This is a genomic window from Flavobacteriales bacterium, assembly GCA_016716605.1.
GTDB lineage: Bacteria > Bacteroidota > Bacteroidia > Flavobacteriales_F > PHOS-HE28 > PHOS-HE28.
This window is the reverse complement of sequence record JADJWA010000001.1, coordinates 2847728-2905398: the sequence shown is the minus strand read 5'-3', so window position 1 is coordinate 2905398 and position 57671 is coordinate 2847728. Positions and strand designations below refer to the sequence as shown.

The 57671-nt window shown below is 62.6% G+C and carries 45 protein-coding genes (2 of these 45 running past the window's edge); 34 read left to right on the top strand and 11 right to left on the bottom strand.

Features of this window, described 5'->3' with window-relative positions:
* The 9 genes from asnB to IPM12_11705 form a co-directional block, all read left to right on the top strand.
* On the top strand, positions 1 to 1605 hold the 3' portion of the coding sequence (gene asnB / locus IPM12_11745) for an asparagine synthase (glutamine-hydrolyzing) (GenBank protein MBK9148472.1). 285 nt of this gene lie to the left of the window's left edge; 1605 of the gene's 1890 nt are visible here — the last part of the coding sequence; the start codon falls outside the window, past its left edge; its stop codon occupies positions 1603 to 1605.
* Positions 1606 to 1631: 26 nt separating this feature from the next.
* Positions 1632 to 2858 (top strand): glycosyltransferase, encoded by a 1227-nt coding sequence (locus IPM12_11740; protein ID MBK9148471.1) that lies wholly within the window; start codon positions 1632 to 1634, stop codon positions 2856 to 2858.
* A gap of 35 nt (positions 2859 to 2893) precedes the next feature.
* Positions 2894 to 3676, top strand: a complete 783-nt coding sequence (locus IPM12_11735) for a polysaccharide biosynthesis/export family protein (GenBank protein ID MBK9148470.1) — start codon at positions 2894 to 2896, stop codon at positions 3674 to 3676.
* Between the two features lie 11 nt (positions 3677 to 3687).
* Entirely contained in the window at positions 3688 to 6156 is a 2469-nt protein-coding gene (locus IPM12_11730; protein MBK9148469.1) for a polysaccharide biosynthesis tyrosine autokinase, read from the top strand.
* Positions 6153 to 6701 (top strand): dTDP-4-dehydrorhamnose 3,5-epimerase, encoded by a 549-nt coding sequence (rfbC, locus tag IPM12_11725; protein ID MBK9148468.1) that lies wholly within the window; start codon positions 6153 to 6155, stop codon positions 6699 to 6701. Before IPM12_11730 ends, rfbC begins: the two co-directional genes overlap by 4 nt.
* Positions 6691 to 7788, top strand: a complete 1098-nt coding sequence (locus IPM12_11720; protein ID MBK9148467.1) for an undecaprenyl/decaprenyl-phosphate alpha-N-acetylglucosaminyl 1-phosphate transferase — start codon at positions 6691 to 6693, stop codon at positions 7786 to 7788. The genes rfbC and IPM12_11720 overlap by 11 nt, the downstream gene beginning before the upstream one ends.
* Entirely contained in the window at positions 7785 to 8741 is a 957-nt protein-coding gene (locus IPM12_11715) for a lytic transglycosylase domain-containing protein (GenBank protein ID MBK9148466.1), read from the top strand. Before IPM12_11720 ends, IPM12_11715 begins: the two co-directional genes overlap by 4 nt.
* Positions 8742 to 8780: 39 nt before the next feature.
* A complete protein-coding gene (gene uvrA / locus IPM12_11710) occupies positions 8781 to 11636 on the top strand; it encodes an excinuclease ABC subunit UvrA (GenBank protein MBK9148465.1) in 2856 nt (951 codons plus the stop codon).
* Between the two features lie 77 nt (positions 11637 to 11713).
* A complete protein-coding gene (locus tag IPM12_11705; protein ID MBK9148464.1) occupies positions 11714 to 12454 on the top strand; it encodes a TIGR00730 family Rossman fold protein in 741 nt (246 codons plus the stop codon).
* On the opposite strand, the gene IPM12_11700 is transcribed toward IPM12_11705, so the two are convergent.
* From IPM12_11700 to IPM12_11690, 3 genes are all read right to left on the bottom strand, one after another.
* Positions 12451 to 13797 (bottom strand): DoxX family protein, encoded by a 1347-nt coding sequence (locus tag IPM12_11700; GenBank protein MBK9148463.1) that lies wholly within the window; start codon positions 13795 to 13797, stop codon positions 12451 to 12453. The two genes, IPM12_11705 and IPM12_11700, sit on opposite strands and share 4 nt — an antisense overlap.
* Before the next feature lie 56 nt (positions 13798 to 13853).
* Complete coding sequence (locus IPM12_11695) at positions 13854 to 14351, bottom strand: DinB family protein (GenBank protein ID MBK9148462.1); 498 nt, start codon at positions 14349 to 14351, stop codon at positions 13854 to 13856.
* 113 nt (positions 14352 to 14464) lie between these two features.
* The gene (locus IPM12_11690; GenBank protein MBK9148461.1) at positions 14465 to 14977 is read right to left on the bottom strand and encodes a carboxypeptidase regulatory-like domain-containing protein; all 513 of its coding nucleotides are present in this window, start codon (positions 14975 to 14977) and stop codon (positions 14465 to 14467) included.
* Between the two features lie 169 nt (positions 14978 to 15146).
* Between IPM12_11690 and IPM12_11685 the strand changes: the two genes are divergently transcribed.
* A complete protein-coding gene (locus tag IPM12_11685; GenBank protein ID MBK9148460.1) occupies positions 15147 to 15629 on the top strand; it encodes a nuclear transport factor 2 family protein in 483 nt (160 codons plus the stop codon).
* A 15-nt stretch (positions 15630 to 15644) separates the two neighbouring features.
* On the opposite strand, the gene IPM12_11680 is transcribed toward IPM12_11685, so the two are convergent.
* A complete protein-coding gene (locus tag IPM12_11680) occupies positions 15645 to 16832 on the bottom strand; it encodes a hypothetical protein (GenBank protein MBK9148459.1) in 1188 nt (395 codons plus the stop codon).
* Between the two features lie 65 nt (positions 16833 to 16897).
* Here IPM12_11680 and IPM12_11675 point away from each other — a divergent pair, with 65 nt between their 5' ends.
* From IPM12_11675 to IPM12_11645, 7 genes are all read left to right on the top strand, one after another.
* Positions 16898 to 17353: a hypothetical protein gene (locus IPM12_11675; protein ID MBK9148458.1), complete on the top strand. Its 456-nt coding sequence runs from the start codon at positions 16898 to 16900 to the stop codon at positions 17351 to 17353.
* A gap of 15 nt (positions 17354 to 17368) precedes the next feature.
* Positions 17369 to 17899 carry a tetratricopeptide repeat protein gene (locus IPM12_11670; protein ID MBK9148457.1) on the top strand — a complete coding sequence of 177 codons (531 nt, stop codon included), beginning with the start codon at positions 17369 to 17371 and terminating at the stop codon, positions 17897 to 17899.
* A complete protein-coding gene (locus IPM12_11665; GenBank protein ID MBK9148456.1) occupies positions 17896 to 18300 on the top strand; it encodes a hypothetical protein in 405 nt (134 codons plus the stop codon). The genes IPM12_11670 and IPM12_11665 overlap by 4 nt, the downstream gene beginning before the upstream one ends.
* Before the next feature lie 138 nt (positions 18301 to 18438).
* Positions 18439 to 18831: a DUF1987 domain-containing protein gene (locus IPM12_11660; protein ID MBK9148455.1), complete on the top strand. Its 393-nt coding sequence runs from the start codon at positions 18439 to 18441 to the stop codon at positions 18829 to 18831.
* Between the two features lie 120 nt (positions 18832 to 18951).
* Positions 18952 to 19629: a metal-dependent hydrolase gene (locus IPM12_11655; GenBank protein MBK9148454.1), complete on the top strand. Its 678-nt coding sequence runs from the start codon at positions 18952 to 18954 to the stop codon at positions 19627 to 19629.
* 38 nt (positions 19630 to 19667) lie between these two features.
* The gene (locus IPM12_11650; protein MBK9148453.1) at positions 19668 to 20483 is read left to right on the top strand and encodes a ParA family protein; all 816 of its coding nucleotides are present in this window, start codon (positions 19668 to 19670) and stop codon (positions 20481 to 20483) included.
* 14 nt (positions 20484 to 20497) lie between these two features.
* Positions 20498 to 21376, top strand: coding sequence for a ParB/RepB/Spo0J family partition protein (locus IPM12_11645; GenBank protein ID MBK9148452.1), 879 nt, complete (start codon positions 20498 to 20500; stop codon positions 21374 to 21376).
* Positions 21377 to 21379: 3 nt separating this feature from the next.
* Here the strand turns inward: IPM12_11645 and IPM12_11640 are convergent, their stop codons facing one another.
* Positions 21380 to 23023, bottom strand: coding sequence for a trypsin-like peptidase domain-containing protein (locus IPM12_11640; protein ID MBK9148451.1), 1644 nt, complete (start codon positions 23021 to 23023; stop codon positions 21380 to 21382).
* Positions 23024 to 23171: 148 nt separating this feature from the next.
* On the opposite strand from IPM12_11640, the gene pbpC reads away from it, so the two are divergent.
* From pbpC to IPM12_11625, 3 genes are all read left to right on the top strand, one after another.
* Complete coding sequence (gene pbpC / locus IPM12_11635; GenBank protein MBK9148450.1) at positions 23172 to 25454, top strand: penicillin-binding protein 1C; 2283 nt, start codon at positions 23172 to 23174, stop codon at positions 25452 to 25454.
* Positions 25455 to 25676: 222 nt separating this feature from the next.
* Positions 25677 to 27152, top strand: coding sequence for a S41 family peptidase (locus IPM12_11630; protein MBK9148449.1), 1476 nt, complete (start codon positions 25677 to 25679; stop codon positions 27150 to 27152).
* 93 nt (positions 27153 to 27245) lie between these two features.
* Positions 27246 to 27812 (top strand): DUF1573 domain-containing protein, encoded by a 567-nt coding sequence (locus IPM12_11625; GenBank protein MBK9148448.1) that lies wholly within the window; start codon positions 27246 to 27248, stop codon positions 27810 to 27812.
* 61 nt (positions 27813 to 27873) lie between these two features.
* Here IPM12_11625 and IPM12_11620 read toward each other — a convergent pair whose 3' ends face one another.
* Positions 27874 to 28122 (bottom strand): 4a-hydroxytetrahydrobiopterin dehydratase, encoded by a 249-nt coding sequence (locus IPM12_11620; protein MBK9148447.1) that lies wholly within the window; start codon positions 28120 to 28122, stop codon positions 27874 to 27876.
* Positions 28119 to 30329: a S46 family peptidase gene (locus tag IPM12_11615; protein ID MBK9148446.1), complete on the bottom strand. Its 2211-nt coding sequence runs from the start codon at positions 30327 to 30329 to the stop codon at positions 28119 to 28121. Before IPM12_11615 ends, IPM12_11620 begins: the two co-directional genes overlap by 4 nt.
* A gap of 104 nt (positions 30330 to 30433) precedes the next feature.
* Between IPM12_11615 and IPM12_11610 the strand changes: the two genes are divergently transcribed.
* Both IPM12_11610 and IPM12_11605 read left to right on the top strand, forming a co-directional pair.
* Positions 30434 to 32656 (top strand): hypothetical protein, encoded by a 2223-nt coding sequence (locus IPM12_11610; GenBank protein ID MBK9148445.1) that lies wholly within the window; start codon positions 30434 to 30436, stop codon positions 32654 to 32656.
* 33 nt (positions 32657 to 32689) lie between these two features.
* On the top strand, positions 32690 to 33880 hold the full coding sequence (locus IPM12_11605; GenBank protein ID MBK9148444.1) for a T9SS type A sorting domain-containing protein: 1191 nt from the start codon (positions 32690 to 32692) through the stop codon (positions 33878 to 33880).
* A gap of 55 nt (positions 33881 to 33935) precedes the next feature.
* Here the strand turns inward: IPM12_11605 and IPM12_11600 are convergent, their stop codons facing one another.
* On the bottom strand, positions 33936 to 34193 hold the full coding sequence (locus IPM12_11600) for a hypothetical protein (protein ID MBK9148443.1): 258 nt from the start codon (positions 34191 to 34193) through the stop codon (positions 33936 to 33938).
* On the bottom strand, positions 34190 to 34732 hold the full coding sequence (locus tag IPM12_11595; protein MBK9148442.1) for a sigma-70 family RNA polymerase sigma factor: 543 nt from the start codon (positions 34730 to 34732) through the stop codon (positions 34190 to 34192). Before IPM12_11595 ends, IPM12_11600 begins: the two co-directional genes overlap by 4 nt.
* Positions 34733 to 34885: 153 nt before the next feature.
* Between IPM12_11595 and IPM12_11590 the strand changes: the two genes are divergently transcribed.
* Genes IPM12_11590 through IPM12_11555 form a run of 8 tightly spaced genes read left to right on the top strand, consistent with a single transcriptional unit; the run spans position 34886 to position 53434 of the window.
* A complete protein-coding gene (locus IPM12_11590) occupies positions 34886 to 37504 on the top strand; it encodes a hypothetical protein (protein MBK9148441.1) in 2619 nt (872 codons plus the stop codon).
* Positions 37414 to 40092, top strand: coding sequence for an HYR domain-containing protein (locus IPM12_11585; GenBank protein MBK9148440.1), 2679 nt, complete (start codon positions 37414 to 37416; stop codon positions 40090 to 40092). The genes IPM12_11590 and IPM12_11585 overlap by 91 nt, the downstream gene beginning before the upstream one ends.
* Positions 40086 to 42836, top strand: coding sequence for a hypothetical protein (locus IPM12_11580; GenBank protein MBK9148439.1), 2751 nt, complete (start codon positions 40086 to 40088; stop codon positions 42834 to 42836). Before IPM12_11585 ends, IPM12_11580 begins: the two co-directional genes overlap by 7 nt.
* Before the next feature lie 57 nt (positions 42837 to 42893).
* On the top strand, positions 42894 to 46919 hold the full coding sequence (locus tag IPM12_11575) for a gliding motility-associated C-terminal domain-containing protein (GenBank protein ID MBK9148438.1): 4026 nt from the start codon (positions 42894 to 42896) through the stop codon (positions 46917 to 46919).
* Between the two features lie 26 nt (positions 46920 to 46945).
* Positions 46946 to 47842 (top strand): type IX secretion system membrane protein PorP/SprF, encoded by an 897-nt coding sequence (locus IPM12_11570; protein ID MBK9148437.1) that lies wholly within the window; start codon positions 46946 to 46948, stop codon positions 47840 to 47842.
* Positions 47843 to 47845: 3 nt separating this feature from the next.
* The gene (locus IPM12_11565; protein ID MBK9148436.1) at positions 47846 to 50071 is read left to right on the top strand and encodes an OmpA family protein; all 2226 of its coding nucleotides are present in this window, start codon (positions 47846 to 47848) and stop codon (positions 50069 to 50071) included.
* Between the two features lie 31 nt (positions 50072 to 50102).
* The gene (locus tag IPM12_11560; protein MBK9148435.1) at positions 50103 to 52133 is read left to right on the top strand and encodes a BatA domain-containing protein; all 2031 of its coding nucleotides are present in this window, start codon (positions 50103 to 50105) and stop codon (positions 52131 to 52133) included.
* Positions 52130 to 53434 carry a dihydroorotase gene (locus tag IPM12_11555; GenBank protein ID MBK9148434.1) on the top strand — a complete coding sequence of 435 codons (1305 nt, stop codon included), beginning with the start codon at positions 52130 to 52132 and terminating at the stop codon, positions 53432 to 53434. The genes IPM12_11560 and IPM12_11555 overlap by 4 nt, the downstream gene beginning before the upstream one ends.
* 1 nt (position 53435) lies before the next feature.
* Here IPM12_11555 and IPM12_11550 read toward each other — a convergent pair whose 3' ends face one another.
* Together IPM12_11550 and IPM12_11545 are read right to left on the bottom strand one after the other, a co-directional pair.
* A complete protein-coding gene (locus tag IPM12_11550; protein ID MBK9148433.1) occupies positions 53436 to 53969 on the bottom strand; it encodes a tetratricopeptide repeat protein in 534 nt (177 codons plus the stop codon).
* 26 nt (positions 53970 to 53995) lie between these two features.
* Entirely contained in the window at positions 53996 to 54577 is a 582-nt protein-coding gene (locus IPM12_11545) for a peptide deformylase (protein ID MBK9148432.1), read from the bottom strand.
* Between the two features lie 93 nt (positions 54578 to 54670).
* Between IPM12_11545 and rlmD the strand changes: the two genes are divergently transcribed.
* From rlmD to IPM12_11525, 4 genes are all read left to right on the top strand, one after another.
* A complete protein-coding gene (rlmD, locus tag IPM12_11540) occupies positions 54671 to 56101 on the top strand; it encodes a 23S rRNA (uracil(1939)-C(5))-methyltransferase RlmD (GenBank protein MBK9148431.1) in 1431 nt (476 codons plus the stop codon).
* 27 nt (positions 56102 to 56128) lie between these two features.
* Positions 56129 to 56902: an SAM-dependent methyltransferase gene (locus tag IPM12_11535; GenBank protein MBK9148430.1), complete on the top strand. Its 774-nt coding sequence runs from the start codon at positions 56129 to 56131 to the stop codon at positions 56900 to 56902.
* Positions 56903 to 56959: 57 nt separating this feature from the next.
* Positions 56960 to 57364, top strand: coding sequence for a DUF1801 domain-containing protein (locus IPM12_11530; GenBank protein ID MBK9148429.1), 405 nt, complete (start codon positions 56960 to 56962; stop codon positions 57362 to 57364).
* 81 nt (positions 57365 to 57445) lie between these two features.
* Positions 57446 to 57671: the start of a phosphoribosyltransferase gene (locus IPM12_11525; GenBank protein MBK9148428.1), read on the top strand. It continues 275 nt past the right edge of the window; 226 of the gene's 501 nt are visible here — the first part of the coding sequence; the start codon lies at positions 57446 to 57448; its stop codon lies beyond the right edge, outside the window.

Below are 57671 nucleotides of genomic sequence, written 5' to 3'. Positions count from 1 at the left end.
TTCCGCAGTCAGAGTGATACGGAGGTGGTGCTTCGGCTCTTCACGCTGAAGGGCGAGGGCATCCTGCATGAGATCAACGGCTTCTTCGCATTGGCCATCCACGATGCGGATAAGGATGAATTGCTGCTCGCGCGCGACCGCTTCGGCGAGAAGCCGCTCTGGTACTGCGAGCAAGATGGCCGCTTGCTCTTCGCCAGTGAGTTGAGGGCCTTGGAGGCCTTGGGCGCGACTGGCGAGGTCGATCCGCAGAGCGTGCACCAGTACTTCACCTACCATTACATCCCAGCGCCATGGAGCGCGCTGAAGGAGCTGCGGAAACTGGAGCCTGGCGAACTGCTCCGTGTGAGCGCGAAGGGCGTTGAGCGGAGCCGTTGGTACGATGCGGTTAGGGCCGCTAAGCGAACCGAAGCGAGTTCCGATCCAAAAGGCCGGCTCCAAGAACTGCTCGACGATTCCGTTCGGCAGCGCCTGAACAGCGATGTGCCCATTGGCGCCTTCCTCAGCGGCGGGCTCGATAGCAGCATCGTATGCGCATTGGCCGCAGGCCATCGGAAGGGTTTGCGCACCTTCAGCATCGGCTACGCTGATGCGCCATATTTCGACGAGACCCGCTTCGCCGAAGAAGCCGCGCGGCACATCGGGACTGAGCACACCAGCATCCGCCTCACCACCGATGACCTGGCCGAGGCGTACACGGACTTCCTCGGCTGCATCGACGAGCCCTTCGCCGACAGCAGCGCGCTGCCCGCCTTCATCCTGGCCCGCGAGGCACGCAAGCAGGTCACCGTGGCCCTGAGCGGCGACGGCGCCGATGAGCTCTTCGGCGGCTACCGCAAGCACCAGGCGCAATTGCGGCTCATGGATCCATCGGTCATTGACAAGGCCGTGATCGCGCTACGGCCCTTGTGGCGATTGTTGCCGAAGTCTCGAAATAACCGCCTCACGGATGCCTTCCGGATGCTGCACCGCTTCGCGACCCATGCTGGTGGATCCCCCGAGCAGCGCTGGCTGAGGCTGGCGGATCGGGATCCGGATCGCGATGCGGACCGGCTTGTGCCCCAACCGGTCTTCCCGATACCCTTGGACGCGCGCGCGGATCACCTGGCGCGTGGCGTGAGTCAGCTCGAAGGCATGAACGGCTTCCTCCTCGCCGATATGCTGACCGTGCTGCCCAACGACATGCTGAACAAGGTGGATCTCACCAGCATGGCCCACGGCCTCGAGGTGCGGACGCCCTTCCTCGATCACCGCGTGGCGGAGTTTGCGCTCGCGCTGCCGGCGGAAATGAAATTGCGGCGCGGCCTGGGCAAAGCGATCCTGCGCGAAGCGTTCGCGGATCGGTTGCCAACCGCGATCATCAAGCGCCGCAAGCAAGGATTCGAAGTGCCCATGCGCGCCTTGCTGCTGGGACCCTTGCGGCCCTTGCAGCACGAGCTGCTCAGTTCCGGCGATCTGCGCGAAGCCGGCTTCGATGCGGAATCGGTGCATGAGATCATGCAGCGCCTGCGATCCCCATCGCCCGGCGATGCACAGGCAACCGTGCATGCCCTGCTCGTCTTCATGGCGTGGTGGAAAACGAGGCGGATCAAAGCCTCCTCCATCTGACAGCCGGGTTACTTTCGCCGACCGCAATGCCCCGCGTACTCCAGATCCTCAACCGCTTCAACCTGGGTGGCCCCACGCACAACGCGGCCTACCTCACGCGGTACATGGCACCGGAGTTCGAGACCCTGCTGGTGGGCGGCAGCCAGGAATTCAGCGAGGCCGCCAGCCATCACATCACCCGGAGCCTGGGCGTGGAGCCCATGATCCTCCCGGAACTCCAGCGCGAGGTGGCGCCTTGGCGCGACCGTAGCGCCTACCGCCGGATCAAGCAGGTGATCAAGGACTTCAAGCCCGATATCGTGCACACGCATGCGGCCAAAGCTGGTGCCGTGGGCCGCATGGCCGCCGCTGACCTCGGCGTGAGAGGCATCGTGCATACCTTCCACGGGCATGTGTTCCACAGCTATTTCGGCCCTGTGCGCACCGCGCTCTACAAGAGCATTGAGCGCTTCCTGGCGAAGCGGACCCATCGGATCATCGCGATCAGCGACCGGCAGCGCGAGGAACTGGTGGATGAGCACCGCATCTGCGATGGCTCAAAAGTGGAAGTGATCCCCTTGGGCTTCGACCTGATGCCCTTCCAGGTGGAGCAGGAGCGCAAGCGGTCGCTCTTCCGGCACGTGTATGGGGTGGCTGCGGACGAAATCGCCGTGGGCATCGTGGGCCGCCTAGTGCCGATCAAGAACCACGACCTCTTCCTGGATGTGGTCGCGCGGGTGCGGGAACGCTCCGGCCTGAAACTGCGCGCCTTCATCGTGGGCGATGGCGAGGAGCGAGAGCGCCTGCAGGCGGAGACCGCGCGGCGCGGCCTGAGCCAAGCCAACGGTCCCTACTTCAACGGGCATCCCTTCGGGCACGGCGTGAACGGCAAGCCCATGGTGAAGCCGGCCGAAGTGACCTTCACGAGCTGGATCAAGGAGGTGGACATCGTGAACGCCGGGCTCGACATCGCCATGCTCACCAGCCTGAACGAGGGCACTCCGGTGAGCCTGATCGAAGCGCAGGCGAGCAACCGGCCTGTGGTGAGCACCGATGTGGGCGGCATCCGCAACATCGTGAGCGCCGGGAAAACGGCGCTGCTCTGCCCCTCGGGCGATGCCGACGGCCTTGCCGATGCCTTGGAGCGCCTGGCCCGGAGCGAGAGCCTTCGGCACCGCATGGGGCAGGGCGGCTGGGACTTCGTGCGCGAGCGGTACCACTTCACCCGCTTGGTGAACGACACCGCGCGGCTCTACCGCGAGCTCCTGGCCTAGAGGCACCGATGGCCGATCGCTACATTTGGCCGCACATGCGCATTTCACTCCGAGCCCTTGGGGGCGCCGTGGCAGCGGCCGTGCTGGCCACGGGCTGCACCATCAACCGGGACATCATGTTCAAGACGCCGCTGGATCACCAGTACGAGGCGTTCCGTGATACCGGCGACGCCTCGCGCCGGGTGCGGCTGCAGCCGAACGATGTGGTCCAATTCCGGCTCTTCGCGAACGACGGCTTCAAGATGATCGACCTGGTGAGCGAGGGCGGCACGCGCGAGGCGGCCTTCCTGAACCGCATCAGCTTCAACTACGTGCTCGAGAGCGACGGGCAATGCAAGCTCCCGCTGCTCGGCCGCGTGCAGCTCTCAGGCTACACGCTCCGTGAGGCAGAGGCATACATGGAAGAGCGCTATGCCGTGTACTACCAGAGGCCTTATGTGCAGTTGCTGGTGGTCAACCGCCGGGTGGTGGTCTTCCCCGGCGGCGGAGGCGATGCCCGGGTGATCCCGCTGGAGAACAACAACACCACGCTCATGGAAGCCCTGGCCATGGCTGGCGGTTTGGCCAAGCGCGGCGATGCGCGGCGCGTCAAGCTCTTCCGGTTGAAGGAGGATGGTGGCCGAGCGGTGCATGAGTTCGATCTATCGGACATTGATGGCCTGCGGTATGCGGACATCGTGCTGCAAGGCGATGACATCGTTTACGTGCAGCCCAACCCCGAACTGGTGCGGGAAGCGCTGCAGGACCTCACCCCCATCATCACCCTGCTCACCAGCATCGTGCTCGTGATCGGCGTGGTGCGCGGATTCGCCCGATAAGCGCAGCGCTGATGGTCGCAGAAGAGGTCACCAGCCGTGCGGTAAGCTTCGAGAGCTACAGGCAGCGGATCACGAACTTCAGCAACGAGTTCGACCTAGGCCTCTTCATCTACATCCTGCGCCGGAGCATGCCTTGGGTGGTGCTCGTGCTGATGATGGCCGGAGCCTCGGCGGCCTTGTACCTGCGCTATACCGTGCCCATCCATGAATCGAAGTCGCAATTGCAGCTGGGCGGCAGCAACCAGGCCAAGCAGGTGCTGCTCATGAACAGCTTCATGGAGGAGCAGAACTTCGCCGTGGACCTCGAATTCATGCGCAGCCGCTTCTTCCTGGGCATGGCACTCGACCGGCTGCCGCTGCGCGTTAGCTACTTCAACAAGGGGCAGATCCTCACGGAGGAGTACTACGTGCACTCCTTCTTCAAGCTGCGCGACCTGGTGGTGGCCGACAACATCGTTCTCGACCAGCCCGTGTTCCTGGATTTCACCAAGCCGGATGAAGTGGCCCTCACCTACACCGCCGGCGGGCGCACCTTCACCGATGCCTTCCCGCGCGGGGGCCTGGTGTCCATGCCGCACTTCTCCGCGTTCATCGATGTGAGCGACACGCCGATCCTGAGCGATCCCGATGCGAAGTCCACCTTCTACTTCAAGATCAACAGCCCCGACCGGCTGGTGGAGAAGTACGCCGGCCAGGTGTGGCTCACCTCGCTCGATTACGCTACCAAAGTGGTTGACATCACGTGCCGCGACCCCAACCCTTACGTGGCCCGGGACCTGGCCCAGTCGCTCGCCGAGACCTTCATCGACTACGATGTGCAGCGCCAGAGCAGCAGCGCCGCCAGCGTGATCAGCTTCATCCGCTCGCAGAAGGACACGGCTTACAAGGAGCTGCGGGACTCGGAGCTGGTGATGCAGGGCCTGCAGAGCGAGAACCGCGTGAGTGACATGGGATCGTTGGCCCCGCTGCTCCTGGAGCGATCGAACACGTACGAGGACGAGCTGGTGCGCCATACCCTGGACGTGGAGCTGCTGAAGGCGATGGAGAAGTCCAGCGGCGGCGATGGGAGCGACATCAGCGCGCAGGACCTGCTGCCGCTGCTGCTGGGCACCAAGTACGAATCGACCCTGAGCATGCCGCTGCGTGACCTCCAGCAGCTGATCGAGAAGCGCGACCTGATCCAAGAGGATGCCACCGGCCGCCACCCCGGACTGGCTGCCGCAGAAGAGCGCATCCGGGTGCAGAAGCGCGTTCTGCTGGAGACCGTGAGGAGGCTGCGTGAGAGCGCCGAGCAGCAGCGCGCCGACCTGAGCCGCCAACTGGGCATACTCGATGGGAAGTTCAGGGTGCTGCCCGAGAAGGAGATCGAGTACAGCCGCGTGGAGCGCGTCTTCAGCATCAACCAGAAGTACTACATGCTTCTGCTCGAGAAAGAGGTGGAGTACCGCATCAGCAAAGCCGGCTTCGTGCCGCAGAACAGGATCCTGCAGAGCGCCGCGCTCTCCGCCTCACCCGTATCGCCGAACAAGGAAGTGGTGATCGCCTCATACCTCATGGCGGGCATCATACTCTGCCTGGTGATCCTGCTGATCCGCTATATCCTGCACGACAACATCACCACGCTCAATGACGTGGCCAAGCTGAGCCACGCCAGCATCGGCATCCTGGGCATGGTGCCCAAATACAAGTATGACATCCCGGTCTCCGAGCTGCTGATCGACAAGAACCCCAAGAGCCTGATCGCGGAGGCCTTCCGGACGGTGCGCACCAACATGCAGTTCGTGGACAACACGGCAGGGCCGAAGGTGGTGGCCATCACCAGCACCATCTCCGGCGAGGGCAAGACCTTCGTGGCGATGAACCTGGCCGGCATCATCTCGTACAGCGGCAAGCGGGTGATCATCCTCGACCTGGACATGCGCAAACCCAAGATCCACTTGGGCTTCGACGTGGACAATGCGCGCGGGATGAGCACCGTTCTGATCGGGAAGGACAGCCTTGATGACTGCATCCGAAAGAGCAACCTCGAGGGCCTCGATTACATCACTGCCGGGCCCATCCCGCCCAACCCCTCGGAGCTCATCATCAGTCCGCGCATGCTCGAGGTGATCGCCGAGCTCAAGCAGCGCTACGATGTGGTGCTGCTCGATAATCCGCCGGTTGGGCTCGTCACCGACGGCATCCCCATGATCCAACTGGCCGATTACCCCATCTACATCTTCCGCAGCGACTACAGCAAGAAGCACTTCGTGCAGAACGTGGACCGATTGATCAACGAGAACAGCATCAAGCGACTGAGCTGCGTGCTCAATGGCGTTGACGTGGACCGCAACCGCTACGGCTACAACTACGGCTACGGCTATGGTTACGGCTATGGCTATGGGTACGGCAGCGGGTATGCGGGCGGCTACTACGAGGAAAGGCCCTCCAGCAAGCGCGGCAAGGCCGGTTTCCTGGCCAACCTCTTCGGGCGATCATGATCGACAAGGAAACCTACCCCATCGCCGGCCTTGTGCTGCTGCGCCCCCGGCGCTTCACCGATGAGCGCGGATCGTTCATGGAGACCTGGAGCCAACGGGCCATGGATGAGGCCATCGGGGAGCAGCGGTTCGTGCAGGACAATGAGAGCGTGTCGAGCGCCGGCGTGCTGCGCGGCCTGCACTTCCAGCTTGAACCGCATGCACAGGGCAAGCTCGTGCGGGTCTCGCGCGGAGCGGCGATGGATGTGTGCGTGGACATCCGCCCGGAGAGCCCGACCTACGGGCGGCACGTGAAGGTGCGCCTGGCGTCCGATGACCCTGCGATGCTCTGGGTGCCTCCTGGCTTCGCCCATGGCTTCGCGGCCTTGGAGGATGCCACCGTCTTCAACTACAAGTGCACGGCGTATTACCAACCCGGCTCGGAGCGCACCATCCGATGGGATGATCCTGCGCTGGGGATCGACTGGGGGATCGCTTCGCCTATCGTGAGCGAGAAGGACCGCGCGGGCTTCGCCTTCGACGGGCCCTGGCATCTTGCCAAGTGACCGCGCCATGACCTACAGCGGCGCGCAGCTCTTCCTCATCTACTCCGGCCTGTTCTTCGCGGCGTTGGTCTTCAGCCTGCTGGTCAACTCGCTCTTCATGCGCTTCGCCCGGACCCTGGGCATGCGCGAGAAGGATGAGATGCTCGAGCGCTGGAGCGCGAGCCACAAGCCGGCGTTCGGCGGCATCGGGTTCTACATCCTGTTCCTGGCCTGCTTCACCTTGCATGGGGTGCTCTTCCCCGGCGAAGTGACCGTGCTGCGGCCCGAGCTCCTGGGGCTGCTGGCCGCCACCTCCCTCGGCTTCCTCATGGGCCTGGCCGATGACGCCTACAATACCCGGCCGGTGCTCAAGTTCATCGTGCAGATCGCCTGCGGAGCCATCCTCGTGGCCAGCGGGACCAGCATCGACCTCTTCGAAGCGCGCTGGGCGAACATCGCACTGACGCTCTTCTGGGTCGTGGGCATGATGAATTCCATCAACATGCTCGACAACATGGATGCCGTGGCCACCTCGGTCAGCATTGCCATCCTATCCGCCGCTGTGGTGGTGATGATCGGCACCGATACCATGGATCCGGTGTACATGGTGCTCCTGGTGGGAACCATGGCCGCACTGGCCGGCTTCCTCTTCTACAACTGGAATCCGTCGCGCATGTTCATGGGCGATACGGGCAGCCAGTTCATCGGCGTGCTCATCGCCTTCGTGGGCATCCGCTTCTTCTGGAACGCTCCATCGCCTTCCGGCGCATGGGAGCCTGCGCGCCAGATGCTCATGCCCTTGATCGTATTCCTGCTCCCCATCGCCGATACCGCCACGGTCACCATCAACCGGATCATGCGCGGCCATAGTCCGTTCGTGGGTGGGCGTGACCATACGACGCACCACCTGAGCTACCTGGGGTTGAGCGACGGGCAGGTGGCCTTGGTATTCATCGGGCTCAGCTTGGTGAATGCATTCCTGGCATTCTCCATCGCCCGTTTCATCGCCGTGTGGGAGAACCTGCATACGGTGCTGTTCGTTTCATACGGCCTGCTCGTCTTCTGCAGCCTGTTCACGATCACCCATCGCACCAAGCCCGGCGCATGAAAACCCCGCTCTCACTGATCGCCCGTGCCATGGGCCTATTGCTGCTGATGATAGCGGCATCCTTGGCCAGCAATGTCCTCATGTCTTCAGCGAGCAACGAAGGCACGGACCTGGACCACCGGCAGCGCTTCAACAACGGCTACCAGGTATTCAGCCTCACCCTGCCGGCGCAGGTGAGCTTCTGCGGCGAGCCGGTGCCCATGGATCGGATCGATGTGCGTGAGCGCCTCGATCGCGAGCTGCTCGTGAACACCTATTGGCAGAGCAACACCCTGCTGGCCCACAAACGCGCCAACCGCTGGTTCCCGCTGATCGAGGAAGTGCTGCGCCGCGAAGGCGTTCCCGATGACATGAAGTTCCTGGCGCTGGTGGAGAGCAATTTCACCAATGCCGTTTCACCTATGGGCGCCACCGGTTACTGGCAATTCATGAAGGAGACCGCCCAAGCGCACGGGCTCGAGGTGAATGGAGAGGTGGATGAGCGCTACCATGTGGAGAAGAGCACCGTAGCCGCATGCCGGTACTTGAAGAAATCGTATGAGAAGCATGGCAACTGGGCTTTAGCCGCCGCCGCATACAACCTGGGGAGCGGCGGCGTGGACAAGCAACTCGGGCGCCAGAAGAAGGAGAACTACTTCGACCTTCTGCTGCCCGAGGAGACGAGCCGGTACGTGTTCCGCATACTGGCCATGAAGGAGATCATCAGGGACCCTGAGCGCTATGGCTTCCATTTGCGCAACCAGGACCTGTATCCGCCCTACCGCACACGGTCCGTGGAAGTCAATGGGCCGATTGAGGACATTGCCGCCTTTGCGCAGGAACACGGCACGGATTACAAGACCGTGAAGATCCTGAACCCATGGCTCCGCGATGCCCGGCTCACCAACAAAGCGGGGCGCTCCTATGCCATCCTGCTGCCTGCCGAAGGCTTCCATGACGCGGCGGCGGAGTAAGTCGCCACCTTTGCGGCCCCGTTACCTACGGTCCGCTCCGTGAACGCAACATCGCCCCAATCCAACGGCAACGGCGCCCACGCCGATGACCACATCGAAGTGCTCGGCGCCCGGGTGCACAACCTCAAGGGCATCGATGTGCGCATCCCGCGCGACCAGCTGGTGGTGATCACCGGCCTGAGCGGGAGCGGCAAGAGCTCTTTGGCCTTCGACACAATACACGCCGAAGGACAGCGCCGGTACATCGAGACCTTCAACGCGTATGCCCGTCAGTTCCTCGGCGGGATCGAACGGCCTGACGTGGACCTGATCACCGGACTGAGCCCGGTGATTGCCATCGAGCAGAAGACCATCAGCCGCAACCCGCGCAGCACCGTGGGCACCGTGACGGAGATCTACGACCTGCTGCGCCTGCTCTATGCGCGGATCGCCGATGCCTTCAGCTACGAGACCGGTGAAGCCATGGTGCGCTACACCGATCAGCAGATCATCAACCTGGTGAGCGAGGCCTATGCGGGCAAGGAGGTGCTGGTGCTCGCGCCGCTGGTGCGCGGGCGCAAGGGCCATTACCGCGAGCTCTTCGAGCAGCTGCTGCGCCAGGGGTTCCTGCGCGCGCGCGCCGATGGTGAGGTCCTGGACCTCACCTCGCGCCCGCGGCTCGACCGCTACAAGGTGCACGACATCGAACTCGTGGTGGACCGCATCAAGGTGAATGAAGGGGGCGCAAAACGGCTCGCTGAGACCATCGGGATCGCCATGAAGCACGGCAAGGGCAACCTGATGGTCGTTGAAGCCAAGGGCCAGCACCAGCCGCGCTTCCTGAGCAGGCACCTCATGTGCCCGACCACGGGAATCGCCTACGAAGAGCCAGAGCCGAATCTCTTCAGCTTCAACAGCCCGTACGGCGCGTGCCCACGCTGCAGCGGCCTGGGCCAGGTGACCGAGGTGGCGCTGGACAAGATCGTGCCTGACCGGAAGAAGAGCATCCGCAAAGGCGCCATCGTGCCGGTCGGCAGCGCCAAGGGCTCCTGGGTATTCAAGCAGATCGAAGCGGTGCTCAGTTCCTTCGGCCATGACCTTGACACGCCCGTGGAGGAGATGGACGACGCGGTGCTCGCCGCGCTCCTCAACGGCATGGACGAGCCTTTGCGCGTAAGCAGCAGCGTGGGACTGAGTGACCGCACCGTGCAGTTCGAGGGCATCATCCCCTTCATCCTGGAGCAGGCCGAAGAAGGTCCGAAGACCGCGCAGAAATGGGCCTCCGGCTTCACGCACATGGTCACCTGCCCCGAGTGCCAGGGCGCGCGTCTGAAGAGGACCGCATTGCACTTCCGCATCGATGGCAAGAACATCAGCGAGCTGGCGCAGTGCTCCTTCACGGAGCTGCACGGCTTCATGAAAGGCCTCGTTGACCGGCTCGAGGGAAACAAGGCCATCATCGCCAAGGAAGTGGTGAAGGAGATCACCGCGCGCAGCGGCTTCCTGCTCGATGTGGGACTGGAATACCTCACGCTCGACCGCAGCGCGCGCTCGCTCAGCGGCGGAGAGGCGCAACGGATCCGACTAGCCACGCAGATAGGCAGCCAGCTCACCGGCGTGCTCTACATCCTCGACGAGCCCAGCATCGGCTTGCATCAACGCGATGACCAGCGCCTGATCGGCAGCCTGCGCAACCTGCGCGATGGCGGCAACAGCGTGCTGGTGGTAGAGCATGACAAGGAGATGATGCTAAGCGCCGACCACCTGATCGACATCGGGCCGGGCGCCGGCGAGCACGGGGGGCGCATCGTGGCTCAAGGGCACCCGGAGCACCTGGCGCAGGGCGACAGCGTGACGGCACGCTACCTCCGCAATGAGCTGCGCATCGAAGTGCCCGCCGTTCGACGCCATGGCAATGGCAAGCGCTTGACCCTGTTCGGGGCCAAAGGCAACAACCTGAAAGAAATCGACGCGGACTTCCCGCTGGGCACCTTCATCTGCGTGACCGGCGTGAGCGGCAGCGGCAAGAGCACGCTCATCGGCGACACGCTGTACCCGATCCTGAGCAAGCACTTCTACCGCAGCGATGCCCACCCCCTGCCCTACCACCGCATCAAGGGCCTCGAGCACATCGACAAGGTGATCGAGGTGGACCAGAGCCCGATCGGCCGCACCCCGCGCAGCAACCCCGCCACCTACACCGGCCTCTTCGACCACATCCGTGAGCTTTACGCGCAATTGCCCAGCGCCAAGATCCGCGGGTACAAGAGCGGTCGGTTCAGCTTCAATACGGCCGGCGGCCGATGCGAGACCTGCAAAGGCGCCGGTGTGCGCACCATTGAGATGAACTTCCTGCCCGCCGTGCATGTGCCCTGCGAGGCCTGCCGCGGCAAGCGCTACGACCGCGAGACCCTCGAGGTGCGCTTCAAGGGCAAGAGCATCGCCGATGTGCTGGACATGCCGGTGGAGGAGGCTGCCGGCCACTTCGCGGACATCCCGCAGATCAACCAGAAGCTGCGCACCCTGCTCGATGTGGGCCTGGGCTACGTGAAGCTGGGCCAGAGCAGCACCACGCTCAGCGGCGGCGAAGCGCAGCGGATCAAGCTGGCCACCGAGCTCACCAAGAAGGGCACCGGCAACACCTTCTACATCCTCGACGAGCCCACTACGGGACTGCACTTCGATGATGTGAAGCAGCTGATCAGCGTGCTTCAGCGCCTGGTGGACCAAGGCAACACCGTGCTCGTGATCGAGCATAACCTCGATGTGATGAAGGTGGCCGATCATGTGATCGACATGGGGCCGGAAGGCGGCGCCGGCGGCGGCATGATCGTGGCGCGCGGAACGCCCGAGGAAGTGGTGCTCATGGGGCGGGGACATACCTGGCCTTACCTCAAGGCGGAATTGCCCGCCTGAGCTTGTCCGTTGCATGGGGTTGATAACCGGCCGGTCCGGCGCCGCACCCATTTGCCTCGCGCAGCGACCTTAGCACCATGAGCAGATTGAAAAAGGAACCGAGCGCGAATGCGGAGAGCGAGCGCCGCATCCAGCGCGCCTTCAAGCGCAAAGGGTGGAACGAGATCAAGGCGAACGACAGCTGGGCGATCTTCAAGATCATGAGCGAGTTCGTCGAGGGCTTCGAGGCCTTGCAGCGAATCCGCCCGTGCGTGAGCATCTTCGGCAGCGCCCGCACCACGGCTGAGGCCCCCGAGTACAAGCTGGCGGAAGAGATCGCATTCCAGCTCACGGGCAACGGCTACGGTGTGATCACGGGCGGCGGCCCTGGCATCATGGAGGCCGCCAACAAGGGCGCGCAGCGCGGCGGCGGCACCAGCGTGGGCCTCAACATCGAGCTCCCCTTCGAGCAATCATCGAACCCGTACATCGATAAGGAGAAGAGCCTCCACTTCGACTATTTCTTCGTGCGCAAGGTGATGTTCACCAAGTACTCGCAGGGCTTCATCGTGCTGCCCGGCGGATTCGGCACGCTCGACGAGCTCTTCGAGGCCCTCACGCTCATACAGACGCAGAAGATCGCGCGCTTCCCCATCATCCTCGTCGGCAGGAAGTACTGGCAGGGGCTGATGGATTGGATCACCCAGACCATGGGAAGCAAGCATGCCTACATCAACCTGGAGGACATGGAGCTCTTCAGCGTGGTGGATAAGCCCGAGGAGGCTGTTGCCGCGATCAATGCGTTCTACAGCAAGTACATGCTGAAGCCGAACTTCTAATCCAGTATCGCTTCGGCCTCGCCCAGCGAAGGCGCATCGTTCCCATGCCAGATGCCCTTCACGGTGCCCTGTTGCAGCAGCAGCACGCCCGGATTGGCCCTCACCATGGTCTTGATCACCTTCTCGTCGCATTGCACGAATTCGAAGGCAAGCTGATGGTCATGGCGGAACTCATCCACATCGGTCCATCCGTTGGTGGTGACACCGTACACGTACCAGCCCTTGCGCTGGGCATCATCGGCCAGTTGCGCGATGGCCTTCAGGTTCGAGGGGTCGGCCTTCTTGAGGTTGTAGGCTGCCACCAGCAGCACCGGCGAGGCCTCATTGAGCACATCGTCCGTTAGCTCATAGCCATCACGGTCCACGAGGCGGAAATCCTGAACGGGCGAAGGCTCGCCGGCTTCCAGTTCAACGATGCGCATGCTCTCCTTCACTTCCTCATAGTTGGGGTCGTCCCACGGGTAAGGCTTGGCCGTATCGAACTCCTCCACCTTGCCGGTAGTCAAATTCTTATAGCTCATGAAGATCTGGTTCACTGCGGGCTTGCTCACGCGCTGCTCCGTGATGCTCTTACCAACGGCATATGGCCGGTAGTCGCGCACCGGAAGGTGCGCATAGCACCACCAGGCGAACACGAGCGTAAGCAAGGCGACCCAACCCGCCGTGAGCCACTCTGCCTTGATGCCTTGCACGGCCCTCTTGATCAGCGCATACCCGAGGTAGCCGAGCAGGGTGAACCAAACCGGCCCCCACCAGGTGAAGATCCAGCTCCACACCGCTACGAACAGCAAGCCTCCCGGCAAGAGTATCATATCGTCGGCCTTGGTGTTCCATGAAGCACCCTTGGAGCGGAACGCATGGATGAGGATTGGGATGATGAGCACGAATAGGATCGCATCCTTGTAGAAGCTCTCCCAAGGTGTGAGGCTCCGGCCCACGCTGCCCTTCATGGCATCGCCGAAACAGCCGCAATCGGTCACGCAGGTCACTGGTCGCTCTTCGGCAGCGCCATTGACCACGACCGAATAGGTTCCTTGCGGATCGCAAGTGGCCGTGTACAGCGTGAGCCATCCGAAGAACACCGTGAGCACCACCAGCGCGATGGCCGCCAGCCGAAGCCTGCCGCCATATAGCACCGCGAAGCCCAGGACCACCTCGGCGATGCAAGCCAGGATGCCGAGCACCAGCGCGAACGGCTCGAACGCTGGAAGGTTCAGCGCGCTCTCGGCGAAATACTCCTGCAGCTTATAGGAGAAGCCCAACGGATCATTCGCCTTGATGAGGCCGCTGACGATGAAGAGCGAACCGACGATCAGCCGGCAGATGAGTACCAGTGCGCGCATTACCTGCTTATTGAATGGCGCCGAAGATAGAAGGCGACGTCGGGGCTTGACTGCCGTTAACAGCCCTTTAGCGCCCAGTCGTTGAAGCGCTCGCCGAGCGACATGCGGATTGAAAGCAAATGATGGTCGTCGTGCTCAGCGATCCAAACGGCCATGTCCACAGGGCTCAAGGTTGCGCCCATGCATGGGTGCGTTGCGCGATGCCGAAGCGCGGCCTCATTCATGTCAGCAAGTCGTTTGACCAGGCTCAGCCGCACGATACGGAGCTCTTCGAGCAAATCGCCGGGCTGCCTGAATCCGGCCAGCCTATTGCCCTCATCCTGGTCATCGAGGCTGATCCGGCACAGTGCCGGATCGCGACGTTCATAGTCATCGACCCTGCCGTGGAAACGCTGATCCAGGAATAGCATGTGCGCCAAATGGCCGATCGCGCTCCATCGACCATCCTGTTGCAGTACCAGGCATTCGATCGGCACACCCTTCAGGAGCTGTGCCGATCGCGCGGGCATGCCGCGCAAGCGCTCCAACAAGTATGGCCATTCGTCTAGTCCCATACCGAACGGCAGTTTCCTTTCCGACCACCGCATGAGTCTCATGCATGGATGACAAAGCCCCTAAGGCAAAAGCTGCCTCAGAACGGTTGCGTTGCAATTGCATGTCAAACGCATCAAGGATGCTTTGCCAATGCCTGGTCGCGGCGCAGCATCGCCTCGGCCTGCAGCCGAGCGGCTTCAGGTTGAATGCGCTCTTCGTAGGGCTTGTTCCAGCTCAGGTATCCGGTCATCGGGGTAAAGCGAGCAAGGCCCATGGGCATATCGAAGAAGCTCAGGTCAAAGCCATCGACCTGTTCGAAGAGCGTCATTTCAACCTCAACCGGTGTCACGCTCTGATCATCGGCCCACGACGGGCCATGGGTCTGCACCCCGAAGCACTTGGTCACGCGCCCGGGCATTGAGAACCGGATCACGTAATCCGCGCCGTTGTCCAGCAGCACATCGTAGCGGCCGTTGGCACCGGTGTGCAGCACATGCTGCTTCACACCGTTCTTGTACACCCGCACCAGCGCATTGGCCAAAGGTCGCCGAGAGGATGCATCCGTTACATTGCCTTTGAGTTGCAGGCGCGCCGCCTCAGCATGGAAGGAGACGAGGCACAGCGCAAGGAATCCCAGCGTACGCATGTCATGATCGTTTTAGAGTCCCGCTTGCGCCGTCGTGGTAAGCGACCCGGAAGACCGGTACCGGCTTGAGCGGAGGGCGAACATAGAAGGTGGGCTTTGGGCCCTTCGGCGCAAGGATCCCGTGCTTTCCAACACTACAATGTGAATGGCGCTCCGGTATTTTCGGCGCATGATCCTTCATCTGCAACTGCTGCTTGGGCTGGCCTTGGCGCCCATGGCTTCGTTCGCCCAAGCGGACCCACCAACGGAATCCTCGGTCCTTAGGACGATTGATCGCTTCTTCGCATCGATGACCGCCCAAGACAGCGCGGCGATGTCAGCAACCTTGATTCACGCGGGCACGCTGCAGATCGTCTCAGCCGATGGTTCGGAACCTGTGGTGGTCACGGGCTTCGAGGAATACTTGAAGCGGTTGGTTGCCGGGAAGGAGCGGCTGGTCGAGCGCTACTGGGATCCGGTGGTGCGCGTTGACGGCCCCATTGCCGTGGCAACGATGCGCTACGATTTCCATATCAATGGCCGTTTCTCGCATTGCGGGATAGACGTGTTCACCTTGGTGCTCGGACCGGACGGCTGGCGCATCGGGAGCGTGTCGTACACGCGCCGGACCGAAGGATGCGAATTGAGTCCGGTGGGCCCGTTGAGGGAGTGAAGCGCGGCGGCTCGATCAGTCGAGCTTCCCCCGAGGTGAGGCGCCTGCAAGCTGCTCCTGCGCCGGGAACGCTTCGGATTCGTACACGAGCTGGGTGCAGGCCACGCCATCCTTGAAGTAGAATACGCCGCCCCATTTGTGATAGACCCGCCGGTACTCGGTCACTTTGCCGCCCACCTCGAGCTTGACCACCGTGGTCACCTTGCCTGCTTCGACGATGAGATCCTCGGTGCGGAATAGGTCGGCCTGATCCGCAACGTGATCGGGCCTTTTCTCCTGATGCTCATAGGTGCGCGCCTGTGCCACGCGTGAGGGTTCCTCTTCCAGCACAGGTTCAATGCGGCGGCGCTCGTCCTGGCTTTTGGCAGGCTCTGCCGCCAGTGCATTGCGCTGTGGGGCTGGTGCCGGTGGCACCGGCCTGGGGCGCTCGATCCTTGGCTCAATGGGGGTCGCGGGCTTCGGTTCGGCCTTGGCCACGGGTGGCTTCGCGGCTTCGCGGGCTTTCTCAGCCTTGGCGGCTTCAGCGGCCGCCTTACGGTCAACCTCGGCCTGGGCTTTGGCCGCTGCCGCAGCGTTTCGTTCAGCTTCAGCGGTGGCTTTGGCGGCCGCTGCCTCCTGCGCAGCTGCCTGTTTCTTCGCCTCCACCTCAGCTCTAGCCTGGGCCTTTGCATCGTCGGCCTTGCGTTTCGCCTCCAAGTCGGCTTTCTGCGCCTCATCCTTCTGCTTCTGCTCAACGAGGGCTACGGCCTCCTGCATCTGGGACTGGATCGACTTGGTGTAATCCGTATCGTAGTCGAAATCACCTGCAGATGCGTCGTAACGGATCATGCCGACCGGCTGATTGAAGACCACCATATTGATATCGTCGTACTGCTTGAAGAGCGAGACCGCGAAATCGAAAGGCGTGAATCCGTTCGCAACGGCATCGGCCGGCACACGGGTATCGAAGGAAATCTTCTTGGACACGTAGCCGTCTTTCTCGAACGACACGATGTAGCTCGCATTCAGGTCGAGCTCGAGTGCGAATTTGCTCAGTCCCGTCGAAATGGCTCGCTCCTTCACGCCGTTCTTGTACACCACGGCGCGGGCGCCGGAAATATCGCCCCCTTCAATCTTCACGCGGCCGTTCGCCTTGAATCTTCCTTGCGCGAGGAGCGAGGACGAGACGATCAGCAGGAGTGCGGCGAGCAGGTGGCGGAGCATGCGTTGGGCGATCGGACCGAGGTGCGGGTGAACCTCAGGAGCCCGTGTACGTTGGAGCGACCCGCATGGTTCAACGACTGCTCCTCACCTGCATCCTATGCTCGGTGCTGCTGCACCATCGGGCGCACGCACAACCGGCCGGCCTCGACAGCCTCAATGCTCTCTTTGGCGGCAGCGTGATCCTCAAGTGCGACAAGCACCTTCAACTCGTGATCGACCTGTATGACGCCAGCGGCCGATTCAGGCAAGATGCCGTGCCCCTGGCCTCCATCGATCCAGATCGGATCCACTTCTCGGCTGAGGAGGATGCTGTGATCCTCGAATGCCGTGGCGGCCATGAGCGCTGCTTCTCCAAGGAGCTGTTCAAGCTGAATACCGTGCGGCTCACCGGCCGCTGCAACCTGCCCAGGCCTTTGCAGGATCCCGGCGGGGCGGCCACGATCGAAGCGTTCCGCGCCTTGCTGGCTGATCACCTGGCCGGCGCAACGGAAACCCCGCTGCACGGCGCGCGTAAGAACTGACCCTATCAGAAGCCCATGCGATCCATTGCACCAGTGCTCGCCCTGCTCATCAGCTCCTCGCTGCATGCGCAGTACCTCGCCGACAACGGCAAGCCCGATCCGGCAGCGGACTTCTTCAAGGCCGGTGAGAAGGCCTACCGATCCGGAGACCACGCCACGGCCATCGTGGCCTACACGCATGCGCTGGACCATTCGCCAGGTCATGTGAATGCATTCCTGCACCGCGGCTTCTGCCAGAGCATCCTGAAGCAATATGAGGAGGCGGTGGCCGACTTCACCGCCGTGATCCAAGAGAAGCCCGAGCACGCGCAGGCTTACCTGAGCCGAGGCAGCGCCTTGGCCAAACTGAACCGGCATGCAGAGGCCATCGCCGACTTCGACCGCGTAATCGCCCTGGATGGGCGGAACGGCGAAGCCTACAATAACCGTGGCTGGAGCCGCAAGGCCATGGGCGACCAGCCAGGGGCTTGCAAGGACTGGAAAGAGAGCAAGCGATCCGGCAATGCCGAAGCGCGCATCATCCTCGAAAATAACCGTTGCAAATGACCCGCACCCTTACCCTAACCGCAGCCCTCATCATCACCGCATCCGCCTTCGGGCAGGACCAGAGTTACGCCGATTGCCTGGTGAAAACCAGCAGCCGATGGGGCGCCCCCTGCGAGAACTGCTTCCATTACGTTGAAGGCTACAGGCGCGACTTCAGCGGCACATACCAGTTGGACCTCAGGAACACCTGCCGCGATGTGATCGAGGTGAAGGTGGCGGTGCAGGAGAAGAACGGAACCTGGCGCACCTTCCCCGTGCGCGCGCTCGGGCCCGAAGAGAGCATGAGCGCTTATGCCTGCGAAGGCAGCGGCAAGTACCTCTACTGGGTTCGCCGCGCGAACGACTCGGAGATCGTACTGCCCACCGATCGGGAGATCATCACCGCTTACAACGGGCGCTGAACGCACCCAAGAGGATGAAGGCCGATGGTGATCCCATCGGCCTTCGCCGTTCTTCACGTTGAGGTGTTGATGCCAAGCCCTGCCGGACGGACGAGCGCCGCTCCGTTGCGCCCATTTTTGGCTCGAAGCACAAACGCCATGCAAACGAAGCGATTCCACATCGACCGGACCGAGCGATCACCGGAAATCGACCTCGACCTCGACAATGGCGTGATGGAGTTCATCGGGCGATCGCTGCCGAGCAACTCCGAGCAGTTCTATTCGCGCGTGTACCGCTGGATCGAGGAATACCTGGAGCAACCCCAGGAGGAGACCACGGTGAACATGAAGCTCGATTACCTGGACACCAGCTCGAGCAAGCATCTGTACAATATCTTCCAGAAGCTCGATGCCGTGAATGAGCGCGGCCAGCATGTGCGCGTGAACTGGCACTATGAAACGGGCGATGAGGAAATGGCCGAGACCGGGAAGGACTATGAGAGCCTCTTCAGGCTGGACTTCAACTTCGTTGAGGTGAAGGAACTCTTCTAGCGAATCCTCGGCACCAACGCCTGTTCAAAAGTCGGCGGTTTTTCAACAGCGGCAGAGGCTGAAGCGCCCTGTTCTTTGTGCCGCCCGAAACGTTGGCCCAACGGCTCACGCTCGACCTGAATGAAGCTCACTTACTACGGACATTCCTGTATCGGCGTGAATGCGAGCGGACACGATGTGCTCTTCGATCCGTTCATCACGGGCAATCCCTTGGCCGGAGGAATCGTGCTGGACCGGATACCGGCCACGGAAATCCTGATCACCCACGGCCATGGCGACCATCTGCTGGATGCCGAGCCGATCGCCAAGCGTACAGGCGCCGTGCTCGTAAGCAATTATGAGATCGCGACCTGGTTCGAGAAGAAGGGGGTCGCGAAAACCGTGGGCCTGAACATCGGCGGTTCGGCTTCGGTGGGTCCCTTCCGCCTGAAGTACACAACCGCCCTGCACAGCAGCCAGTTGCCCGATGGCAGTTACGGCGGAAATCCCGGCGGTTTCGTGGTAACTGGAGCCGAGGGATCGTTTCACCACGCCGGTGACACAGCCCTGACCATGGACATGCAATTGCTGAAGCCCTTCAACCTGCGATTTGCCTGCTTGCCCATCGGCGACCACTTCACCATGGGCATAGCTGACGCCATTGAAGCAGCTCTGCTCATGGGCGTGAAAACCGTTATCGGCATCCACTACAACACCTTCCCTCCCATCGTCATCGACACCCAGGCGGCCATCGAGGCCTTCGCCCAAGCGAAGATCACGCTGCTTCTGCCTGGGATCGGCGAGACCATACAACTGTAAGGGCGGCGAATCCGCCGCCCCAACCAATCACCAACCCAATGGCCAAGATCATCTCCATCGTGAACCAGAAAGGCGGCGTGGGCAAGACCACCACCGCGATCAACCTCGCAGCCAGCCTTGGTGCCTTGGAGCGCCGCACCCTTCTCGTGGATGCCGATCCGCAAGCCAATGCCACCAGCGGCACGGGGCACGACCCTCGGCAGGTGAAGTCCAGCATCTATGAGTGCATCATCAACGGCACACCCGCGCAGCAAGTGATCGTGGGCACCGACAACCCCGGCCTCGACCTGCTGCCCGGCCACATCGACCTGGTGGGCGCTGAGATCGAGATGATTGACATGCCCGAGCGCGAGCAGCAAATGAAGAAGGTGCTGGAGCCCCTGCGCGACCACTACGATTTCATCATCATCGATTGCTCGCCCTCACTGGGTCTCGTCACGGTGAACAGCCTCACCTGCTCGGATAGCGTGATCGTGCCGGTGCAATGCGAGTATTTTGCGCTGGAAGGGCTCGGGAAGCTGCTCAACACCATCAAGATCGTGCAGCAGCGGTTGAACCCGGAGCTCACCATCGAAGGCATGCTGCTCACCATGTACGACAGCCGCCTTCGCCTTGCGAACCAAGTGGTGGACGAGGTGAAGACCCATTTCCAGCAGCTGGTCTTCGATACGGTGATCCATCGCAACGTGGCCTTGGGTGAGGCGCCAAGCCACGGCAAAAGCATCATCATGCACGATGCCAGCAGCAAGGGCGCCACCAATTACCTCAACCTTGCCCGCGAGATCCTTCAGAAGAACAGCCTCACGCTCATCCCGGACAGTGAACGCGTGATGGCGACCGATGCCATCGAATGAACAACGAGCCGAGCATGATCAAGAAGAAAGGACTGGGACGGGGCTTGAGCGCGCTGCTCGATGAACCTGCGGCCGACATCACTGCGCGGGACTCCGCGTCGCAACGCCCCATGGGCGGCACCACCATGCTTCCGGTGGCCCAGATCGAGCCCAATCCGTTCCAGCCGCGCGCCCACTTCAGCGAAGAGGCCCTGGCCGAGCTCGCTCAGAGCATCCGTGAGCATGGCGTGATCCAGCCCGTGACCGTGCGAAAGGTGGGGTATGAGCGCTTCCAGCTCATCAGCGGTGAGCGGCGCTTCCGGGCATCGCAGCTGGCAGGCCTCGCCGAAGTGCCGGCGTACGTGCGCGTGGCCAACGACGAGGCCATGCTGGAAATGGCACTCGTGGAGAACATCCAGCGCGAAGAGCTCGACCCCATTGAGGTGGCTGTGAGCTTCCAGCGCCTGATCGATGAAGTGAGCCTCACGCACGAGAAACTGAGCGAGAAGGTGGGTAAGGACCGCGCGACCGTGAGCAACTACCTGCGCCTCCTCAAGCTGCAGCCTGAAGTGCAACTGGGCCTTCGCAACCGCAGCATCGGCATGGGGCATGCCCGGGCGCTCATCACCATCAGCGAACCCGGCCGCCAGGTGGCGCTGTTCCACAAGATCGTGGAGAGCCAGCTGAGCGTTCGGCAGGTGGAAGACCTGGCGCGCGGCCTCGCGCCAGTTCCCGGGATCAAGCGCCCGGCGCCGACCGCGCGGCCCCGCTACGACAAGGAACTGAGCGCACAGCTGACCGAGCAGCTCGGCAGCCGCGTCACGGTGAAAGCGGACGCAACCGGGCGGGGCACGATCGAGATCGGCTTCAAGAGCAAGCAGGAACTCGAGCGGCTGAAGAAGGTCCTGGGCTGAGGCTCATTGCTTCACCAGCCGTACGGCACCCACGGGCTCAGCGCCCGACCGCGCGATAAGCAAGTAGACGCCTTCGCTCCAGTCGCTCGCATCCACCACGAACCGCTTGCCGGTCACGCGCCCCAGCGAAATCGTCCGGCCAGCGAGGTCGCGCGCCTCCCATGCGTCGGCTTCAGCGATGGCCTCGGGCAGCAGCACGGTGAACTGATCGCTCGAAGGATTCGGCGATACTTCAGGATTCGGCAGCATTCGTTCTTGGATGCCGATGGTCGCGCAGGGATTGCTGCTGCCGTTGAGCGAGGTCACATTGAAGACCGGTGCGAGCCAGAACTTGAGTTCCTCGGCGGTAGGATTCGGATTGCCCGTGCCGAAGTGGTAGCTCATCTTGCCGTAATAATCCGGCGCGGTAGGCGAATCGCAGAAACTGGAGCCGCCCGTGAGCGTGCCCACCACGCGCTTGGCCGAATTGAAGAGTGGCGATCCCGAAGAGCCGCCTTCGGTGACCCCATGGCCATGCAGGGTGGGCGCCCAGGTCACGCGCCAATGCGTGCCGGTGGGGCCGCCCCATGATGTGCTCGCCGCCGTGGAGGTGAAGGTGCTGATCTTCTTGTAGTCGCCATCGGGATGATGTATGCACACCCCGCCGGCCGGTGCGGTGTTGACGGCATCCCAGCCGGCGTAGTACGCATTCACAGAGGCCGGAACAGGTGCGTTGAGCTCCACCAGCGTGAAATCGGAGCCGTTGTCTCCTCCATTATCGTTGCTATCGGCGCGGCGGGTGCAGCCCACCACATTGAAACCGTTGATGGTGGTGCTGGTGCCGTCACAAATGCTCTGCTGGTAATTCCATCGGAACTGAAAGCTGGAGAAATTGCCGGTGTTGCTGTCCATGGTGCAATGGTTCGCCGTGAGCACGTAAGGCTTGCAGTCCTGAGCGCTGTTGTTCATGAGCACCCCGGTGCAGAAGCCCACGCCGACTGGATCCACCACGCGGATACGCATCACTGAACGCACCTGGTCCTGCCAAGCATCCGCTTCGGAGCAGGCCACATCCACCTGGCATTCTCCGGAGCGCGATCCGGGTCCACGGACGGAAACCGAGCGGTAGCCGTGCGCCAATCGGCTCAGCATCAGGGAGCCTTCGCCACGCACCGCAGCAGGCTCATGGTATTCGATCACGCATCGCTCGCCTACGACAAGGTCCGTACTCAGCAGCCCATCACGCACATGGGCCGCGGTGTATCCACCGAACCACATGCCGCCATCGGGCCCGATCACGTGCACCTGTGCACCGTTCGGCAGATGCACGTCCTCGAAGAACAGTTCCACGGATAAGGCCCCCGGCGAAACCACCTCCAAGCGCCAGATACGGTCGCCACCGGGCAGTTCCGTCCATAGCCCATGCGAGGGGAGCGCCGCCTCACAGGCCACGAACCGCCCGTAGAGCGGCACCTTGCCTTCGGCCTCCCGCTGCCCGTCGGCCATGGCGGCGGCATCCGGGTCGAATGGTTGGGCATATGCGGAAGGAACCGCCTCGGAATCGAGGCCCAAAGCCACGCTCAGCGGAATGGCGCCTGTGGTTTCCTGGGCTTTCGCCGATGACAAGAAGAAGGCAAGACCGACGTTGAGGAGCAGTAGTGCGCGCATGGATCCGTTGATGAAGCGGGCGAAAGTAGTCGGACCGTTGGCGCGAGCGTTCCAACTTGCCGCCGTGACGGGGAAGCCAATCCTCCATCGATCGCTCAGTCGCGTGGGTCGGGTGGCCTGTCGCATCCGTTGGCCCTTGATGGCATTCATGGCATTGTTCGCTTGGGCGAAGTGGTGGCCGATGGCACCGCTCTTCGATGCACCGCTGAGCACGGTGCTTCTCGCGCAGGATGGGCGGCTGCTCGGTGCTACGGTGGCCCGTGATGGCCAATGGCGCATGCCAGCGCCCGATAGCACCCCTTGGCGCTTCGAGCGCTGCTTGCTCGAGTTCGAGGATCGCCGTTTCCATACGCACTTGGGCATCCGATTGCCATCGCTCATTCGGGCGGCTCGACAGAATATTGAAGCGGGCCGGACCGTAAGCGGCGGCAGCACGATTACCATGCAGGTGGCGCGGATGGCTTTGAGCCGCAAGAAGCGGTCGATCGGGAACAAACTGCTGGAGATGGGCCTTGCCCTGCGGCTCGAACTCCGGTTCACCAAGGAGGAGATCCTGCTGCTGCATGCCGCCAATGCCCCGTTCGGCGGCAATGTCGTGGGCCTCGACGCCGCGGCCTGGCGCTGGTACGGGAAAGCAGCGTACCAGCTGAGCTGGGCCGAATGCGCCACGCTGGCCGTGCTGCCCAACGCGCCTGCCCGCATCCATCCGGGGCGCAACCGCAGCGCGCTGCTCGCCAAGCGCAACCGATTGCTCGACCGGCTGCTGGCCGTGCATGCAATCGATAGCCTGGAATGGTCGCTCGCCAGCGAAGAGCCCCTCCCCGATTCGCCCATGCCCATGCCGCGGCTGGCTCCCCATCTGCTCGGCTCGTTGCAGGCCACGGGCTTCGGCGGACAGCGAATCCGGAGCACCATTGATCCCGATCTGCAGACGCGGATCACGGAAATCGCCGGCCGGTACGGTGCTGCGCTGCGCGCTAACGAGGTGCACAATGCCGCCGTGCTGGTGATTGATGTGGAGAGCGGCGAGGCGCTGGCGTACGTAGGCAACCTTCCCGATGCGGAGCGGCAAGCCGAGGTGGACATGATTCGCGCCCAACGGAGCACGGGCAGCTTGCTGAAGCCATTCCTGCATGCGGCCATGCTGCAATCCGGTGAACGCATGCCCGATCAGCTCGTGGCCGACTTGCCCACGAGCTACGACGGGTTCTCGCCGCGGAACCACGATGGCCGGTTCAGCGGGGCAGTTCCGGCATCAGCGGCGCTGGCCCGATCGCTGAATGTGCCGGCGGTGAGAGCGCTCCGCGAGCACGGGGTGGAGCGCACCCGCCGAATGCTGGTGGCCATGGGGATGCTCGGACTCGATCGCTCTGCCGGACACTACGGACTATCCTTGATCGTGGGTGGCGGCGAAAGCAGCTTGTGGGAACTCACAGGTGCGTATGCCAGCCTGGCCCGCGTGGTGCAGCGGTACAGCGGCGGTCCGCAATCGCTCCTAGGCGCAGTGCATGCACCTTCGTTCCATTCAGACAAAGCCACTGAACAGCCACCGGGAGCACCACCGCTCGGGCCTGGCGCCATCCACCACACGCTGCATGCGCTGCAACAGGTGAACCGACCGGAATCGGAGAGCGGCTGGCAGCGCTTCGCCGATGAGCACAGCATTGCTTGGAAGACCGGCACCAGCTTCGGGCATCGCGATGCCTGGGCCATCGGCGTGAATAGCCGGTTCGCCGTGGGTGTGTGGTCCGGGAACGCGAGCGGCGAAGGCAGGCCGGGGCTTACTGGCACTTTGGCTGCGGCCCCCATGCTCTTCGATGTGTTCGGCGCGTTGCCCAGGGCTTCGGGCTTCGAAACCCCTTTCGACGCACTCGATACCATGTCCGTATGCCCGGTGAGCGGCTACCGTAGCGGACCGGATTGCCCTGCGACGGTGCAGCGATTGGTCCTTCGCGAAGCCTGGCGAACAGCTCCCTGCCCTTTCCACGTGCGCATCGTCGTCAACCGCGATGGCACACATCGGGTGGCTCCCAGCGCTGATTCGCGCGGGATTTCCTGGTTCTCGCTTCCGCCGGCCATGGAGCATTATTTCATCCAGCACCATCCAGCGTACCGTCCGTTGCCTCCTGTTCTGGAAAGCACGGTCCCAGCTTTGGACCTGCCCATGCAGATGATTTATCCCGAACACGGCGCCACCTTGTACCTGCCCACCTTGCTCGACGGCGAATCGGGGCAGCTGGTCCTGCGGGCCGCTCACCGCACGCCATATGCTCGTGTGCATTGGGACCTCGACGGCCGCTATCGGGCAAGCACGACCGCTCCGCACCAGATCACAGCCCGCATCCCGGATGGTGAGCATAGACTGACGCTCACGGATGATGATGGCGCGCAAATCGAGGTCGGATTCCGGACCGTTTCCGCGCGCGAATGACACGCGCGGTGCGATGCTTGCCGGGAACGCAGGCAACCGAGCCCTTCGCGCATCCGTTACATTGTCGTCCGATTCCCTGAAGCACAGATGAACTACGCACGCTCTGCCGCATTGGCCGCAGTGGTCTTTTGCACCGGTCTTGTTCGGTCCCAGACCCCGCCCAGCTCACAAGACCCGGCCACGATAGGCAAATTGGAGTCGCTCCTCTATCACATCGACCGCATGTATGTGGATGATGTGGATCGGAAGGAGCTGGTTGATGCCGCTATTGTGCGCATGCTGGAGGAGCTCGATCCGCATTCCATCTATATCCCCAAGGAGGAGCTTGAAGAGGTGAATGAGCCGCTCAAGGGCAATTTCGAAGGCGTCGGGATACAATTCAACATCGTGAAGGACACGATCATGGTAGTGGATGCCATCCCGGGCGGTCCGAGCGAGCGGCTGGGGATCCGCGCCGGCGACCGCATCCTGAGCATTGATGGCGAGAACGCGGCCGGCGTGGGTTTCAAGAACAGCGATGTGATGAAGCGGCTGCGCGGGAAGAAGGGCTCCAAGGTCATGGTGCACATAGCCCGAAGGAATGAGACGGCGCCGCTGGAATTCGCGATCATCCGGGACAAGATCCCCATCTTCAGCGTCGAGGCCTCGTACATGGCCGCGCCGCATGTGGGCTACATCAAGGTGAGCCGATTCAGCGCAACCACCATGAAGGAGTTCCGCGAGAAGCTCGATGAACTGAAAGCCATGGGCATGCAGGACCTGATCCTGGACCTGCAAGGCAATGGCGGCGGCTATCTGCGCACGGCGATCGAGATGAGCGACGAATTCCTGGGCGACCGGAAGCTGATCGTATACACCCAAGGCCGCACCTCGCCGCGCGAGGACACTTACTCCACCAAGGAGGGACGGTTCGAGAAAGGCCGGCTGGTGGTGCTGGTGGATGAAGGAAGCGCCAGCGCCAGCGAGATTGTGAGCGGGGCCGTTCAGGATTGGGACCGGGGCATGGTGATCGGCCGAAGGAGCTTTGGGAAGGGGCTTGTGCAGCGGCCTGTGATGCTGCCCGATGGCAGTGCGGTGCGCCTCACCGTGAGCCGTTATTACACGCCCAGCGGCCGTTGCATCCAGAAGCCCTACGAAGAGGGCGTGGAGGCCTACCGAAAGGAAAAGAGCCAGCGGTTGGCCAATGGCGAGCTTACCGGCGATGAAAATGCCGCGCATGGCGACACGGTGAAATACTACACCATGAACAAGCGGGTGGTATTCGGAGGCGGTGGCATCATGCCTGACGTCTTCGTGCCGATCGATACCACCCAGAGCAGCGGCTATTTCGGCCAATTGGTGCGCAAGGGCGTGCTGAACACCTTCGCCCTCACCTATGTCGATGACAACCGTGAGGACCTGCTTCGGCGATACGCCGGTGTCGAGGCCTTCAAGGAATCGTATCAGGTAGGCGACGTCATGATGGAGGCCTTGGTCGCTTATGCAGGAAAGGATGGCATCGCCGAAGACCGTGAGGGCCTCGCCCGCTCCAGGGCGCTCATTGCCCTGCGGCTGAAGGCCCTGGTGGCGCGCGATCTCTGGGACACCTCAGCCTATTGGCAGGTGATCAATGCGGAGAACCTGGTTGACCGCAGCTTCCAGAAGGCCTTGGAGGCACTCTCCGACAACAGCTTCCAGCGCCTGGGCATGTCACGCTGACCCACTTCTTGAATGAATCGTTAAGGCCCGCCGGTTCGGCGGGCCTTCCCCTATTTTCGCCCCCCAATCACCGAAAAAGGCAACCCGACTCCCATGAAAGACAAGATCCAGATCGCACTCCTGGGCGTGATCGCCATCGCGCTCGGCGTAATCGCTTGGGGCCAACTCAAAGACGACTCAGGCAGCTCCGAACCGAGCAGCTCCACCTTAGTGGCTGCCGCAGCCACCCCTTCGGGTGAAACGTTCGACCCAGCGGCCAATACCGCTGCACCGGTGGTGGATAATCGGCCGAAGACCACGATGACCTTCGGCAAGTACGAGCACGATTTCGGCAGCGTGAAGCAGGACAGCAAGAACAAGTACGTGTTCAACTTCACCAACAGCGGCAAGGAGCCCCTGATCATCGAGAGTGCCACCGGCAGCTGCGGGTGCACGGTGCCCAACTATCCCAAGGCCCCCATCCCTCCTGGCGGCACCGGTGAGATCGAAGTGGAATACAGCCCTGGCAAGCAGGAGAACCAGCAGCAGAAATCCGTGAAGGTGGTGGCCAACACGGAGCCGAAGGAGACCGAGCTGCGGATCAAGGCCTTCGTGCAGCCCGGCACGGGCGATCCGAATGCAGTGGGCGAACAGCCCCAGACCATTTCAATCGGGCAATGAACCAGCCTCGCATTTGATTCAGGAGCCCCGCCGCTGGCGGGGCTTCAACTTTCAAGCGGGCTCAGTGCGACTCGCCGATGATGGCATCGATGGCGGCCGCCAGTCTGAGGTCCTTCTCCGTGATGCTGCCTCCCGTGTCGTGGGTGCTCAAGCGGATATCAACCGTGTTCCAGGTGTTGGTCCATTCTGGATGGTGATTCAACTTCTCAGCCACCATTGCCACACGGGCCATGAACGCGAAAGCTTCACTGAAGTCGTTGAAGCGGATGGTGCGGCAGAGCTTGCCTTCTCGTTCAACCCAGGCGCTCATCGGTGTATGGGCAGTTCGATGGTGCGTGGAGCCTCGCGCTTCACGATCATCATCTCCTCGAGCAGGTGCCCTGCACCGGCGAACTTGTCGACGAGGAAGAGGATGTAGCGCGCATCAACGCAGATGTTGCGGCACTTATCGGGGTCGAACTGGATATCGCTCATGGTGCTCTCCCAGCTCCGGTCGAAATTGAGGCCGATTAGCTCGCCGCGCCCGTTCAGCACCGGGCTGCCGCTGTTGCCTCCCGTGGTATGCAAGGAGCTGGTGAAGCACACGGGCATGGTGCCATTCACGCCGTAGCGCCCGAAATCCTTAGCGGCATTCAGTTCTATGAGCCGCTCCGGCAGGTCGAATTCGGAATCACCCGGAATGTGCTTCTCCACCACACCATCGAGCGTGCTGTAATGGATGTATTCAACACCATCGCGCGGGGCGCTGCCTTCCACTTTGCCGTAGCTGAGGCGCATGGTGCTGTTGGCATCGGGCCAATAGGTCTTCTCCGGGTACAGGTCCATCATGCCCTTCACGTAGGTGCGCATGGCACCTTCGATCCTATCGCTGAGCTGGGCATGCGCCGGCCTCACCTTGTCCAAGAATGCCTTCTGGAAGCTGCGGGCCAGTTTGTAGCCAGGATCATTCGCGAGTCTCTTCAAAGCGCCGGGGCTTGGTTTGCGCAGCGCCTTCCTCAGGCGTTCAAGGTCCGTGAAAGCGCTGCGGGCGTAGAGGTCATCGACCCATGCATACCACTGGCTTTTGTGCGAAAGGTCCTTCGCGGGCAACGCATCGGGCAGCAAGTGCGCCGGCATGTGCTGCCGATAAATGGGGAGCAGCGCTTTCATCACGCGCTTGTCCACTTGCGAATCGTGCGCAGCGAAGTGCGCCTCAGCTGCTTGAAGCAGCTTTGTCGCCTCAGCCCCGATCTTGCCATCCTTGTGCAGCACCTCTTGTTGCTCGATCAAATCCTTGAAGGCATCCGCGAAGCGAAGCAACTCGGGCCCGTAGTAGACCATTTCCACGTATAGGTCGCGTGCCATCGCGAAGGGCACATAATCGCCATAGGCAGCCTTGAGCGTGACGAGCGCTTGGGCGTACTCGGGCTTCCCCATTTCCTTCGCTTTGGTGTTGTATGCTTCTTCGTAGGCACGCTTCACTTCCAGTGTTCGTAGCTCCTTCAGCCCACGCCGCTGACCGATCCATTTCTTCCAGGCGTTGCTGATCCCTGCCTGCTTGTCGGCGTACATCAGCCGCAGGCGGTCGCTACTGGCCATGGCGGCGTCGATTACACCAAGGCTGGCCGTGCGCATTGCGATGCGGGCGGGATCCTGCTCCTGCTGCACGTATTCCACCGCGTAGCTGGTAAGGTACCGTTGTGTTTGTCCGGGGAACCCGAAGATCATCGCGAAGTCGCCTTCCTGCACGCCATCGATGCTGATGGGCAGCACATGGCGCGGAGCGAAGGGCATGTTGGCATCGCTTGGGTCGGCTGGTCTGCCATCGGGTCCGCAATAGATGCGGAAGAGGCTGAAGTCGGCATTGTGGCGCGGCCACATCCAATTGTCGGTATCGCCTCCGTACTTCCCGATGCTCGAGGGCGGCGCACCGACCAAGCGCACGTCACGGAAGGTTTCGGTGACGATGAGGAAATAGCTGTTCCCGTAATTGAAGGGGCGGACCACCGCCTTGTAATGCGTGCCGGCTATGGCTTCCTCGATGATGGTCTTGCTCAACTGGGCAACCAGGTCGCGGCGGGCCTGCTCGTTGCCCTCAACGGCTGGCGTGATCAGAGGCACGATCTTCTCCGTCACATCCTCCATGCGCACCACGAAAGTGGCGGTTAGGCCGGGGTTGCGCAGCTCATCGGCCTTGGAAGCGGCCCAGAATCCGTTCTTCAGCCGATCATTCTCAACGGTGCTGTGGTCGGTGATGGCCCCGAAACCGCAATGGTGATTGGTAAGGATGAGCCCCTGCCCACTTATCACTTCGGCCGTGCAGCCGCCACCGAAGAGGACAATGGCATCCTTGACGCTGCTGCGGTTGATGCTGTAGATGTCCTCCGCGCTTAGCTTGAGGCCTGCCGATTGCAGATCGCCCTCGATGCTCTTGAGGAGCGTAGGGAGCCACATGCCCTCATGTGCCCTTGCGTGGAACGGGCCTGCCATGGTGAGGAACAGGGCAACTGCAATGGCCGATGAATGATATGCGCGCATGGGTTTCGGTGGATTTCGGTAGATGGGCGAAAGTAGAGCGATGCGAGCGACCGGAATTCCAAGGTGGATCGGTACATTGCCAGCACCCTTTCAAACCCGTTGCCATGCTTTCCTGGAATATCGTGCGCAGCGCTTGCTGCTGCCTGGCCTTCACCCCGCCGATCGCGTCTGCACAGGTTTTCACGCTGCTCACTGGTTGGCCCGAACCGAATGGAGAGGTGCTGGCCGTCGAGGTGGATGAAGCAGCGGGGGTGCTCTACTTCGCAGGGAGCTTCACCCAAGTGAATGGGCTCCCAAGGGGGCGCATGGCCGCGGCTGATCTGGCCACCGGCGCGCTGCTTCCATGGGCACCGATGGCTGATGACAACGTGCAGGATATCGTGGTTGCTGGCGATTCGATCATCGTCGCCGGCGGATTCTCGGAGATCGATGGCCAGCTCCGGGGCCATTTGGCCTCCATCGATGCGGGAACCGGCGTGCTGCGACCTTGGTCGCCGCAATTGAACAACGCTGGATTCGCGGTTCACATCCATCAAGGCCACGTGTATGTGGGCGGGCTCTTCAGCACTGTTGACGCGCTGCCGCGCTCAAGGTTGGCGACATTCGATCCTGCCACGGGGGAGCTTACCTCATTCAATCCCTTTCCAAGCGCATCAGGGATCGTCAGATCCATCGTCTCTAGCGGCACTAACCTGATCGTCGGCGGGAATTTCACTGCTGTAGGCGGCGCTTCCCGGAATAATGTAGCCGAATTGGATGTGAGCACAGGCCTTGCCACGTCCTGGATTGCGAACACCAACAACGTGCATGGGGCACTGCACGCTTCCCCTACGGCAGTCCTGTTAGGGGGCCAGTTCACCACGGTGAACGGCACCTCCCGGATCGGCGTTGGCGAGGTCTCTGCCGCAGATGGAACGTTGACATCGTGGGACGCGCAACTCACCGCGCCCGGCGGCGGGGTGCGCTCCATAGCCCGTGTGGCCGGCATCGACTTCATCGGCGGGTTCTTCTCGCATATAGGAGGCGTGGCGCACGCGAACGCCGCAGCGCTGGATCCGAATACGGGCGCCTTGCTCACCACTTCGTTCAATGCCAACTCCTTCGTGCATGCCGTGGCCGTGCATGCTGACCGCGTCTTCCTCGGTGGGGCCTTCACATCGGTCAGCCCCGGCGGCTCCCGTTCCCGATTTGCCGCATTCAGCTACTGCGCCCCCTCGCCTTGGTACGCGGATTCCGATGATGATGGCTTCGGGGACCCGTCCGCTATGGTCATGGCCTGCGCAGCTCCACCCGGCTTTGTGGCGAACGATACTGACTGCGACGACAATGACCCCCTGATTACCGGACCTGCTACATGGTACCTGGATGCGGACGGCGACGGATTCGGCAGCCTTTCCGGCACCGTCTCAAGCTGCGTCGCGCCTATCGGTTTCGCAGCCCTTGCGAACGATTGCGACGACACGGACTTCTTGGTCTTCCCGGGCGCTGCCTGCGACGATGGCGACCAATTGACCGGCAACGACGTGATCCAACCTTTCCCCGGTTGCAATTGCGCGGGGGAATCAATCAGCCTTTCGGCCCGACTCTTCCTGCAAGGCCCTTTCTCGGAGTTCAGCGGCATGATGGCCGATGACCTCCGCGTCCAAGGCCTTATCCCGTTGACGGAACCATATACCGCTCTGGGCTACGATGCTGTGGGCACTGCCTCCCCCGGAGGCTCGAGCGTCGACCCATCGCTCCTCTTGCCTGCTCCGAGCGTCCTTGACGATGTGGTTGATTGGGTGATCCTAGAACTGCGTGACGGCGACGATGGATCTGTGCGCATCAGCACCCGTTACGTGCTCGTGAAGCGCTTCGGCCATGTGATCGACCTCGATGGATCCAGCACGGTGCGGTTCCCGGTGCCGCCGGGCAATTACCGGCTTGCCGTGCTGCACCGCAACCACCGGGGCGTGGTGATGGCCGCTGGAGCCCCGCTGGATGGGGCTTTCGTTGATTTCACCGATAATGATCTTGCCGTGAACGGTGGCACCGCTGCTCGCGTGAATGTGGGCTTCGGCCAAGGACTGTTCAACGGGGACGTCACATTCAACGACCAAGTCAGCTACGTCGGGCCGGACAACGACCGCGACCCCATCCTATTCGCCATCGGCGGCTCCACCCCGACCAACGTCGTGGCAGGCACATATTCGAACGCAGATGTGAACATGGATGGGACGATCAAGTACACCGGCAGTGACAATGACCGGGATCGGATCCTTTCGGCCATAGGCGGATTGGTGCCTACCAATGTCCTCCCCAACGCGTACCTGCACGCCACCCCCTGAAACACTTCTTGAGGAGGGCCGTACGAACGGCCCATGAAGAAAGCGACTGCACTATTGGCCTCTTTCTGCTCGATGGGCCTGGCGTGCATGGCACAGCCTATTGTCGATATCACGCTAGCGGACAACGGGAATAATCAGCTCGAGGTGAGGTTGCGCCCGAATGGGCCATTCAACCACATGGTCAGCAATGTGGTGTTCACCCTCCGGTGGCAGGAGTCCTTGGGGCCGGCACTCTCGTTATTCGAGCCCACCTGGCCGCAATCCGAGTACCTGCCGCTATCCTCCACCGCGATCGAGAACCCCGGCAATGGCTACTTGTACCGCACCTACAACGCTGTCGCGCTCTCGCCCATGCACGCTTTCGATCGCGCGTGGGAAGGCGGCCTGGAATATCCGGTTTGCGTGATGAACGTGCTGACTCCCGGCGTAGAGGTATTCCTGGGCAACGACGAGTTCACGAGCGCGAACAACCGCGACTACTTCGTTTCGCTCAATGGCCTCGATCGGACGGGAACCGTGTTCCCGAGCCCCGTAGCGCCTGTCTCGGCGAAAGCCATCAACAGCGGCAATGGATTCATGGATGTCCTTCTCACACCGGAATCGGACTACTTCGGCTGGGTGAATGAGATCGACTTCACACTGCGCTGGCCCGCGAACGGCAGCAGCCTTGGGGCCATCATCCAGGACTATGGGATTGCCGAAGCCTTGCCGATTACGAAAGTGGGCGGCGAGGTGACCGCGAACGGACAGACCTATCAGCGCTTCCACGGAGAAGGCGCGAGCAGCCTCGCGCGCGCGCAGCTCGGATGGATCGCGAACGAGGACCACCTGGTGCTGCGCCTGCCGATCACCGGCTCCATCGCCGATGCTGCGGTGGCTGATGATGCATGGACCAGCCAGAGTGAGGGAGCCTACAGCATCCTCTTGAATGGCCAGCAAATGGCAGGCGGCACGGATGATCTCAGTGCCAGCAACGGCCCTGCATTCAGTGAGGTGATACCGGCCATGCAGGTAGTAGGCGATGAATTGCATGTGAGCACTTCACCCAACGGCACGGGCGCGTTGCTGCTCACGGTGCTCAATGCAGCTGGCCAGCCCGTTGCGGGCCAGCGCGCCAAATGGGGCACCACCCACCGGATCAACATGGCCGCCTGGCCCAGCGGGATCTATATCCTTCGGGCGCAGACCGATTCAGGAACGACAGCACGGCGATTCCTGCGCTAGCGCTTGATCAGGCATGCGAAGGGCCGGTGCTATGGAAGCATCGGCCCTTCGTATTTCATGGCTGTTGCTCCATGCCAGGCACTGGTTCCTCGGTGCGGTCATCGGCCGATCGGCTCACCAGCCAGGCCACCAGCGCGATGATGATCAGGATCAAGAACGCTTTCGGATCGCGATAGAGCGGTTTCCGGTGAATGGCGTCACGAGCGCGCTGATAGCTGTAGATCAGCTTACCGTGATCCCGGTACCGAAGCAATTCAGCATCCGTGGGCTCAGGTCCGGCACCTTCGGGTGTTATGCGGTAGCGGTGCTTCATGCCTTCGGTGCAAGGTAGGATCGCAGCGCATTGAGCGTCCGGTGGGTGCGCATCTTGGCCGCATCCTCCCCGATGCCGAGCACCTCGCCGACTTCTTGATAGCTGAGCCCATCCATGAAGCGCAAGTGGATCAGCTGGGCGCGGGCCTCCTCGAGGCCGGAGAGCGCTTGGGCCACGCGCTCCATGTCCGAGGGATCCAAAAGAAGCTCCATCTCTGCCACCATGCCCTTCACCTGCTTCGTGCTCATGTCGATGAGGACTTCCTTTCTCTTCCGCCAGTGCATGCGCAGTTCGTTCAGCGCTATGCGATAAAGCCATGCCCGGAATGGAAGTCCGCGCGATTCGTAACGATCGATGGATAGCATGGCTTTCACGAATGCCTGTTGGGTGAGGTCGGCCGTGAGTTCACGATCTGCTGCTCGGCGGAGGATGAAGCGGAAGACGTCACCGAAGTATCGCTCATACAAGGGCCCGAAAGCCTCTGTAGAGCTTTTGGCCAGGGCCACTTGCCGGTCGTCGAACCCTTGATCGGATCCCATTCTGCCACGGAATGCCCTGAGCGCGGCAAGGTAACGGCGAGGGCAGCTGAAACCGTGCGCCCCCATGCCCGTTGAAACCGCCCAGTGCCAATGGGCTTGGACACCCCATCAGCGCTGGATAACCACCGACCGATGGCCGTTACTCTCCGGCAGATGTCAACCCATTTGCATTTCGTGCGCTGGATCTGCGCGGGCTTGCTTGCAGTTCCGTCCTACGCCTTCGCGCAAGGCCCTGTTTGGAACTGGGCCAAGACAATGGATGCCGGCAACACGGAGTATGTCCGGGACATCGCAGTGGAAACGACAACGGGCAACATTTATGTGGTCGGCGCCTACCAGTCTGCCTCCGCCACTGTAGCGCCCTACGGCCTTCCTGCTTCAGTGGGCGGGTCAGTCGATGCCTTCATCGCGAAGCTCGACCCCAATGGCAACCTGCTCTGGAGCCGCTCGATCGGCAGCACGCAGGAAGATGGGGCGTTGGGCGTTGCGGTTAGCGGAACCGGATTGGTTGTAGCAACCGGATTCTACGAAAGCGCCATAGCCGGCCTTGGATTGTCGAATGTGGGCGCGCGCGATGCATTCATCATCGCCTATGACCCTTCGGGGACGGTCCAGTGGGTAAAGTCCATAACCGGCCCTCAAGTCGAGTATGGCACCGGGGTAGCCATCAGCGGAAATACCCTGGTGGCCTACGGCACCTACACGTACAACACGCTCATCGGCGGGGTGCTCTCCGCTGTTGGTCTCACATCAGGTCGGCGATATGCATACCTGAACGCATACAACGCTTCAGGAACATTGATCTGGTCATTAACCGGCTTGGCGAATGACGACCTGCACACGGAACGCATTGCCGCAGATGCCGCGAGCGTGTACGTGACAGGGAGCACGGAAGGCAATTCCATTTCCTGGCGTAACAGCCTTGGAAATACGAGCACTACAGTAGCCACCACGAACAGCAACGCACTCTTCGCAACAGCAGTGAGCCTTGCGGGTGGTCATGCTTGGACCAGGCTGATCAACAATCCGGGTGACTCGGAAGCGGAGTGCAACGGCGTGGCGGTCGATTGCGCCGGTGTGTACATCACCGGCCGAACGCACACTGGAACGCTATTCCCGGGCGGCATCACGCCGACGAATCCCGGCACGCACGATTACTGGTTCCTTGCATCGCTCCATCCAACCAACGGCATCACCAATTGGATCCGGACCGCCTCGAGCAGCATTGACCACGGCGCCACAGGTTACGATGTCTCGGTTGGCCGGAACGGGCAGATCAATGTGGCCGGAATGAGCTCCGGTACACTGACCAGTGATGGCGGCACCGTGATCCCGGGCAATTCCGATGAAGATCTCCTGTTCGCTCGATTCAACCGGGATGGCACGGCCGTGTGGTACCAGCGCGAAGCGAGCCCTGATGATGAAAGCGCAATGGCGATCGCCGCTACGGGCAATGGAGGCCAAATCGTCGGCGGACAATTCGAGGACGCGCTCACTCTGGGCAGCAACACGTACGCCGGATCAAGCGGCACGGACCTGTTCACGGCCAGCTTCACTGACCCCGATTGGGCCAACGTCTCGAACAATCCGGCCCGCTTCGCGCAACCAGGTCCGTTCTGCACGAGCAATGCTCCATTCGACCTGAACATCTACCTGCTGGCTTATGCCGATTCGGTGGTTGCCAGCTCCAACGCCATAACCCCCGAGCAAGCTGTTGGCGCTCCAAACGGAGTCGGAGCATCCTTCAACGCCACGAGTAGCTGGGCGGTGCTTGATCTGGCCGATACGGTTCTGGTTGGAGAGGCCGTAAGCCTCTTGTGGCGAAGCCAGACCGCCGGCGTGCAGGCGCGCATGCTCGTTTCCTCATCCTTGGATGGTGTGACCTGGAGCAACTCAACCACCTACAGCACCACCAGCGGAACCTACGTCACCACGAGCTACCCGGTACCGGTGAACGCACGCTTCATCAAGGTGCAACGGCACAGCAACGGGCTCTATACCGCCTTCCTGCTCGACGCTGTCCGCTTCCTGGGATCCAGCATGGCTGGTGGCATCTGGAGCGGCGGGCCATACGTGAGCGCAGCAGGCACATTCACGCCACCCGCCTCAGGTCAGTATCCCGTCACCTACGCTGTGATACTTGGTTCCTGCAATTACACGCATACACGCACGATCCTTGTGGACGACCCACCTGAAGGCGGCACCATCAGTGGCGGCGGCACCTATTGCCCCAGCGCTTCCGGTGTGCTCACCCTCACGGGCTCCAGCGGCCAGGTGATCCGATGGGAGCGCAGCGTGGATGGCGTCACCTGGATCCCGCTCACTGAATCATCCGACTCCCTTACCTGGAGCGGAATCACCGGCACCATGCGATTCCGGGTTCTGCTGGATGGGGGCGCATGCGGCACCACCTATAGCAGCACAACCACCATCATCGTGCAGGACCTGATCCCGCCATCGGTGGTCTGCCCCCAGGACGATACGCTCTTTGTGACCGCGGCATCCTGCACGGCGCCGTACAATGTTCCGAACATCGCGAGCACTGACAATTGCCTCGGACCGATCAGCGGTGGCCCATTCCTGATCGCGGGATCAGCTGGCGGGACCATCTCCGTGAACGGCACCGCGATACTGGTCGATGTGGATCTGGGTGTTGGTGGCGGAAGCGCGATCGACCTTCCTTGGGGACGCACCAATTCACCGACACGATCTTCGACGCGAACGGGAACTTCAGTATCTGCGACTGGTCAATCACCGTGCTGGACACGATAGCTCCGATGATCGTGTGCCCGGCCAGCTATTCGAGCACGTACGTTACCGGTCAGTGCGGGGCGGATGTCAGCCTGAATCCGCCCGATTCATTGAGCGATAACTGCACAAGTGTCGCGTGGACCTCGACCCATGGTGATGGACTGTGGCTTCCAGATACCGTAACCGTGACCTATACCGCAATCGATCCATCGGGCAACACGAGCGCATGCAGCTTCGTGGTGATCAGCGGCGACTATGAGGCCCCCTTGGTGACCTGCCCGCCGACGATTGAACTCACTGCAGGCGCCTCATGCAAGGCAGCAGTGCCTAATGTGACCGGCATGGCGACCAGCGTCATGGACAACTGCACCAGCTCGCTGAGTTTGCTGCAGGACCTCGCAGTGGGCAGCCTGGTCCAGACAGGGGACATCATCCACATCTACACAACCGATGCATGGGCGAACGTAGGCCAGTGCCCGATGACCGTGGTCACCATCGACAACGATCCACCGGTGTTCGACAACTGTCCTGGGCCCGGAACGATTGTCCTGAATACCGACCCTAACAGCTGTGAGCACCTGTACACCTTCCCGACGATCGAGAGCTCGGACAACTGCGATGCTGACACCGAGAGCGATTATCGCGCCTTCATCCTGGAGTCGGGCAATACGCTTTGGCAAGAGGTGACCGGACAGTTGAACCACGCGTTCGCTCCAGGGCTTCATCAGATCATGGAAATCCACCGTGATGACAGCGGCAACCAGGATACGTGCGCGTGGAGCGTGAATGTGGTCGATTCGAACGCCCCTTCCATCTCCTGCCCCGCCTTTGTTGCGCAACTCAATGCAGGCGCGAATTGCACCGTGTCCTTGCCGGATTACACCCTCAGCGCGACTGTTGCAGGGAATTGCAGCGGGAACACCGGCGTGGTGGTCTCGCAATCACCGGCACCGGGCGCATCCGTAGGCACCGGTACGGTCACGGTCACGCTGACAGCCACACAGGGCGGTCTGAGCGCCAACTGCGCATTCAGCGTGAGCATCGTTGATGCCACACCTCCGGCATTCGCGAATTGCCCAGGGGACATATCGATGACCTCCGTGGCCAACACATGCGGTGCAACGGCCACGTGGACTCCGCCAACTGTGATCGACAACTGCCCAGGCGCAACGATCGTCCAGACCGATGGCCAAGCGCCAGGAAGCACGTTCGCGATCGGCACGCACGCAATCGAGTACACCGCCACCGACGCCGCCGGCCTGCAGAGCACATGCTCCTTCGAGATAGAAGTGACAGATGACGATGCACCCACAGTAGCATGCCCGCTATACGACGAATACCCGCTCCTGCTCAGCGGCCCGGGTTGCTCACTCGTTTTCCCTGACCTCCGGGACAGTATCACCGTGAGCGATTGCAGCGCCTGGACCAACACGATGACACCCGCTCCGGGCACGGTGTTCAACCAGGACACGCTGGTGAACATGACCATGTGGATCGAGGATGCATTCGGAAATGGGCTATGGAATAACCACACGATCCGGATAGCCGGGCAAACGTCTGATACGACGGCGGTCAGTGCCTGCGACAGCTACATCTGGGCTGTGGATGGCAATACCTACACTGCCAGCGGCAGCTACGCCTACACTCTTGGCTGCCACACCGAGACCCTCGACCTCACTATCACGCCCAGCACCAGCAACCACTCGGTCGCTACCGCCTGCAACAGCTACACCTGGGCGGCCGATGGAATCGCCTACACTGCCAGCGGCAGTTATTCCCACATCGTTGGCTGCCACACCGAGACCCTGGAACTCATCATTATCGTTCCCGGAACGCCCTGCGATGACGGCGATCCCACCACCGGCAACGATGTGTATGGCGCGGATTGCTCCTGCGCTGGACAGCTGATCGATTGCACCAACGTCCCCGGAGGCGCAGCGCTTCCCGGAACGCCCTGCGATGACGGCGACCCCACCACGGGCAACGACGCCTACGACCTCAACTGCAACTGCGTCGGTGTGCTGATCGATTGCACCAACGTCCCCGGAGGCGCAGCGCTGCCCGGAACGCCCTGCGATGACGGCGATCCCACCACCGGCAACGATGCCTACGACCTCAACTGCAACTGCGTCGGTGTGCTGATCGATTGCGCCAACGTCCCCGGAGGCGCAGCGCTTCCCGGAACGCCCTGCGATGACGGCGATCCCGCCACCGGCAACGATGTGTACGGCGCGGATTGCTCTTGCGCAGGACAGCTGATCGATTGCACCAACGTCCCCGGAGGCGCAGCGCTTCCCGGAACGCCCTGCGATGACGGCGATCCCACCACCGGCAACGACGTGTATGGCGCGGATTGCTCCTGCGCTGGACAGCTGATCGATTGCACCAACGTCCCCGGAGGCGCAGCGCTGCCCGGAACGCCCTGCGATGACGGCGATCCCACCACCGGCAACGATGCCTACGACCTCAACTGCAACTGCGTCGGTGTGCTGATCGATTGCACCAACGTCCCCGGCGGATCGGCGCTGCCCGGAACGCCCTGTGATGACGGCGATCCGCCACGGGCAACGATGCCTACGACCTCAACTGCAACTGCGTCGGTGTGCTGATCGATTGCGCCAACGTCCCCGGCGGATCGGCACTGCCCGGCACGCCTTGCGATGACGGCGATCCCACCACAGGCAACGATGTGTTTGGAGCTGATTGCTCCTGCGCTGGACAGCTGATCGATTGCACCAACGTCCCCGGAGGCGCAGCGCTTCCCGGAACGCCCTGCGATGACGGCGATCCCGCCACCGGCAACGATGTGTACGGCGCGGATTGCACCTGCGCAGGACAGCTGATCGATTGCACCAACGTCCCCGGCGGATCGGCACTGCCCGGAACGCCCTGCGATGACAGCGATCCCACCACCGGCAACGATGTGTACGGCGCGGATTGCTCCTGCGCTGGACAGCTGATCGATTGCACCAACGTCCCCGGCGGCTCGGCGCTGCCCGGAACGCCCTGCGATGACGGCGATCCCACCACCGGCAACGACGTGTATGGCGCGGATTGCTCTTGCGCAGGACAGCTGATCGATTGCACCAACGTCCCCGGAGGCGCAGCGCTTCCCGGAACGCCCTGCGATGACGGCGATCCCACCACCGGCAACGATGCCTACGACCTCAACTGCAACTGCGTCGGCCTGCTGTTCGATTGTGAGAACGTGCCCGGCGGCTCGGCGCTTCCCGGAACGCCCTGCGATGACGGCGATCCCACCACGGGCAACGATGCCTACGACCTCAACTGCAACTGCGTCGGCCTGCTGTTCGATTGTGAGAACGTGCCCGGCGGATCGGCACTGCCCGGTACGCCTTGCGATGACAGCGATCCCACCACCGGCAACGATGTGTACGGCGCGGATTGCTCTTGCGCAGGACAGCTGATCGATTGCACCAACGTCCCCGGCGGATCGGCACTGCCCGGCACGCCTTGCGATGACGGCGATCCCACCACCGGCAACGATGTGTACGGCGCGGATTGCTCTTGCGCAGGACAGCTGATCGATTGCACCAACGTCCCCGGAGGCGCAGCGCTTCCCGGAACGCCCTGCGATGACGGCGATCCCGCCACCGGCAACGATGTGTACGGCGCGGATTGCTCCTGCGCTGGACAGCTGATCGATTGCGCCAACGTCCCCGGCGGATCGGCACTGCCCGGAACGCCCTGCGATGACGGCGATCCCACCACGGGCAACGACGTGTACGGCGCGGATTGCACCTGCGCAGGACAGCTGATCGATTGCACCAACGTCCCCGGCGGATCGGCACTGCCCGGCACGCCTTGCGATGACGGCGATCCCACCACAGGCAACGACGTGTATGGCGCGGATTGCACCTGCGCAGGACAGCTGATCGATTGCACCAACGTCCCCGGCGGATCGGCACTGCCCGGAACGCCCTGCGATGACAGCGATCCCACCACCGGCAACGATGTGTACGGCGCGGATTGCACCTGCGCAGGACAGCTGATCGATTGCACCAACGTCCCCGGCGGCTCGGCGCTGCCCGGAACGCCCTGCGATGACGGCGATCCCACCACCGGCAACGATGCCTACGACCTCAACTGCAACTGCGTCGGCCTGCTGTTCGATTGTGAGAACGTGCCCGGCGGCTCGGCGCTTCCCGGAACGCCCTGCGATGACGGCGATCCCACCACCGGCAACGACGCCTACGACCTCAACTGCAACTGCGTCGGTGTGCTGATCGATTGCACCAACGTCCCCGGCGGCTCGGCGCTGCCCGGAACGCCCTGCGATGACGGCGATCCCACCACCGGCAACGACGTGTATGGCGCGGATTGCTCTTGCGCAGGACAGCTGATCGATTGCACCAACGTCCCCGGAGGCGCAGCGCTTCCCGGAACGCCCTGCGATGACGGCGATCCCACCACCGGCAACGATGCCTACGACCTCAACTGCAACTGCGTCGGCCTGCTGTTCGATTGTGAGAACGTGCCCGGCGGCTCGGCGCTTCCCGGAACGCCCTGCGATGACGGCGATCCCACCACGGGCAACGATGCCTACGACCTCAACTGCAACTGCGTCGGCCTGCTGTTCGATTGTGAGAACGTGCCCGGCGGATCGGCACTGCCCGGTACGCCTTGCGATGACAGCGATCCCACCACCGGCAACGATGTGTACGGCGCGGATTGCTCTTGCGCAGGACAGCTGATCGATTGCACCAACGTCCCCGGCGGATCGGCACTGCCCGGCACGCCTTGCGATGACGGCGATCCCACCACCGGCAACGATGTGTACGGCGCGGATTGCTCTTGCGCAGGACAGCTGATCGATTGCACCAACGTCCCCGGCGGATCGGCACTGCCCGGCACGCCTTGCGATGACGGCGATCCCGCCACAGGCAACGATGTGTTTGGAGCTGATTGCTCCTGCGCTGGACAGCTGATCGATTGCACCAACGTCCCCGGAGGCGCAGCGCTTCCCGGAACGCCCTGCGATGACGGCGATCCCGCCACCGGCAACGATGTGTACGGCGCGGATTGCTCTTGCGCAGGACAGCTGATCGATTGCACCAACGTCCCCGGAGGCGCAGCGCTTCCCGGAACGCCCTGCGATGACGGCGATCCCACCACCGGCAACGACGTGTATGGCGCGGATTGCTCCTGCGCTGGACAGCTGATCGATTGCACCAACGTCCCCGGAGGCGCAGCGCTGCCCGGAACGCCCTGCGATGACGGCGATCCCACCACCGGCAACGATGCCTACGACCTCAACTGCAACTGCGTCGGTGTGCTGGATCGATTGCACCAACGTCCCCGGCGGATCGGCGCTGCCCGGAACGCCCTGTGATGACGGCGATCCGCCACGGGCAACGATGCCTACGACCTCAACTGCAACTGCGTCGGTGTGCTGATCGATTGCGCCAACGTCCCCGGCGGATCGGCACTGCCCGGCACGCCTTGCGATGACGGCGATCCCACCACAGGCAACGATGTGTTTGGAGCTGATTGCTCCTGCGCTGGACAGCTGATCGATTGCACCAACGTCCCCGGAGGCGCAGCGCTGCCCGGAACGCCCTGCGATGACGGCGATCCCACCACCGGCAACGATGCCTACGACCTCAACTGCAACTGCGTCGGTGTGCTGATCGATTGCACCAACGTCCCCGGCGGATCGGCGCTGCCCGGAACGCCCTGTGATGACGGCGATCCCGCCACGGGCAACGATGCCTACGACCTCAACTGCAACTGCGTCGGTGTGCTGATCGATTGCGCCAACGTCCCCGGCGGATCGGCACTGCCCGGCACGCCTTGCGATGACGGCGATCCCACCACAGGCAACGATGTGTTTGGAGCTGATTGCTCCTGCGCTGGACAGCTGATCGATTGCACCAACGTCCCCGGAGGCGCAGCGCTTCCCGGAACGCCCTGCGATGACGGCGATCCCGCCACCGGCAACGATGTGTACGGCGCGGATTGCACCTGCGCAGGACAGCTGATCGATTGCACCAACGTCCCCGGCGGATCGGCACTGCCCGGAACGCCCTGCGATGACAGCGATCCCACCACCGGCAACGATGTGTACGGCGCGGATTGCTCCTGCGCTGGACAGCTGATCGATTGCACCAACGTCCCCGGCGGCTCGGCGCTGCCCGGAACGCCCTGCGATGACGGCGATCCCACCACCGGCAACGACGTGTATGGCGCGGATTGCTCTTGCGCAGGACAGCTGATCGATTGCACCAACGTCCCCGGAGGCGCAGCGCTTCCCGGAACGCCCTGCGATGACGGCGATCCCACCACGGGCAACGATGCCTACGACCTCAACTGCAACTGCGTCGGCCTGCTGTTCGATTGTGAGAACGTGCCCGGCGGATCGGCACTGCCCGGTACGCCTTGCGATGACAGCGATCCCACCACCGGCAACGATGTGTACGGCGCGGATTGCTCTTGCGCAGGACAGCTGATCGATTGCACCAACGTCCCCGGCGGATCGGCACTGCCCGGCACGCCTTGCGATGACGGCGATCCCACCACCGGCAACGATGTGTACGGCGCGGATTGCTCTTGCGCAGGACAGCTGATCGATTGCACCAACGTCCCCGGCGGATCGGCACTGCCCGGCACGCCTTGCGATGACGGCGATCCCGCCACAGGCAACGATGTGTTTGGAGCTGATTGCTCCTGCGCTGGACAGCTGATCGATTGCACCAACGTCCCCGGAGGCGCAGCGCTTCCCGGAACGCCCTGCGATGACGGCGATCCCGCCACCGGCAACGATGTGTACGGCGCGGATTGCTCCTGCGCTGGACAGCTGATCGATTGCGCCAACGTCCCCGGCGGATCGGCACTGCCCGGAACGCCCTGCGATGACGGCGATCCCACCACGGGCAACGATGCCTACGACCTCAACTGCAACTGCGTCGGCCTGCTGTTCGATTGTGAGAACGTGCCCGGCGGATCGGCACTGCCCGGCACGCCTTGCGATGACGGCGATCCCACCACAGGCAACGATGTGTTTGGAGCTGATTGCTCCTGCACTGGACAGCTGATCGATTGCGCCAACGTCCCCGGCGGATCGGCACTGCCTGGAACACCCTGTGACGACGGCGACCCCACCACGGGCAACGACGCCTACGACCTCAACTGCAACTGCGTCGGTGTGCTGATCGATTGCACCAACGTCCCCGGCGGATCGGCACTGCCCGGCACGCCTTGCGATGACGGCGATCCCGCCACAGGCAACGATGTGTTTGGAGCTGATTGCTCCTGCGCTGGACAGCTGATCGATTGCACCAACGTCCCCGGAGGCGCAGCGCTTCCCGGAACGCCCTGCGATGACGGCGATCCCGCCACCGGCAACGATGTGTACGGCGCGGATTGCTCCTGCGCTGGACAGCTGATCGATTGCGCCAACGTCCCCGGCGGATCGGCACTGCCCGGAACGCCCTGCGATGACGGCGATCCCACCACGGGCAACGACGTGTACGGCGCGGATTGCACCTGCGCAGGACAGCTGATCGATTGCACCAACGTCCCCGGAGGCGCAGCGCTTCCCGGAACGCCCTGCGATGACGGCGATCCCACCACCGGCAACGACGTGTATGGCGCGGATTGCTCTTGCGCAGGACAGCTGATCGATTGCACCAACGTCCCCGGAGGCGCAGCGCTTCCCGGAACGCCCTGCGATGACGGCGATCCCACCACCGGCAACGACGTGTATGGCGCGGATTGCTCCTGCGCTGGACAGCTGATCGATTGCACCAACGTCCCCGGAGGCGCAGCGCTGCCCGGAACGCCCTGCGATGACGGCGATCCCACCACCGGCAACGATGCCTACGACCTCAACTGCAACTGCGTCGGTGTGCTGATCGATTGCACCAACGTCCCCGGCGGATCGGCGCTGCCCGGCACGCCTTGCGATGACGGCGATCCCACCACAGGCAACGATGTGTTTGGAGCTGATTGCTCCTGCGCTGGACAGCTGATCGATTGCGTTAGCGAAGCTGGCCCCGATCAAACAATCTGCGGGCTCACCGCCACCATGCAAGCGACTGGCCTTGGTATATGGACAGGGCCTGCGAATGTCACGTTCTTGGATTCATCGGCGGCGCAAACGGTTGTCGTGGCCGCTCAGCCAGGCAGCTACGACCTGTATTGGACCGTGACCGTCGGCTCTTGCATCGGTATCGACACGGTGTCCATCACCTTCAACGCAGCGGGCGACGCCTCCTTCGCCTACGCGCAAAGCTCCTACTGCCATGGCGACCCCTCCGCAACCCCGTGGGTCGCACAGCCAAGCGGAGGGTTCACTGCATTCCCGTCCGGTTTGGTGATTGACGCGTCGAGCGGGACCATCAATATCGGCAACAGTGCACCGGGCACCTATCAGATCTCCTATGCCATAGGTGGCAACTGCCCTGCAGCAGAGAGCCAATCCATCACCATCGCTGCCGACGCTGATGCGAGCTGGTCACTCCCAGCAGCACTCTGCAGCACCGGCGCCACACTCGACCTCAACGCACTGGTCACCGGCACGCCTGGTGGATCATGGCTCGGCACCGGCGTGAGCAATGGCGTATTCGATCCAAGTGGCCTGTCAGGCGCGGTTCAGGTCACGTATTCGGTATCAATCGGTTCATGCACCTCGGAATCGGCCCAATCCATCATGGTACTCGAACCGCCAGTGGCCAATGCCGGGCCGGATGTGAGTGCTTGCGGGCTCCGCGCCTCGATGTCGGCCGTAAGCGCGAACGGCAGCTGGTCGCTTCCAGCGGGAATCACCCCATACACTGGCCTGAACACGCCCGCCATTGAGATCGGTGCAGCCCTATACGGGACCTATGCCTTGGTCTGGACCGTGACCAACGGGGCTTGCAGCGCATCGGATACCGCACTTGTCAGCTTCATTGATCCGGCGCCTGGCCTCAGCGTTGATGCGGGCGAGGATCAGTACCTGGCCGTAGTTGATCACACTTGGCTCTTGGGCAGCGCTACCGCAGGCGCCAACCTCAGCTGGTGGGTGCTGAGCGGATCTGGCAGCATCGAGGAGCCCAATGACAGTTCAACCGCCATCGCCGGGCTCGGCTTGGGTGATAACCTCATCGTGCTCACAGCCAGCATCAATCAATGTGCGTCAGTCAGCGACACCGTGCTGCTGCATGTCGATGACCTCTTCATCCCGGAAGGCTACAGCCCGAACGGTGACGGCTCGAATGACCGATGGGAGATCCGGGGCATCGAAGCCTATCCGAACAGTGCATTGCAAGTCTTCAACCGTTGGGGCAAACTGGTCTTTGAGGCCGACGCCTATGCGAACGAGTGGGATGGCCGCTCGCGCAATGGCCAATCCCTGCCGGATGACACCTATTTCTACGTCCTTAACCTAAGTGGCCAACGCACGTACAACGGCCCCGTCATCATCAAACGGTGAGGTTCCAACTGCCCTTTCTTGCTTCCGTGGCAGCGGCCCTCGCGGTCGATTGCATGTCCCAGCACACGCCACTCACGAGCCAATACCTGTTCAATGGCCTGGCCATCAATCCGGCTTATGCCGGAAGCCGCGACGTTCTTAGCGCCACGCTCACGCACCGGCAGCAATGGGTCGGTTTCGATGGAGCGCCCATCACCCAGAACATCGCCGTGCATGCACCTGTGCGCAGGAGCAAGGTCGGCTTGGGGCTGATGGTCTTCAACGATCGCATCGGCGTGAGCAACGAGACCGGCCTGCTGGCCAACTATGCCTACCGGATCAAGATGCCTAAGAAGGCCAAGCTCGCCTTCGGGATCGGAGCCGGCCTCAGCCTTTATCGCGCCCAATGGACGCAAGTGGCCATCGTCGATGGCAACGATCCGAGCTTCGCGGGCGATTCGAGAGGAGCGGCCCGACCGAATTTCAGCGCCGGTGTCCTGTATCAGACCAAGACAGGGTACGTGGGCGCATCGGTGCCCTTCCTCCTTGCGCACCGCTACGACGTGCTGAACAGGACCTACCGGCTGTCTGATGAGCGCGTGGACCTGGAGCCCATGGTCACCGGCGGCTACGTGTTCACCTTGAACGATGAATTCAAGCTGAAGCCCACTTCGCTTCTCCGTTACCGGCTTGCCAGTGGCCTGCAGGGCGATGTGAGCGGCAATCTCATCTACAAGGACAAATTGTGGCTTGGCGCATCGGTTCGCACCGGCGATGCCATCATCGGCATGGTGGAGGTGCTGCCCACACCGCAATGGCGGATTGGCTATTCATACGACGCCGGCTTCTCCAGGATCAACCCGCATCACCACGGCTCGCATGAGCTCTTGGTGCAATACGAATTCGGCTACCGCATCCGGGTAAGGGACCCGCGGTACTTCTGACCCATGAAGAGCGCTCTTCCACTCCTCTTCGCCCTCAGCGCCGGCCTGCCGCTGAGCGGGCAGCTCATCTACGAGGTGAGCCCGCTGGCCATCAGCCCGGCAGGTGAGGATTATGCACCCGTGATCCTCGATAGCGGTTTCGTGATGTGCAGCGTCCGTGACAACGCGGCGTTCGTGGGCTTCGTGGATGCCGAGTCCGGCAAGCCCTTGAGCGACCTGTACTACGTGCCGCTCGAATCGGGCAAGGCCGGCGCTCCCGTGCTCTTCAGCCAGAATCTGAGCACACCGGTGAATGAAGGCCCCGCCAGCTTCACGGATGCCGGGCGAACCATCTGCTTCACCCGCAATCAGGTGCTCCCGAAGAAGCTCTCGAACATGCGCGCGGCGAACGGCCAGCTGGGCCTGTTCTTCTCGCATCTAGAGAACGAGGCGTGGACGATGCCGGAGCCCTTCCCATTCAATGAGCCTAAGTCGTCCAACATGCACCCGGCCTTCTCCGCAGATGGCCGGACCCTCGTGTTCGCCAGCGACCGGCCGGGCGGCTATGGCGGCATGGATCTATATCGTTGCGAACGAACCGCACTAGGCTGGAGCGCACCACAGAACCTCGGACCTGAGCTGAACACGCAGATGGATGAGGTCTATCCAAGGCTCCAAGCCGATGGAACGCTTCATTTCTCCAGCAACAGGCTCGGCGGCCTGGGCGGCCTGGACATCTACGCCGCACAGCCCAAGGGTGCGGGCTGGGACGCGCCTCAGTCCATGCCGACGCCGGTCAATAGCGAACGCAACGAGCACGGCTACCATCTGCTGCCAGATGCATACCAGGCAATGATCAGTTCCGACCGCAGTGGCGCGGATGCGATCTACCACGTGAAACGCACGGTCCCGAAATTCCGCGATTGCTCCGAGCAGAAGCGCAACAACTATTGCTACACCCTGCGCAAACGCCCTCACGCCGCCACCTCATCCATCCCCGTTGACCATTTCTGGGACATGGGCGACGGCACCCGCATCAAAGGCTATCTAGCGCAGCACTGCTACAGCAAGCCTGGGCGATACGTGGTCCGTTCGATCCTGGTTGACAGGAAGACCGGCACTGTGTTCCATGAATTGGGCGAGCAGGCTCTGGAGGTCGCGGATATGCAGCAAGCCTGGGCCGCTGTGCAGGACACGGTCCGCACGGGCCGGCGCGTGGAGTTGAACGGCGCGCTGAGCTACCTGCCGGGCATCCGGCCCGCAGAGTACCATTGGGACCTTGGCGATGGCTCATACGCGGAGGGCCTCCGCGTGATCCATGCATTCAAGCAACCGGGCACCTACCAGATCCGGCTGGATGTCATCGGGGAGCCGGAGGCGGATGGCACGATCAACAATCGCTGCAACAGCCGCAGCGTGGTGGTCCTCGACCGTTTCAAGGACCACGAGGACCTTGCCGTTGTGGCCGAGTACCAGGACGCCTTCGGCAAGACCCACACCTTCGAGTACCAGGAGCTGCCCTTCGATGATGTCAGCCTGAGCGGCGAGTCGCTCACCGATGCCGTGTTCAGCGTGCAATTATTCAGCAGCAAGGAGCGGATCGACCTGGATGATGCCCGCTTCACGCAGATCAAGAAGTTCTATCGTGTGGTGGAGCGCTTCGACCCGGTGGCCGGCCTATACACCTACTCCGTCGGCGAGACCAAGAGCGCCGAGGATCTCTATCAGGTGTTCAAGAAGGTGAAGGAGCTCCAGTTCCTTGATGCGGAGGTATTCGCGCTGCGGGAGGAGAAGCTCATCGACCTGAGCTTGCTCGATCTCGCCAAACTCGAGGAACTCAATCATCGGAAGCTGCGCACCAATGCGATCCACTTCGCCTACAAGAGCGCGGCCATCGAGGATGAGTCGCTTGAGGTGCTGGAACAGATTCTCGGCCTGATGCGCCAGCACCCGGAGCTGCACTTGGTGATCGAAGCGCATACCGATGACATCGGCGGGCACCGTTACAACCTCGAACTCTCGCAGAGCAGGGCGTTGTCCGTGATGGACTTCTTGGTTGATGCGGGCGTTGCACCGGCGCGCTTGGTCCCGGTTGGGCATGGAAAGAACCAGCCGATCATGAGCAATAAGTCCGAGGAGGGCCGTGCCCGCAACCGCCGGGTTGAGTTCCGGATGACCGTAGCCGGATCCGCGCATGACCCGGGTGAAGCGCTGAGCGGCGCCAGCCGAAGGGCACCACGCAAGCACTGATCGCGGAAGTGGCGCGGTACATTCGCCGCCCATGTCGTTCGTTCATCCGGGATTCCTGTGGGCGCTGCTCGCCTTGCTCATCCCGGTCCTCATCCATCTTTTCCAGCTTCGCCGATTCAAGCGGATCGACTTCCCGGATGTGCGGTTGCTGGCAGAAGTCACAAAGCAGACCCGGGCACGGCGCAAAGTGCAGCATTGGCTGGTCCTGCTGGCCCGGTGCATCGCCCTGGCCGCCCTTGTGATCGCATTCGCGCAACCGCACATCCCCGGCAGCGGGGCCGTGGCCGGAGACAGGGCTGTCTCGATGTACATCGATGACAGCTTCAGCATGGACGGGCAGAACGCCAATGGCCGGCTGCTGGATCAAGCGCGTAAGGCCGCCCAGGACCTGGTGATGAGCCATGGCGCCACCGATCGGTTCCAAGTGCTCACTGGCCGCTTCGAGGCCCGCCAACAGAATCTCATCAGCCGGGATGAAGCGCTATTAGCCGCTGCACAAGCCGATGCAGGCCCATGGTCGCGGCCGCTCTCCAAGGTTATCGCCAGGCAACGTGAAGCACTCGCGACATCGAATGCCACCGATAAGCGCGCCTTTGCCTTCACCGACCTGCAGCGCTCCATCACCGACCCGGAGAATTGGCGAGATGATAGCACTGCGCACACGGTGATCATCCCGACTCCTTCGATCGAAGCCGCGAATGTCAGCCTTGACTCCGCGTGGTTCGGCACACCGATCAGGCGATACGGCCAACAGGAGGAACTGCATGTGAGGATCACCAATCACGGCGCTGCGGAACGCAGCAATGTGGCGATGAGATTGGACATCGATGGCGAGCAACGCGGCCTCCTGGCGCTCGATGCCGCCGCCGGCGCCTCCGTGGACACCGTGCTGCGCTTCCGGAACGACGCAGCCGGCCTGCATCGGGCCGAAGTTGCGATCGCCGACCAGCCCGTGACCTTCGATGACCGGCTGTACCTCGCTTATCGCACCATCGACCGAATCCGGATCGCACTCCTTTCCGGTGGGGATGCCCAGGCGGATCGCGCGGTTGCGGCGGCGTTAGGTACCGATAGCGCGCATGCGGTCACCGTGTCCGATCATCGGGCATTCGACCTGGCCGGCCTCGAGGGCCTCGACCTGGCCTTGCTGATAGCGCTGCCCAGCATCGCAAGCGGCACCGCGCAAGCACTCGAGGGTTTCGCCCGCAGCGGCGGCAGCGTGGCCGTGTTCCCGCCCAGCGACGGGGATCCCAGCGGATATGCGCCGCTGCTGGCCGCCTTCGGTGCAACCGCTTCCCGGCTCGACACGGGGCTGGCCCGAGTTGAGCGTATCGACCTTGACAACCCCTTCTTCCGCGACATGTTCCTCAGCATGCCGCGCAACGTTGATCTACCGACGGAGCACGAGCGATGGGCCCTGCGCCCACCGGCCGGCAGTGATGTGCTGCTGCGCACCACCGATGGCCTGCCCTACCTCACGCGGATCCCTGCTGGCCTCGGCGCGGTGTACCTGTTCGCGGCGCCCTTGAGCGAACGGAGCGGCAGTCTCATGCGCCATGCGCTGTTCGCCACCACCTTGTTGCGCATGGCTGAGCTATCAAGGCCATCACCCCCACCCTATGCCGTTATCGGCGAGGAGGTCAGCCTATCCGTGAACGGGTTGGCCTTGACCGGTGAGAAGCCACCTCGACTCATGGGACCGAACGGCGTGGAGTCCATCCCGGAACTGCGCCGCTCGATGGCGGGAACTGCGCTCATCCTGCACGATAGCGCATTGCCGACCGGGCATTACGCTCTGGTGGCTGCCGAAGGCGATACCCTCGAGGCCTTCGCCATGAACCGCGCGCGCACGGAGAGCGCCCCCGGCTCCTATTCGGTCGAGGAGCTTCGTTCGGCCATTGCGCAGCACAGACTCCGGACCTTCTCCGTACTCGACGAGGCCGATGATCTTTCGCTACGTTTGGCCGAGCTTGGCCAAGCCCGCAAGCTTTGGCTCTGGTTCATCGCCATCGCTTTGCTGATGCTCACCGCTGAAACCATCCTGCTCAGGGCGAAACGATGAGCGATTTGATCATCAGGCGCGCGCTCGTGGTGGACCCTGGAGGCCCGCACAATGGAGAAGAGCTGGATATCCTGGTCCGCGACGGCCTCATCGCCCGCACCGGCCAGCGCCTGCAGAAAGGCGGTGCCCGGGAGATCAGGGTCGAAGGTTTGCACGTGAGCCCCGGATGGATTGACCTGCGCGTGCATTTCCGCGATCCCGGCGAGGAATGGAAATGCGGGATCGCCAATGGGCTCGACGCGGCGGCTGCAGGCGGTTTCACGCATGCCTGCGTGCTGCCCTCGACGCAACCGGCGATTGATGGGCGCGCGGGCATCGGATACCTGCTCCGCAAGGCCGAAGGACACCCTGTGCGCCTGATGCCCTTGGGCGCCATCACCCAGGCCTGTGAAGGGAAGCAGCTGGCCGAAATGGCCGATATGCGGGCAGCCGGTGCCGTGGCCTTCAGCGATGATCAGCACCCGATCATGAACAGCAGGCTGATGGCCTTGGCCCTGCGCTACAGCGCTGGCTTGCCCGGTGACCCACCGCCGATCATGACATTCGCGCAGGATCGGGGCCTTCTTGCGAACGGGTTGATGCACGAAGGACTGATGAGCACCAGCTTGGGCCTGCGCGCGATCCCGGCCGAAGCCGAAGCCATTCAGTTGGCACGTGACATTGCATTAGCGGAGTACGCCGGAGGGCGGCTGCATGCTGCGACCATCAGCACGGCGCAGGCGGTGGAACTCGTGCGGCAAGCCAAGGCACGGAAGTCCCAGGTGACCGCTTCGGTGGCCGCGCATCATCTGCTGCTCGATGACCGTTGCTTGAGCGGCTATGACAGCAGCTTCAAGGTAATGCCGCCGCTGCGCGACGAGTCGCACATTCAAGCGCTCCGGCTCGGGCTGAAGGACGGCACCATCGACGCGATCGTGAGCGATCATCGGCCGGAGGATCCCGAGCATAAGCGCGTTGAGCTGGGCAGGGCCGCCTTCGGCGCGGTCGGCCTCGAAACGGCCTTCGCAGCGGCGAACACGGCACTGAAGGGAAGCGTGCCGCTGCGCCGGCTCATCGAGCGCTTCACGACCGGACCGCGTGCGGTGCTGGGCCTCCCGACGGCTCACATCGCCGATGCCGGCCCGGCGTGCATGACCTTGTTCCACCCGGGCGTGGAATGGAAATTCAGCGAATCGGATCTGGTGAGCCGCAGCAGGAACACGCCGTTCATCGGGACGCGTTTCACCGGAAGGCCGCTCGGCATAGTGAGCCAGGGCCGCTTGATGCTCGCCCCAGGTTATTCAGCATTGGTAGGAGCCTGAATCATCGGCCGGCTTCTTCATCGCCCTTGGCCGTATCATTCATGGCCTTGAACTTGGCGATGAGCTCCTCATTGGTGAGGCCAAGGTTCTCGATCATGGCCCGCGCATCGCGCGCGAAAGGATGATCGGGATACTCATTGATCACCTGCTCGTAGATCCGTTTGGCCTCACCGTCCTGGTCCAGGTCATCATCGAGCGTCAGCGCCTTCATGTAGAGCACATCCACCCGGCGCCTCCAGCTCTGGTAATTGTGCGCGATGCGGTCGTACAGCATCATCGCCTGATCGGGCTGATGGTTGCTCTTGTGCATGCCTGCCGCGCGGAAGAGGTACTCGGGCGCCATGCTGTCCAACGGGTAGGCGGCTGCATATGCCTTGTACACATCAACCATGGCCAGGGCCGTGCGCTGATCGAATGCGCGGTGCTCGAAGAGCGAATCCTCCTTGGCCCGGATCCGCTCGCGGGCCTCGATCATCTTGGCGTCGGCGGTGGTGTCGCTGTTGCCGCATGCGCTCAGCAGCGCGATGGGCAGCATCAAGAGAAGATGGCGATTGAGGCAGTTCATTTCGCTGGGGTGAATCGGAGTTTGTAGCTCACATCGGCCTTGCCACGGGAGAGGTCGCGCAATTTGCCTTGTAGCAATCGCCTGCGCAGCGCGGGCAGGTGATCGATGAAGAGGATGCCATCGAGGTGGTCGTGCTCGTGCTGGATCACCCGCGCGGCGAAGCCATCGAACGATTCCTCGTGCTCCTGGAACCGCTCATCCTGGTACTGCAGCACGATGCGCGGCTGGCGCTGCACGTTCTCACGGATCCCGGGGATGCTCAGGCAACCCTCCTCAAAGGGCCACTCCTCCCCTTCCTCCTCAACGATGTACGGATTGATGAAGACCTTCTTGAAGTCCTTCAAGTGCGCATCCTCCGTTGGCTTGCCATCCTCATCGGTGGCGAAGGGCGAGGCATCGACGATGAAGAGGCGGATGCCCTGCCCGACCTGCGGCGCAGCGAGGCCCACGCCATTGGCGGCGTACATGGTCTCGAACATGTCGGCGATGAGCTGTTCAAGCCCGGGGTGCCCCGGCTCGATATCCCGGGCGACCTTCTTCAGGACTGGATCGCCGTAAGCGCGGATGGGCAGGATCATGGGCGGCGAAAATAGCCTGCTGGAAGGGCTGCCCCAATCGCGAAGCGCGGCCCAATGGCGGTGATCCATCTTTGCGCGCCATCAACGGAAGCCATGCGGAACCGCAAACCGAAGGAGACCATCGTATGGGAGGCCGTGCCGATCACCGGCGCAGGCGCCAACGGGAAGGCGCTGGCGAAGGTCGATGGCCTCGTGGTCTTCGTGAACGGCGCTGTGCCCGGCGATGTGGCGGACCTGCGCGTGACGCTGAAGAAGAAGAATTACGCGGAGGCCGTCGCGCAGCGTATCGTGGCGCCGTCGCCAGATCGGGTGAGCCCTTTCTGCGCGCACTTCGGCACCTGCGGAGGCTGCAAGTGGCAGGACCTCTCCTATCCGAAGCAACTGGAATACAAGCAGCAGCAGGTGGTCGATAACCTGGAGCGCATCGGCGGATTGCAAATGCCGGCGATCACGCCCATCATGCCATCCGCGCGGCTTACGCACTACCGGAACAAGCTCGAGTTCACCTTCAGCAACAACCGGTGGCTCACCAAGGAGGAAATCGGATCAACCGGCCAGCTCACCGATCGCAATGCGCTCGGCTTCCACATCCCGCAGCGCTTCGACCGCGTGCTCGACATCGGTGCATGCCACCTGCAGCCCGCGCCCAGCGATGCCATCCGTGGCTTCGTGCGCCAGCATGCGCGCGAGCATGGCCTCTCGCACTACGATGTACGCGCTCATCAGGGCTTCCTGCGCAACCTGCTCATACGCACCGCCACCACGGGCGAGTGCATGGTGCTGCTCTCCCTCGGGCACGAGGATCCGCAGCCGCGCGAACGGCTGCTCTCCGCGCTCACGGAGCGCTTCCCTCAGCTCGCATCCGTGCTCTACACCATCAATCCGAAACGGAACGACACCATCTACGACCTCGACATCCAGCGCTGGCACGGCCGCGATCACATCGTGGAGGAGCTGCCCGATGGCCCGGGCGGGAAGCCCCTGCGGTTCCGCATCGGCCCAAAGACCTTCTTCCAGACCAATCCGCAGCAGACCATCGCCATGTACAAGCTGGTGCGCGAGCTCGCCGGATTGACCGGCACGGAGAACGTCTATGACCTCTATTGCGGGGCTGGCAGCATCACCTTGTACCTGGCTGGCGCAGCACGCCAAATCACGGGGGCCGAACTGGTTCCGGAAAGCGTGGCGGATGCCCGCATGAACGCCGAGCTCAACGGCATCACCAATGTGAGCTTCACGGCCGGCGACATGAAGAAGACGCTGAACGCCGAGTTCATCCGGTTGCACGGCAAGCCCGATGTGGTGGTCACGGATCCACCGCGCGCCGGCATGGACGAGCCCGTGACGCGCCATTTGCTAGAGCTTGACCCGCAGCGCATCGTTTACGTGAGCTGCAACCCGGCCACGCAAGCGCGCGACCTGGCGATCCTCAACCACCACTACCGCATCGATTTCGTGCAGCCTGTGGACATGTTCCCGCACACCTACCACGTGGAGAACGTGGTGCGGCTGGTGAGGCGATGAGCCTTCGCAGCTGAATCCTGGTCCTTCATGAAACTCGACCACGACTTCTGGAACCAGCGCTACGCTGCAGGCGACACTGCCTGGGACCTCGGTGCGCCCTCGACCCCTTTGAAGGAATACCTGGACCAGCTCACCGACAGGTCGACCCGGGTCCTCATTCCCGGCGGCGGCCGCGCATGGGAAGCTGAATATGCGCATCGGCTCGGCTTCCGGAACGTGTTCATCATCGACCTCACCGAAGCGCCGCTGAACGACTTGCTCGCACGATGCCCCGGTTTCCCGCGTGAATGCTTCATCGTCGGGGACTTCTTCACGCATGCCGGCAAGTACGACCTGATCCTGGAGCAGACCTTCTTCTGCGCCATCGACCCGGCCCTGCGTGAGCGCTACGTGGCGCACATGCACTGCCTGCTCGCGCCGGGCGGGAAGCTGGCAGGCGTGCTCTTCAACGATGCGCTCAACGCGGACAAGCCCCCCTTCGGCGGGTTCCGCGACGATTACTTGCCGCTGTTCAGGCGCTGGTTCCCCGGCGTTAGCATGGAGGCCTGTCGCAACTCGATTGCTCCACGCGCCGGCCGGGAGCTCTGGCTGAAAGCGGTGAAGCCATCGCCGGTGGGATGCGCCTTGCTCGATCGCTTCGAGGAAGCCGCCGTACAGCGGAAACCTGTTCGCCTGCTGCTGAGCGATGGCCGATCCACGGAGGGCATCATCGCTGATCTCGTTGCGCGCGATGGCGCCGATAGGATCATCCTGTCAGATGGCCGTGAGCTGCGCGCTGACTCGGTGGTGAGGATGGACTGAGGCCCGTGACCGCATTCCGGATCCTTTGCCGACCTTCACCCGCACATCCACATGCCCGTGAAAAGCGCACCGACCGAAGTGCAGGAATATTTCGAGGCACTGCCCGCCGATCGCCGTGAGCAACTGGGTGCGCTCCGCAGCCACATCCGGCACCTTTGGCCCGATGCCGTGGAGGACTTCTCCCACCGCATGCCCACTTATCGGATACAAGGCAAGCCCGCCTTCGCGATCGCCAGCCAGAAGAACGGGGATGTGCTGCATGTGATCGCCGCTGATCTCCTGGCCCCCTTCAAGCATGAGATGATGCAGCACGATTGCGGACAGGCCTGCATCCGTTTCCGATCCCTGACGCCGGAGGCCACTGACCTGCTCGACCGCGTGATCAAGTACGTCGGCAGCCAGATCCACCTCAGCCGGCTATCCGTGCGGCCGACCGCGAAACGGAAGCTGCCCGCTGCCTGAAAGCATCCTGGATCACCGGGTCGGCGCGCGGCCAAGGCGCTCGGCAGGCCCCCAGCGCCGCGCCCCCTTTACCTTGGCCCCATGAGCAATCGCACACTGGTGCTCACCCATGAGCAGGTGCAACGCAAACTGAGGCGAATCGCCCATCAGTTGCACGAAGAGCATCATCCCGAGAAGAGCATCGTGCTGGTGGGCATCGCCCCGAGAGGCATAATCCTCTCGCAGCGTTTGGCAGCGTTGCTCAAGGAGATCACTGAACAGAACGTGGTGCTGGCGGAGCTCACGCTGGATAAGGAAAGACCCATCG

What these genes read in the sequence shown, in the direction of transcription:
- IPM12_11595 (MBK9148442.1), bottom strand. Translation starts at nt 34,732, where the DNA reads ATGGGATCCGATCAAGGGTTCGACGACCGGCAAGTGGCCCTGGCCAAA.
- IPM12_11665 (MBK9148456.1), top strand. Translation starts at nt 17,896, where the DNA reads ATGACCCGCACCCTTACCCTAACCGCAGCCCTCATCATCACCGCATCC.
- rlmD (MBK9148431.1), top strand. Translation starts at nt 54,671, where the DNA reads ATGCGGAACCGCAAACCGAAGGAGACCATCGTATGGGAGGCCGTGCCG.
- IPM12_11650 (MBK9148453.1), top strand. Translation starts at nt 19,668, where the DNA reads ATGGCCAAGATCATCTCCATCGTGAACCAGAAAGGCGGCGTGGGCAAG.
- IPM12_11715 (MBK9148466.1), top strand. Translation starts at nt 7,785, where the DNA reads ATGAAAACCCCGCTCTCACTGATCGCCCGTGCCATGGGCCTATTGCTG.
- IPM12_11675 (MBK9148458.1), top strand. Translation starts at nt 16,898, where the DNA reads ATGGTTCAACGACTGCTCCTCACCTGCATCCTATGCTCGGTGCTGCTG.
- IPM12_11555 (MBK9148434.1), top strand. Translation starts at nt 52,130, where the DNA reads ATGAGCGATTTGATCATCAGGCGCGCGCTCGTGGTGGACCCTGGAGGC.
- IPM12_11705 (MBK9148464.1), top strand. Translation starts at nt 11,714, where the DNA reads ATGAGCAGATTGAAAAAGGAACCGAGCGCGAATGCGGAGAGCGAGCGC.
- IPM12_11670 (MBK9148457.1), top strand. Translation starts at nt 17,369, where the DNA reads ATGCGATCCATTGCACCAGTGCTCGCCCTGCTCATCAGCTCCTCGCTG.
- IPM12_11590 (MBK9148441.1), top strand. Translation starts at nt 34,886, where the DNA reads ATGTCAACCCATTTGCATTTCGTGCGCTGGATCTGCGCGGGCTTGCTT.
- IPM12_11605 (MBK9148444.1), top strand. Translation starts at nt 32,690, where the DNA reads ATGAAGAAAGCGACTGCACTATTGGCCTCTTTCTGCTCGATGGGCCTG.
- IPM12_11615 (MBK9148446.1), bottom strand. Translation starts at nt 30,329, where the DNA reads ATGCGCGCATATCATTCATCGGCCATTGCAGTTGCCCTGTTCCTCACC.
- IPM12_11535 (MBK9148430.1), top strand. Translation starts at nt 56,129, where the DNA reads ATGAAACTCGACCACGACTTCTGGAACCAGCGCTACGCTGCAGGCGAC.
- IPM12_11685 (MBK9148460.1), top strand. Translation starts at nt 15,147, where the DNA reads ATGATCCTTCATCTGCAACTGCTGCTTGGGCTGGCCTTGGCGCCCATG.
- IPM12_11640 (MBK9148451.1), bottom strand. Translation starts at nt 23,023, where the DNA reads ATGCGCGCACTACTGCTCCTCAACGTCGGTCTTGCCTTCTTCTTGTCA.
- IPM12_11660 (MBK9148455.1), top strand. Translation starts at nt 18,439, where the DNA reads ATGCAAACGAAGCGATTCCACATCGACCGGACCGAGCGATCACCGGAA.
- IPM12_11550 (MBK9148433.1), bottom strand. Translation starts at nt 53,969, where the DNA reads ATGCTGCCCATCGCGCTGCTGAGCGCATGCGGCAACAGCGACACCACC.
- IPM12_11625 (MBK9148448.1), top strand. Translation starts at nt 27,246, where the DNA reads ATGAAAGACAAGATCCAGATCGCACTCCTGGGCGTGATCGCCATCGCG.
- IPM12_11610 (MBK9148445.1), top strand. Translation starts at nt 30,434, where the DNA reads ATGCTTTCCTGGAATATCGTGCGCAGCGCTTGCTGCTGCCTGGCCTTC.
- pbpC (MBK9148450.1), top strand. Translation starts at nt 23,172, where the DNA reads ATGGCATTGTTCGCTTGGGCGAAGTGGTGGCCGATGGCACCGCTCTTC.
- IPM12_11645 (MBK9148452.1), top strand. Translation starts at nt 20,498, where the DNA reads ATGATCAAGAAGAAAGGACTGGGACGGGGCTTGAGCGCGCTGCTCGAT.
- IPM12_11630 (MBK9148449.1), top strand. Translation starts at nt 25,677, where the DNA reads ATGTATGTGGATGATGTGGATCGGAAGGAGCTGGTTGATGCCGCTATT.
- IPM12_11560 (MBK9148435.1), top strand. Translation starts at nt 50,103, where the DNA reads ATGTCGTTCGTTCATCCGGGATTCCTGTGGGCGCTGCTCGCCTTGCTC.
- rfbC (MBK9148468.1), top strand. Translation starts at nt 6,153, where the DNA reads ATGATCGACAAGGAAACCTACCCCATCGCCGGCCTTGTGCTGCTGCGC.
- IPM12_11690 (MBK9148461.1), bottom strand. Translation starts at nt 14,977, where the DNA reads ATGCGTACGCTGGGATTCCTTGCGCTGTGCCTCGTCTCCTTCCATGCT.
- IPM12_11730 (MBK9148469.1), top strand. Translation starts at nt 3,688, where the DNA reads ATGGTCGCAGAAGAGGTCACCAGCCGTGCGGTAAGCTTCGAGAGCTAC.
- IPM12_11655 (MBK9148454.1), top strand. Translation starts at nt 18,952, where the DNA reads ATGAAGCTCACTTACTACGGACATTCCTGTATCGGCGTGAATGCGAGC.
- IPM12_11700 (MBK9148463.1), bottom strand. Translation starts at nt 13,797, where the DNA reads ATGCGCGCACTGGTACTCATCTGCCGGCTGATCGTCGGTTCGCTCTTC.
- IPM12_11565 (MBK9148436.1), top strand. Translation starts at nt 47,846, where the DNA reads ATGAAGAGCGCTCTTCCACTCCTCTTCGCCCTCAGCGCCGGCCTGCCG.
- IPM12_11545 (MBK9148432.1), bottom strand. Translation starts at nt 54,577, where the DNA reads ATGATCCTGCCCATCCGCGCTTACGGCGATCCAGTCCTGAAGAAGGTC.
- IPM12_11735 (MBK9148470.1), top strand. Translation starts at nt 2,894, where the DNA reads ATGCGCATTTCACTCCGAGCCCTTGGGGGCGCCGTGGCAGCGGCCGTG.
- IPM12_11740 (MBK9148471.1), top strand. Translation starts at nt 1,632, where the DNA reads ATGCCCCGCGTACTCCAGATCCTCAACCGCTTCAACCTGGGTGGCCCC.
- IPM12_11600 (MBK9148443.1), bottom strand. Translation starts at nt 34,193, where the DNA reads ATGAAGCACCGCTACCGCATAACACCCGAAGGTGCCGGACCTGAGCCC.
- IPM12_11695 (MBK9148462.1), bottom strand. Translation starts at nt 14,351, where the DNA reads ATGGGACTAGACGAATGGCCATACTTGTTGGAGCGCTTGCGCGGCATG.
- IPM12_11680 (MBK9148459.1), bottom strand. Translation starts at nt 16,832, where the DNA reads ATGCTCCGCCACCTGCTCGCCGCACTCCTGCTGATCGTCTCGTCCTCG.
- IPM12_11620 (MBK9148447.1), bottom strand. Translation starts at nt 28,122, where the DNA reads ATGAGCGCCTGGGTTGAACGAGAAGGCAAGCTCTGCCGCACCATCCGC.